The following is a 55,021-nucleotide window of genomic DNA, read 5'->3' on the forward strand; positions in this document are numbered from 1 at the left end:
GGACGCGTACAACCACTACTCCGTGGGGTGGGCATGGGCAATGTGCACGCCGTACCAGTGGACGAAACAGGTTGCCTCGCATTGGGGTGGCACTCGCAACGGAACGATCGTGCACTGGCCGGCGGGGATTCGGACCAAGGGTGAGACGCGGTCGCAATTCACCCACGTCATCGACGTCGCACCGACGATCCTCGAGGTCGCGAAACTGCCGGAACCGACCTTCGTCAACGGCGTCCAACAATCACCGATCGAGGGGACCAGCATGGTCTACACCTTCGACGACGCCGAAGCCGCCGAACGTCACGATCTGCAGTACTTCGAGATGGCCGGCAATCGCGGTATCTATTACAAGGGTTGGAGTGCGGTCACCAGACACAGCACTCCGTGGCTGTTCGCGGAGGCACTCCCCGCTCTCGACGACGACGTGTGGGAGCTCTACGACGGGTCGCAGGATTGGACGCAGTCCAAAGATTTGGCGGCCGAGTTGCCGGAGAAACTTGCTGCACTGCAACGCTTGTGGTTGATCGAAGCGGTCAAGTACAACGTGCTTCCGATCGACGACCGAAGATTCGAGCGGTTCAACCCTCACATCGCGGGGCGTCCGCAGTTGGTGTCCGGGAACCGACAGGTTCTGTTTCCCGGAATGAAACGGCTGAGCGAGCACAGCGTGCTGAGTATCAAGAACCGATCGTTCAGTGTCACAGCAGCAGTCGACATCGCGGATGGCATTACCGCCAACGGTGTGATGATCGCGCAGGGCGGCAGGTTCGGCGGTTGGGCACTTTACGCGCGGGAAGGTCGCGCCAAATTCGTCTACAACCTGCTCGGCATGACCGAGTTCGTCGTCGGGTCCGAGGTTGACATTCCGGCAGGATCACATCAGATCAGAGTTGAGTTCGCCTACGACGGCGGTGGTCTCGCGAGGGGCGGCGCTGTCACGATCTATCATGACGGTCACGAAGTGGGCTCGGGTCGCGTCGAGCAGACCCAACCGATGGTCTTCTCCGCGGACGAGACCACCGACATCGGTGACGATTACGGCATGCCTGTCAGTGTCGACTACAGTGGCGCAACCACATTCAACGGCCGTATCGAGGTAGTGCAAATCGACGTCGGCGACGATGACCATACCCACCTGATCGACCCGGAGGAGGTGGCGCGAGTGGCGTTGTCCAGACAGTGATTCCACCGACAAGAGCAGCAGTCACAATCTCCTGAGGGAGGGTCGCAATGCCGACCGTCATCCGTACTGTTCACGATCTGGTCCGCCACGCGCGCGGGCCGACGCACCATCACCACCATCAATCCGTGCATGAGGCACGGCGAATGCGCGCCCACCACATACTGGTCACGCATTCGCTCGCCTGATTTCGGGGCTACAGGTCGCGCGCCAGTGCTCGTCCGGCTGCGCGGCCCGAGAAGATGCAGCCACCGAGGAAGGTCCCTTCGAGCGCGCTGTAACCGTGGACTCCGCCGCCGCCGAAGCCGGCGACCTCACCGGCTGCGTACAGGCCGTCGAAGACACTGCCGTCGGCCTTGATGACCTGTGAATCCAGGTTGGTTTCCAAGCCGCCGAGGGTCTTGCGGGTGAGCAGGTGCAACCGGACCGCGATCAGTGGGCCGTTCTTGGGGTCCAGGATCTTGTGCGGTGCAACGACGCGCACGATCTTGTCTGCCAACAGATTACGAGCACCGTGGATGGCGGTGACCTGGAAGTCCTTGCTGTACTTGTTGTCGACTTCGCGGTCGCGGGCGATCATCTCGCGCTCGATGTCCTCGTAGTCGAGGAGCGGTTCGTCGGTGAGGGCGTTCATGCCGTCGACCAGATCACGAAGGTTGTTGCGCACCACGAAGTCTGCGCCCTTCTGCTTGAATGCCTCGACCGGTCCCGGCGCGCCCTTCTTGATTCGTTCGAGGAGGAGCTTGAAGTCGCGGTTGGTGAAGTCCGGGTTCTGTTCCGATCCCGAGAGTGCGAACTCCTTCTCGATGATCTTCTGATCGAGGATGAACCACGTGTACTCGTGGCCGCTGTCGAGGATGTACTTGAAAGTTCCCATCGTGTCGAAGCCGGGGAAGTTGGGGACCGGCAGACGCTTGCCGGTGGCGTCGAACCACATCGAGGAGGGTCCGGGGATGATTCGGATTCCGTGGTTGGGCCAGATGGGATTCCAGTTCTGGATGCCTTCGGTGTAGTGCCACATGCGGTCGCGGTTGACGATGTTTCCGCCTGCGGATTCGGTGATTTCGAGCATCCGTCCGTCGACGTGTGCAGGTACTCCCGTCAGCATGTGCTTCGGTGCCTTGCCGAGTCGCTCGGGCCAGTTCTTCTTCACCAGTTCGTAGTTGCCGCCGATTCCACCGGAGGTGACCACGACGGCCTGTGCAGCGAACTCGAATTCGCCGATGGGGGTGCGCGAGCTCTTCACGCCGCGTAGATCACTGGAAGGTTCGAGGACGGTTCCGCGTACACCAGTGACCGCACCATCGGTGACGACGAGTTGATCGACTTGGTGGCGGTGCTTGAACGTGACCAGTCCGCGCTTCTGGGCGGCGATCACCTTGGTCAGGAAGACATCGACCACGCCGGGGCCGGTTCCCCAGGTGAGGTGGAATCGCGGTACCGAATTGCCGTGTCCAAGAGCCATTCCGCGGCCGCGTTCGGCCCAACCGACATTCGGCATCAGGCGAAGCCCCAGGTCGTGCAGGTACTGACGCTTGTCGCCGGCCGCGAACTCGACGTACGCCTTGGCCCACTGGCGAGGCCAGTGATCTTCGCGCTCACGGTCGAATCCGGCAGTGCCCATCCAGTCCTGCATTGCCAACTCGAGAGAGTCCTTGATGCCGAGTCGGCGTTGCTCGGGGCTGTTCACGAGGAAGAGTCCGCCGAGCGACCAGAATGCCTGCGCGCCGAGGTTGGCTGCGTTCTCCTGTTCCACGACAAGGACTTTGCGGCCGGCGCGTGTCAGTTCGTAGGTGGCGACCAGTCCCGCCAGCCCTGCCCCGACAACGATGACGTCAGCTTGTTCGCTCACGACAGCTCCTCTTTCGATTGGTTGTTCTGGATTATTTCGCTGTAGGACAGCAGGATTCGAGTGAAGATATCGCGGCGCAGTGCGAAGGCGGCGTTGGTGTCGGTGTCGACGAGACACTGCACGCTGGTGCCGTCGTGCACTGCGACCAATGCCCGTCCCAACGCAGTCGGGTCGCCGACGATTGTTCGCCCGACGTCGCTGAGTGCGGACTCCACAATGGGCAACAGGGTGCGAAGGATCGCGTCTTCACGGTCGGCAAGGGCTTTGCGAAGTGCCGGGTTGCGGAGCGCGTGAGCGGTGAATTCCGCGTTGATCCGGTACCACTGCGGGTCGACCGGAACCACCGCCACGATCCGGGCGACAGCGGCATGGATGTCGACGGTGTTGCCGGCGGTGATCGACTCCGTCGCCAACCGCAGATCGGCGAGCATAGCTGCAGATCGTTGCTCCCACATCGCGAAGAACAGTTCGTCGAGTGAATCGAAGTTGGAGTAGAACGCGCCTCGGGAGTAACCGCCGCGTTCGCAGATCTGCTCGACCGTGGCGTGCCCGAACCCCGATTCAGAGAAGGCGTCCGCAGCCGCGTCGAGCAGGCGCTGCCTGGTTTGACCACGGCGTTTGGTGACACGCTTGGCCGGCGAGTTGTCCGTTCCAGTCGTCATCGGCGCCTCCGTCGGGGTGGAACCCAAACGATACACCGATGTATCCGATGCGAAGACGTATCTCGATTAGATCTTCTTGGCAGGTGTTTCTATCTATATCTAGCAAATATGCAAGATAGGAAGATATTTGTATGACGACAGCTACAAGTGCAGATCACGCTTCCTGATCGCCGCAGTGGCGACGACGCTGATCGCCGAGGTGGCCACGAGATATCCACATGCCAGCCACGGTGAACCGCCACTGGCGCCGATCAGTGCCGTCAGAATCAGAGGTGTGACGCCGGAGGCGTAGATACCAGAGAACTGGTAGACGACCGACAACCCGGTGTACCGGATTTCTGTGGGGTAGAGGCTCGCATACAGCGTTCCCTGGGCGCCGTAGAACAAGGCATGAATCACTCCGAAGACCACGACCATCGCGACTCCGAAGAGCAGGAGATTCTCGGTACCGAACAGTGCGAAGGCGGGGAAGATCGCGAGGCCGTACGCGGCGATGCCCACGATGTAGACCCGTTGCGGGCCGAACCGATCAGTGAGTAATCCGGAAAACGGCAGCAAGATCGCCATCACTAATGCGGCCACGGTGACCACAAGAAGTACGGGAACCTTTTCGAAATGCAGAGTCTTGGTTGCATACGTGATTGCGAAGACGCCCCAGGTGTTGAACGCGGCGCCCTCGCCCCAGCGAGACAACATGCCCAATACGGTGTTTCGCGCGGCTTTTCCTTGAAAGACTTCCCTGAGCGGGGCGGACGAGCGCTGTTCGAGGTCGCGAACGGCCTGAAAGGCGGGCGTCTCGTCCACCTTCAAGCGGACCACCAACCCCACGATCACGAGCACCAGGCTCAGGACGAAGGCGATGCGCCAGCCGAAACGGAGAAACTGGTCGTCGTCGAAGACTGTTTGAAGCAGCGCGAACATTCCTGTGCCCAATGCCAACCCGAGAGCCAATCCGATCTGCGGGATGCTGCCGAACAGTCCACGCTTCTTCTCCGGACTGTGTTCGACTGCCAAGAGAACAGCTCCGGCCCACTCGCCACCGAGAGCGAATCCCTGCAGGATACGAAGCAGCAGAAGCAGAATCGGTGCAACGACTCCGATCTGAGCGGCGGTCGGAAGAACGCCCATCAGCGCCGTCGCGATACCCATGATGAACATCGTGAGAGCAAGCGTCTTCTTGCGCCCGATGCGATCGCCGATGTGACCGAACACCACTCCACCGATGGGGCGAACGAGAAAGCCGACTGCGAAGGTCGCAAAAGAGAGCATGGTCCCGACGAACGAACTCTGGTTCGGGAAGAACAGTTGGTTGAAGACCAGACTCGCTGCCGTTGCGTAGAGGAAGAAGTCGTACCACTCGACCGTCGTGCCGAGCAGGCTCGCGGCGACGACGGTTCTCAATCTGGATCGCCGCTCGTCGTCGGTCTCGTTCGAGAACGGTGAATTGTGCTCGACTTCGGCAAACGTGGTCATCGGAGCCCCCGGGTCGCGGTGCAAATTCACGAAGGTATCGCCGGAGCCGAAAGTGGGCACCCCTAGCGATCAGGGTGATTTCAACCCTGTTCTTCGAGGTGGACTGTGGTTGTAATGACAGAAGAGTTCTGCCTGTACGTCGACGAAAGGAATCACCGTGTCACTGCGCTTCCACTGGTTCTTGCCTACTTACGGTGATTCCCGGAATCTGATGGCGGGTGGGCACGGCAGCTCGATGTCCGGTGATCGTCCGGCGACGCTGAAATACCTCAATCAGATCGGCGCGGCCGCCGAGACGAACGGCTTCGAAGCCGTCCTCACGCCCACCGGCGCGTGGTGCGAAGACGCATGGCTGACGACGGCGATGATGCTCGAGACCACCGAGACACTCAAGTTTCTGGTTGCTCTGCGCCCGGGATTGCTCAGCCCCACGCTTGCCGCTCAGATGGCCGCAACCTTCCAATGGCAGTCGGGCGGTCGTCTGCTGCTCAACGTCGTGACCGGCGGGGAGGACCACGAGCAGCGCACGTTCGGTGACTTCCTCGACAAGAACCAACGGTACGCACGATGCGGCGAGTTCCTCGACGTGATCCGCCAGTTGTGGTCCGGTAACGGTCCGGTTGATTTCTCCGGCGAGTACGTCAACGTGGAAAAAGCTACGCTGCAGCGTATTCCGGATCCGGTACCGCCCATCTTCTTCGGCGGATCCTCGCCGGCGGCCGGCACCGTCGCATCGCGCTACGCGGATACCTACCTCACCTGGGGTGAGACGCCGTCCGCTGTTGCCGCCAAGATCGCCTGGATCCGCGACCTCGCGGAAGTCCAAGGTCGTCACCTCGACTACGGAATCCGTTTGCACGTCATCAGCCGCGACACCTCGGAACAGGCATGGGCAGAAGCGGATCGGCTGCTCAGTGCGCTCGATCCGGCGACCGTCGAGCAGGCTCAGGCGAGTCTTGCGCGATCCGGCTCCGAAGGTCAGCGTCGGATGCTCGAATTGCACGGCGGCGGTTCGGCTTACAAGGAGGGCGTCGGAGCGAGGTCGCTGGAGATTGCGCCGAACCTGTGGACCGGCGTCGGATTGGTGCGAGGGGGAGCAGGTACCGCATTGGTCGGTTCGCACCAAGAAGTGGCTGATCGGATTGCCGAGTATGCGGCGATCGGACTGGATCACTTCGTATTGTCGGGCTATCCGCATCTCGAAGAGGCGTATCAGTTCGGTGAGGGTGTGCGTCCGATCCTCGAAAAGCGTGGATTGGTAGCACCGCACGGTTCGGTCGGCGGACCGGTGCGAACGCCCTTCGTCTCCAGTGGGAACTGAGTCGAAAAGTTAGCTCTTCGAGAAGGGGACGTTTGTCCCGATCTTTCGGGCATGCCCTCCCGGCGGGGCAATTGGGCCATTTCGGGCGCTAGATCCGATCTAGGCTGCGCACTGTTGCCGAACTCAAGGCGCAGTACGAAAGGATCCTCGATGAAGCTGGGCACGAGTGGAGTACGTCGCGTAGTGGGAACCGTGGCAGTCGCCGCTGCAACCGCGGCAGGCGTCGCGATGGTCAATCCTGCGACTGCGTCGGCCGAGGTGGTCCCCCCGGTCGTCTCGTACAAGGTGACCGGAAACGATCTGGCGCTGACGATCACGAACAACAACACGGGAATTGCCCCGTTGTGCCAGGCGTTCGTCGTCAATGCCGCGGATTCTGCTGCTGTGCTTGATGATCCGCTGAAACTGCTTGATCCGAACCTTGTGGTGTACCCCAAGATCACCGACCCGTCCTCATTGTTCGCCGTCGGTAAGGGGCAGACGGTCACCAACACCGTGACCGATGTTCCGGACGGAACCTACGCCGTGCTCGGTGCCTGCTCCGATCTTCTCGATCTGGAGACGTTGGGTAAGCCCGTTCCTGGCGTGCCGAGCCTCGTTGTCATCGGTGGACCGTTCAGCGGCATCAATACCGGGAGCCTGAGCGACCTGTTCGGTAGCGGCAGCCTCGAAGGACTTTTCGGGTAGCTCGCTGCTTGTCTCCCCAATTTTCCGACTGAGCGGTCTATTCTTCATGCATCTGGTGATCTGACCGACTTGCCTGGAGGTTCGGAAATGCGAAGTCGTGGATTCAAACGCGCTCTCGGAAGCATTGTCGCGGCGTCCGCCGCCGTCGTGGGACTGGTTGTCATGACTCCGGCGACGGCGTCGGCAGCACCGGCGATTCTTCCGCCTCCGGTATCGGTGAGCGCAGCGGACAATGCGATCACCTTCACCATCACTAACCCGAACCCGCGGTTCAGCTTCATCAACTGCACGGTGGCGATCCTCAATGCCAGGGATGTCCCCGACGTGATTCGTGATCCGGCAAAGCTGCTCCAGCCTGGCGTGTTGGTGTACCCGACCGTCAGTAACATCCTCGATCTGTTTGCCGTTTCGCCTGGGCAGACGATCACGCGGACCGTCGGTAATCTGCCGGCCGGGGTTTACGCCGTTGCGGGAGCATGCGTTCGACTGCTCGATCCGACCAACCCCACTATCGCGATTCCGCAGGCAGTTGTGGTCGGCGGCTGGTTCGAGGGCGCGGGAACCGGAAGTCTCTCAGGATCTTTGGAGGATCTGGGATACAACACGGTTCAGGACTTGATCGACGCGTGGAATCGGATCAGCTCGGGAAGCAGCGGCGGTAGCTTTCAGTTCGAGTACCAAGGTGGCTCGGATTTCGAGGTAGTGGGTCCCACGTCGTAGTAGGTGCAACTCACTTGCGTGCACGATGACGCCGCACCGCGTCGCGGTTCGCGCACGTGGGGGAGCAGTACCGCTGATTGCCGTTGCGGGAGGTGTCCGCGTAGATGTTGGTGCACTCGTCCAGGGTGCATCGACCTAATCGGTGCATGCCGCGGCCGACGAGGTGTAGCGCCGTGCCTACCGAGAAGAGTGCCTTGAGGACCTCGGCGAGCGACTGTTGGGGATCGCGGTAGTGCAGATGCCAGCCGTCGTTCGCGTGGTTGGTCATGCGCGGATACGCCGACGCTTGCTCGAGCATGACGTTCACCAGTTCGGCGCGGGCTGCCTCCTCCGTGACATCGACGATTTTCGACCACTCGATCAGAAGGTCGAGGGTCTCGTCGAGATCCTTCTCAGCGATGGGGAAATCGAGAATGATGCCTGCATCGACGCAGCGTTCGACGAGTTCGGCCAAGGTCTCGGGGTTTCGATTGGCCAGGTCGGCGGCCAGCGTCACCGCATATTCGCCGTAAGGGTTGAGATGCACAATGCCATTACATCATGCTCGTTGCATGAAGAAAACAGAGATCACGCCGATCGGTTGCATCCATCGCTGGGAGGTCGAATCCCGGCACCGAACCAGCGAGGGGACGGTCACCTACCTGCGCTGCCATTGCGGGTCGTGGCAAACCTTGCTCGCCGAGTGGATGTCGGGTGGGGCAGCCTCGGCCGTCGCCGCACCGATAAAGGTCAGGTCCAGGTAATGATCAGCTAATCGTTCCGTTTTACCTCCGGCGACATGGAACGTGTTCTAGATTCAGGGTTATCTGCCTCGATGTCGCGGCGCGGACTCTGAAAGGAAAGACAATGCAGTTCAATCTTGCTGACATATTCGAGACCGTTGCCGGCTCAGTCCCTGATCGCGTTGCATTGACTTACGAGGGAGAGAACTTCTCCTACTCTCAGTTGGATGCGGAGGCTAACCGAACGGCCAACCTGTTCGCGCAAGCCGGCATCTCGCGCGGCGATCATGTAGCCCTGTTCCTGAAGAACAGCGTCGAACATGTCACGTCGATCCTCGGGTTGATCAAGATCCGTGCGGTCCCGATCAACGTGAACTACCGGTACACACCCGCCGAGCTCGAGTACATCTTCACCAACTCCGACTCGGTCGCGGTGGTCGTGGAACTCCCCGAGCATCAGCGTGTCCTTGCTTCCCTCTTCGGTGCATGCCCGAAGGTGAAGACGGTGATCGTGATCGGCGAGATCGACGCCGAACTGGTCGCCGCAGCAAAAGCGCATGAAGTTTCTGTGGTTTCGTTCGACGACGCTCGTGAACAGTCTCCAGTGGGGGAGTTCGACGCTCGTTCTGGCGACGACGTGTACCTCCTCTACACCGGCGGGACCACCGGATACCCGAAGGGCGTCATGTGGCGTCATGACGACTTCTTCCGTAAGCCGCTCTCCGGCGGCAATCCGTACGGTGAGGGAGCGCGACAGGACCTCGCCGAGATTGCCAGTGCTGCAAAGGAATTTCCGGAACTCTCGTTCCTCATTGCTGCCCCGCTGATGCATGGCGCCGCGTTGTACTCGCTGTTCACCTTCCTCACCCTCGGTGCGCGAGTTGTTCTACGACGCGAGTTCGATGCGGAGAAGGTCGTCGAAGCGATCGAGAAGGATTCGGTACAGGTGATCTTGATCGTCGGCGACGGCATGGGACTGCCGTTGGTCGACGAGATGGAACGACGCAAAGACGAGGTCGATTTCAGCACCCTGTTCTCGATCACCTCGGGTGGCGCGATCTGGTCCACCAGCGTGCGGGATCGCATGCTGGCGGTGAAGCCGGACCTGCTGCTGCGGGATAACTTCGGAGCCTCCGAGTCCGGTAACGACGGCGCCTTCTCCATCGACGAGGCGGGCAATCTGCGAATGCCGCCCTCGCCGAACATGATTCTGGTCGACGAGCGCCTCGAAGAGATTCCAGCGGGCTCCGACGACGTGGGCTACATCGCTCGTATCGGAAACGTCCCGCTCGGGTACTACAAGGACGAAGAGAAGACCGCTCGCACGTTCCCGACCCGCGCCGACGGCACCCGCCTTTCGGTGCTCGGCGACATGGGCAAGGTGGAAGCAGACGGCACTATTGTCTTCCTCGGCCGTGGCTCGCAGTGCATCAACACCGGTGGCGAGAAGGTCTTCGCCGAAGAGGTCGAGGCTGCCCTTCACGCACATCCGGCGATCTCCGACGCGCTCGTTGTCCCAGCCCCCGATGCGCGCATGGGGCAGCAGGTCGCAGCGGTGATCGCGACCTACCCCGGATCCGACGAGCTGACTCTCGAAGCGGTACAGGAACATTGCCGCAAGACGTTGGCCGGATACAAGGTGCCGCGCACGATCGTGCTTGTCGATGAAGTCAAGCGAACCCCGGCCGGTAAGGCCGACTACCGCTGGGCGACGACACTGGCATCGACCTAGCAACGTGGAATGGGCGACGACGATCTTTCACACGGATTTCACCACGACATAAGAGACATACCGGAAAGATGGTGCAGAGTAAGTCGTTCGCGCCTTGCGTCGTCACTCCACGAAAGGGCCTTGTCTCATGCTCATCATCGGAATACTCCTGTTCGGGATCGTCATCGGAGCGGGAGCCCAGCTGATTCTGGGGAAAACGACCGCACGAGTGGACTGGACCTTCGCGTTCATCGCGGGAATCGGTGGTTCGCTGGTCGGCGGATTGCTCGTGAGTTTGATTGCAGGCGACGGATTATCATTGCGCCCGAGCGGCATCCTCGGGTCTCTTGCCGGCGCTGTCATCATCACCGCGGGGTGGCAGTGGTACCGCGGCAGGAACGCAACTACAACTACGCGTCCGTCTGATCGCTGATTTCCACAGTTCCGTCAGGGGAGGGAGAGCGTCGACATATGAACGAACTACTCGATGAAGTCCTCACCGCACATGGCGGAGTCGAACATTGGCAGTCCGTTTCAGCGATCACGGCACGGGGACGTTTGGGCGGTCTGCTGCCCCAGCGCTTCCCAGGCAACAAGCTGGCGAAGTTCACGGTCGAGGTTGAAGTCGCGGAGCAACGCACTGTCCTCCAAGACTTTCCGCGTGTCGGCGAGTGCGCTGTGTTCGACAAGGGCGTCGTGCGGATCGAAACTCGTGACGGCGAAGAACTCGGGAGTCGAACCGACCCACGTTCAGCGTTTTTCGGGTTGAGTGGAGTCCGGCGCAACCTCCACTGGGACGCACTCGACACCGCTTACTTCGCCGGCTACGCCTTTTGGAACTATCTGACGGCACCGCTGCTGCTCGCCCGCGACGACATCACTGTCACCGAAGCCGAACCTTGGCAGGAATCCGGGCAGCAATGGCGACGACTTCAGGCAACATTCGCGCCGGCGATCGAGACCCATTGCCGGCAGCAGACCTTCTATGTCGACAACGGTGGCCTCATCCGCCGTCACGACTTCGTCGCCGAACCGGTAGGCAGCTGGGCGAAAGCTGCTCTCTACTGCGACCAGCATCGCGAGTTCGACGGTCTCACCTTTCCCACTCGACGACGGGTGCTCCCGAGGGGCCCAGGCGGCCGCGTTCTCTCGCGGCCGACGCTCCTGGCGCTCGACTTCGACGACATCGAGATCAAGCGATGAAAATCGGTTCTCGGTTACCTGTTGTCGAGTGTGAACAAACGGAACACGGTCCGCATGCACAGAACGACGCCGACGAAGCCCAGTACCGCACTCACGAGTGCATAGCCCGACAGCTGAGGTGTGAGTTGTGGTCCGCCAGGTACGAACAGCAGGATCGCTGCGACAATCAGCGCGGTCACTCCCGCCGCCATACCCAGGGCGTTGTTCGCCGACCGTCGTAGCCATCGCCTGTCGTCGGGGTGTGCGACCGAGCGAGTGCGAAGTGTGAAGCTTCCCGATGCGATCGAGGTCGCGATCTGGTCGAGCTGACCAGGCAGGCGCCTGACCACCGCGGTTGTGACCGCCGTCGTCGACAGGATTGCCTGCGCGGCTGCAGTCGGGCTGGCGACCTGGGTCAACAGTCGGGGTACTTCGGCCCGAACAGCAGCGACGAGGTCGATCTGCGGATCCAGGAGCCGGAGGGCGCGCTCCAAAGACGCGAGCGAACGGAAAGCGGCGGCGACGTCTCCCGGCACTCCGATTCGGTGTTCTCGAAGCACGGTGAACATTCTCGCGAACGATGCCATGGAAACATTGGGTTGGACACTGAGTAGGGTGATCTCTCGGCCCACCTGGTGACGTAGTGCTCCGCGATCCACTTCGGGCGGTACGTCGAATGCCATCAGCATCGCGTCGACTGTCGCCACCGGATCACCTGCGAGGGCAGCGTTGAGGAGCACGGCGAACAAGATCCGTGTCTCGCCGTCCAGAACCCCTACTGCGCCGAAGTCGAGGAGCCCGACCCGGCCGTCATCGAGGATCATGATGTTGCCGGGGTGCAGGTCCGCGTGAAACACCCCGTGGACAAAGATCCCGTCGAGCAACGACGCAAGAAGTTCGTTGGCGACGCTGCTGCGGGTGTCGCGGTCGAGGCCGATGAGCGCGGCCTCACCGTCGGAGAGCGGTGTGCCGTGAAGACGTTCCATCACGAGCACCCGTCCGCTACTGAGGTTGGGGTAGATATGCGGAACGACGATATCCGGGCGGTTCGACATGGTGGAAGCAATCGCGCCGGTGTTCGCTGCTTCGGTGCGGTAGTCGAGTTCCTCGAGCAGTGACGTGACGAGGCCCCCGGCGAGTCGATGAACTCCGATATCGCGTGCCCAGGGAAAACGGGTCTCCGCGAGCGCCGAAACGCGAAGGAAGATATCGCAATCCACGCTCACTTGTGCGCTCGCCTCGGGGCGTTGAACCTTCACCACAACGTCGACGCCTTCAACGGTGCGCGCGGAATGTACCTGTGCGACAGAGGCGGCGGCGAACGGCTCCACATCGAACGACGCGAACACCGACTCTGGTGCGTCGCCGAGTTCCGATGCCAGTAGCTCCGCGATACGGTCGGGATCAGCCGGGCGTGCCGAACTTTGCAGAGAAGAGAGGGTGTGAGCCAACTCGGGTGGTATGAGGTCGTCTCGCGTGCCGAGGATCTGTCCCAACTTGACGAAAGTGACACCGCACCGGTTGATTACTTCCACCAGTGCGTCCCCGAACTGAGGCGCTGACGGCCCAGCACGGAGAGCGGGCCCGACTCCCGCTCGCACGACGATGCCCATGATCTGGACGTACCGCTTCGTTCGGCGCCACGATTTTCGGCTGCGCCGCAATGCTTCCGACGGACCTGGTAGGGATCCTGTAGGAACCACGACTTCGAGGAAAACCAATGCGGCCAGGCATGCTGCGAACACCCATAGCGCGACAACCCCGAAGAATATGAGTGCTGTTCCCACGCTCACCAGAAGTTGATCGTCCTGGCTGGCAATTCCTGCGAATGTCGCGGCGTAGCCAGACAGGGGGACACCCACCGAGAGCGCTATCACCGCGACCAGAAGTGTTCGTGGCCATCCGACTCTCGTCCCCAGCGTTCGTCGCATCACACCCGCCAGTGCTGCCGCAAGAAATGGCGTCGTGACGATCCAGACCATCAAGTCCATTGCGATAGCGTACGGGTTCGCAATCTGCGATACATCCAGGAAAACCCCGAGCCCACCCCGACTGACGGGTAACAAGCCCGACAGTGCCCAAGCGTCGAACATGCTTGGGCACTTCGGTGTTCATTCGCTCCGATGGCGACTCGTCCTGATCGACCGTCCAAAGCTGCGTTCACTGACCATCCGCGAGGCCGAACTACGCATCATGCTCGTCAGCGATGTCCCGGCCCCCTTCGCGCGGAGCTGTACAGCCGAAGAACAGGCTGCGATGGACGCCGAGCAGAAGTGGAACCGAGTGGGCTCCTTTAAAGAATGGGGCCGCCGGTGAACAGGTTGACGAGACTCACCGCGAAGAACTGGACGATCGCTATGGCGGTGGCAAACGGGTCGCCCGCATACGTAGCTTGGTTGACCCATTCGTTGAATGCGTTGATCGAACCCATTGTGATTCCTCCTGAGTAGTGATGGCGTGATTGATTGAAACTGGTGGTATGACACTCGACACGAGGGACGTCAGTACGGACCCGGCGCAGTTGGGCATATGAGGCCACGAAAGGTCAGTGACGAGCGCCGACGGTACGCTGCGGTTGGTTGCCCTCTGCGTTTCGAATGTAGTTCCTCGACTTAGGAATACCGTGAAGGACGGGCGGATTCGGTTACGAGTATCCCGCGACAGACGACATCGTCAATATTACGATGTCGGCAACAAACGCGACGACGGCACCAATCGGATTCTGGACAATCCACGAAATTACTTCAGTCATGTTCTCGGTCCTTCCTTAGCGTAAGACGCGTGATCGAATACTCGACCAGCTATTGCAGTACCCGGCCCCGTTCGGCGAATTAAACCGTTACCGAGGATGATTGGCGCAAATAGATAGATCGCACACCGGGGGCGTTGAATCAACTCGCCCAATCGTTGCACCTCTATGCTCGGGGTTCGATTCGTTACCAACATCTTTCAGAGAAGGGGTGATCAGTCCCATCAGCGATCGGTACCCCGCGTGCGAAATCCTTCTTCGTAAACACCTGCCCAGCAACGTCGTAACGTCAGCGGTGGCAGTTGGCAGAGCCGACCGTCTTCTCGAGATCGTGGCGAGTTTTGCTGGGCAGATGTGACACTACCTTGCGGTCTCGCCGGATCAGTCTTCCTTTCGGAGATCGATGGCTGTTCTTCGTGTGGTTGTTACACGATCGACGGAATCGCTGTTGGGGGTGGCGATGCGCAGCTAATTCCCCTACGAATCTTCAGGAATTGCCTGCGACACCCGTGGATACGGATCCTCGATCTCCACCGAGCGCAATTCCGTGTGCCGACAACATCGCAGTGCTTCCGACCGGATCGATGCACCCAGAACCAATCGCCGTCACGCACAAAGGGCCAGACGGTTCTGGGAAAGACCCAAGCGCTCCTTCAGTTCCCGGCGATCTGTTGCGCCAGTTCGAGTTCACACCTGATCTAACTGGTCGACGCATAGTGGTGTACCGGTAGCCAAAAGAGTCCCGTCGGTCGGTTAGTGTTGACGGTGAAATACGACGCGGAGGTGGCTGTGAGAATCTGGAACTGGTTGATGCTCAAAATTTCAGCAATCGGTGGGTCGCCGAAGTTTCGGAAGATAGTCGACAGTCCGATTTGGGCGGGCGCCAATGACCGCAAGCTCTGACTGAGCGGGCGGCAGATTCTCCAATTTGCAATTGCCGACCTGCGACTGCGAGCACGCTCACGGCCTGCTGCGACGGGAACGCGACTGTCGACCTGAATTTATCTGCAATCGATATGGGAGGGCTTGTGGGAGTCTGGGGTCCGGGGAACTTTGACAGTGACACCGTCGCGGATGGGTTGGGGGCCCTGACCGGTCGAATCGTGGACGACATCACTGCCGAGTTCGAAGACGATTCGAGTCTGGAGCCGGATGAATGGGGCGGGGAGATGGTGCCGGCGTGGCTCGAGATCCTCACCGATATTGCCCAGACGAAACGAGTCGGTGTGACGTTTCCATCGACGCAAGTGCTGATCGACTGGCGCGATCGATATCTGCGCGTGTGGGATGGCTACATTGACGAACTCGAACCGGACGAGGATCACAAGGTCGCTCGACGTGCAGTGCTCGTCCATACCTTTGAACAGGCGGTCGCCCTCGCCGCCGAGCGGGAACAGGCATAAACCTGGTGCAGCCGCGCTACTGACCATAGATCCGTCAGTTCCCGGGTGGAACGACGGTGAACGTGAACCCTCCGGAAGTCATTGCGTTGGCTTCTTCGAACATCGAACAGAGAGCTTCGGCGGCGTCGGTCGCCAATGCTCGGGCAGCGCTAGGGGTTCGACCTCGGGCCGTCACCGCGAGCCCAGGTACGTCCGCATCTGTGATCGTCAGATCGGACTCGTAGTCGGAAGCACTGCCGCCGAGTATCTGCGCGAGTTTTTCAGCAGGAACAGACATGCCGTTGGAGGCTTCCCGTTCGCCGATGTACGCATCGCGCGGGGACCCGTCGTAGAGTCCGGTTCGATTACTACTGAACTGAACTACTGCAGTTTCGGTGAAGGAGATGGTCTTCGTCCACCACAGACCTCCCACTACGACCAAAATGGCGGCGGCAACGGCCACCATTACCTGACCGCGGCGGTCGGAGAGGAATGTTCTCATCTGTCAGTTGTACCGCCTTGGCCAGCTGATTGACCGGCTTCATCACTACCTTGTCGGCGGCTGGTCCGCGAGATCACGTCCGCTTCGCGTCGTCATGATTGCGGACGAACTTCATGAGTCGGGGAATTACCCGATCAGGTATGTGTCCCAGGATTCCGTGGCCGGTTCCGGCATAAATCTCCACTTCGGCTTCAGGTACAAGATCAGCTAACCTCGCGGCCACCTGCTCGGGGCTGGAGACCACCGTCTCAGCGCCGGAGATTACGAGCATTGGAACCGAGATCGACTGCACTTCTGCATCTTTGAGCATTCGTGCCCACCCGACACCGGGCCGGTAGTTCAATGCCTCTGTAACCAAAGCGAACTCGCGATCGCCGATGACGTACCCGGGGGACAGCCAATCGTTGAGCTTGCGAATATTCTTGTCGGTGCGGCGCATACCGGCGCGGATCATCTTCAGCAGCACACGCCACGAGGGCTTGTCGAAGACTCCACCCGGTTCGATTAGGGTCACACTCGCCAGTCGTTCAGGGGCGTGAAGTGCTACTAGAACGGCGTGCCACGCACCATGCGAGTAGCCGACCAGGTGGACGCGATCGACCTTGAGTTCGTTCAATACCTCGCCCACCCAGGTGGCGAAGTCGGATTCCCCGGTCAATGGAGCGGTCTGCACACTGCGGCCTGCAGTACCGATCGTGTCCAGCGCATAAACGACTCGGTCCCGGCACAGGTCCTCGATGACGATGTGCCATTGCAGACAATTGGCGCCGACTGCGTGCAGCAGGACGATCGGCGTCTCCGTGCCGGTCCCCGACCTACGGACATGGGTGGTTCCGAACGATGTCGGCACGTCGAGTTGTGTCGACGGAACCGGCCAGGTGTCCTCTAGTTCTCGGTAGATGCTCTCGTACGCCTGCTTTGATGCCTCGTTCTTGAATCGTCCGATCTTCGGCATGAGCCTCCCTCTCGCTGCTTTCAATTTTGATGGTATGACCGTATCACTAATGCGGTACGTGCGTATCATTAACGAGTCAAAGTCATCCATTCGAAAGGGGAAGGACAGCCTCATGCCGCGACTCGTCGACCATGAAGTGAGGCAACGGGAGATCACCGATGCGGTGCGGCGAGTGATTGTCGACGGTGGGCTCGCGGCGGTGACATTTCAGTCCGTTGCTGCCGAGGCTGGGATTTCGGTGCGACTTGTGCAGTACTACTTCGGCACGAAGCGGGAGTTCCTTCTCGCGACGCATCAAGCTGTGCGTCAGGATGCGGGTGCTCGCTTGATGCAGGAGTTGTCTGTTCTTGGCGCGGAAGCGACACCCCGCGAGGTTATTTCAGCGTTCCTTGTCGGCATGCTCCCACTCGATCGACAACGTCGGGAGGAAGCGATTGTTCTCGGTGCCTTCCACGCTGCCGCACTGACCGGACAAGGAATCGCCGCCGAGGAAACCCTCACTGCCCCAAGAGAGTTGACAGCGCTCATTTCCGGCCAGCTTCAACGAGTGACCAATCGGGACGCGGTTGCGCCGTCAATGGATCCCGACCTCGACGCCGAGCTCATTCTGGCGGCTGTCGCCGGGCTCGCCCAGGGGATGCTTCCCGGCTACGCCACAGCAGAATTGGCGGTCCAGTTGGTTGAGCGTCTCCTCGATCGCATTCTCGGGCCGACGAGACCTCAGGCCACGAATCAACCCGAAGTCGGCCGCCGTTAGTATTCCGGGATGTCTCCTGTGAACCCAGCGCTCGCCGGCCGGGTGTTTCCCTCGTCTTCGTACCTTGTCGGGCGCGAGAAGATTCGCGAGTTCGCTCTGGCGGTGCGTTCGAGCAATCCCTTGCACCATGATGTCGGTGTCGCCAGAGAGGCCGGGTTCGTCGATGTCATCGCGCCGACAACATTCACAACCGTTGTCCAGCAACGAGCGATCATGGCACTGTTGCGCACGCCAGATACTGGGCTCGATCCGACTCGTGTGGTGCATACTTCCGAGAAGATCGAGCATCAGCGTCCGATAGTCGCCGGCGATGACCTGTCTACGACACTGACGATTACAGGGGTGACAGTGCGAGCAGGCAGTGCGATCCTGTCGACAGTTTCCGAGATTCACGACGTGACCGACGCTTTGGTTGCGACGGTCACCTCGACCCTGCTGGCGCGAGGAGAAGGCGCATGACCGTACCCGTCGTGCCGGTTTTCGAAAACCTCGTCCTTGGTGACATCGTCGTGAAGGTTGATCTGGTCCTCACTCGTGATGACCTAGTTCGCTACGCCGGTGCCTCCGGCGACATGAACCCGATCCATTTCAATGACGCAATCGCTGCTGCGGCTGGGCTACCGGGAGTTCTGGCGCACGGAATGCTCACTGCCGGAATTGCTTTGCAGGCCATCGTCGACTGGGTTGGTGACCCGAGCGGTGTGATCTCGTATGAAACTCGCTTTACTCGACCCGTCGTAGTCGATGCCGTCGATGGTGCTGATCTCTCCATCGCTGCGAAGATCGCGCGGATCGACTCCACAACGCGGACTGTGCGTATCGATGTCACCGTCATGCACAAGGGCCAGACGGTTCTGGGAAAGACCCAGGCGCACCTTCAGTTCCCGGGCGCCTGACAGGATTGCGGGCTGTCACTGGTCACATCGGGACCTACGCATCCGGGCGGGAGATCAACTGCATTGTGGCGCAGCACTACCGGAAAGACACCAACAGCTTGTCCGACGCTTGCATCGGTGCGTATCCGTCGGCGATGACGCGCCGACAGCCGTCGATCTCGACGGTGAGTAATCGTTCCTCGTTCGTAGGACGGTCCACGTAGATCGTCGACGCCACCTCGGTGGCCACCGCGTCACAGTCGGGAGCGGGTGAAAGTCCGTCGAAGGTTTCCGTCGTAGACGATGTGCCTACGAATTCGGTGGCGGAGAATCGGCAGAAAACGCTGCCCGCCGACAGCGACGTCAGCGCCGCGGTACCTGTTGTGGCTGGTCGGTAGGCCGGCCGACAATGCGACAGTTCGTAGATCTGGTCGTCGGACAACGCTATTCGGTGTTCGGTACTGCCGACCGGTGTCAGTTCCTTGATGGCGGCCAGGCCACCGGGTTTCGGCAGTCCACACGAATCGGAGGGATACCCCGGCCGAGTTGCTCGGCCTCGATCGTCGACCAACCAGAATTGGTCCAGGACAGCCAGGCTGTAGTTGTCACCGCAGCCTTCGGGGAACCAAGTCTTGTGCGCGGACGAGCGGTTCAGCATTTCCACCGCCCGACTGAAATCGCCCTCCCAACGATGAGCAGAGAAGCTGACGGTTCGGTCGGCTGCCACGTTGTCGCTGACAAACGGGTCGCACGTGACTGCGGCGACGGGTACGAAATCGTCTGGAACCGTCGCCGTTGATGTCGTCTGGAGCGGGCCGATCGGATACGGGGTCGCGCACCCCAGCGTCTCGGCGTCGACTATTACGGCAACTGGTCGATCGGGGATGGTCACGTGCCAAATGCCGGCAACAGCGAGGATGACGATCACGACTGCGAACCAACGCCAGAGCATGAGCCCACCGTATCGTTCCCGATGTACGCCGAGCGGGAACAGGCCTAGTCCTCCGTTAACCGCCGAAGTCCTCGCATCCAAATTGAGTGGATCCGGGTCGCGGCTCGCAGATATGGTCCACTGGTGACGCATCCGAATGGTCGAAACGACAGACCGATCCTGGTGATTGGTGCCGGTGTCGTCGGCGCGTCGATCGCGTATCACCTGGCGCGCGTTGGTCTCCGAGTCACCGTGCTGGAGCACGGCTCGGTGGCCGGAGGGGTGACCGGCAACTCCTTTGCCTGGGTCGGCCTCTCGAAGAGTGCCGCAGAAACTTACTCAGATCCGTTCCGGCAAGGCGCTGCAGTCGAATTCGACCGCATGGAGCGCGAACTCGTCGAGCCAATCGGTTTGCGCCGCAGAGGCGCGATCACCTGGGAAGAGACGGAAGCGGAGACTCGAGCGTTCGTAGATGCTCATCGAGCACTCGGCCATCCCGTCGACCTCATCGGTAAAGAGGAAATCCTTGCTCGTGAGCCGGGATTGCGGACGGCCCCCTCGGTCGCAGCGTACGCGCCTGATGACGGTGGCGTTGACCCGGTTGCGTTCGCTCGATCGCTCCTGCGAGGTGCCGAAGAGTGCGGTGCCACAGTGTATTCCGATGTCAGTGCGCGCGGGGTGCTCACGGAGGGCATGAGAGTGTACGGAGTAATGACTGCCGACGGTCCCGTCTACGGATCGGCCACCGTGCTCGCTGCGGGTACCGCGATCCCTGGACTCGCGGCGTCGGCGGGAGTCGACGTCGAGGTCGACGCCTCCCCGTGTTGCCTCATCAGATTCTCGACGCCCCACCCATTGGTGAACGGAATACTGTCCTCTCCGGATTTCGAGATCCGGCAATTGGACGACACGACACTGATTGCGGCTGAAGATGTTCCGGCCGGGTTCTCCGGAGATGCTCGTGAGCTTGCGGGGCCGACGCTGCACGCGATCCGCAGTCAACTCGAGGACGGTGACCAAGTGGAACTGATCGAGGCGGTAGTCGCTGACCGTCCCATCCCGCGTGGTGGCCGCCCGCTGCTGGGCTTCGCCGAAGGCGTGTCGGGGCTCTATCTGGCCGCGACGCATCCGGCGATCATTCTGGCCGGAGCAATTGGAGCCCACGTGGCCGGGGACTTCGCCCGAGCGTCGAGCCTGGACGGTTAGACGACGATGCCGGAGCCCGGTTCGACAAGGTCGAGCCGATATTGCGGTTCCTAGTTCTCTCTAGGACACGCGCTAGAGAGCGGGATATTCGTCTACTCGGCTTGTACCGTCGATGGGCATGGACCCCGTGCGCAATCCGTATGCCCCCGGTGCCGGTCAACGCCCGCCGGAACTCGCCGGGCGCGACAAGCAGATCGACGCCTTCGACGTCGTTCTCGAGCGAATTGCGCGTGGCCGCCCGGAACGAAGTGTTGTCCTCACCGGCTTGCGTGGCGTCGGCAAGACCGTCCTGCTCAATCAGTTGCGCTCGGCCGCGATCTCCCGAAGTTGGGGGACCGGCAAGATCGAGGCGCGCCCCGATCAGGATTTACGACGCCCACTCTCGTCAGCGCTCCACATGGCAGTCCGAGAGATCGCGGTCTCCCATCGCGATCCGGAGCGGGTCGAGCAGTTCCTCGGAGTCCTCAAATCGTTTGCCCTACGCGCCACTGCGGACAAGGGAATGCGCGAGCGCTGGCAACCAGGCATCGACGCACCCGCGATCAAAGGCCGGGCAGACAGCGGCGACATCGAGATCGACCTGGTCGAGTTGCTGCTCGACGCGTCGTCGCTGGCCAGGGATGTCGGCGTCGGGATCGCAATCTTCATCGACGAGATGCAGGACCTCGCTGCCGCGGATGTCTCGGCGATCTGCGGGGCCTGCCACGAGTTGAGTCAGGACGCGGCACCGTTGATCGTCGTCGGGGCGGGGCTTCCGCATCTGCCTGCTGTGCTGTCGGCGTCGAAAAGCTACTCGGAGCGCCTGTTCAGCTACCACCGGATCGACCGCCTCGAGCGTGAAGCTGCAGATCAGGCACTGATTGCGCCTGCTGAGCGTGAGGACGTCGAGTTCACCGAATCCGCGCTCGATGCCCTCTACGAAGCGGCTGACGGGTACCCGTACTTCGTTCAGGCCTACGGAAAGGCCACGTGGGATGTGGCGGCGTCGAGTCCGATCACGGCAGAAGACGTGCGCGTCGGCGCGCCGACGGCTGAGGAAGAACTCGCTGTCGGCTTCTTCGGATCACGGTACGAGCGAGCAACGCCCGCGGAGCGTGAGTACATGCGCGCCATGGCCGATCTCGCCGGTGACGACGGACCCGTCGCAACCGCGAAGATCGCCGTCGAGTTGGGGCGCAAGCCGGCTTCCCTGTCGCCGGCACGCGATGGACTGATCAAGAAGGGACTGATTTATTCGGCAGAACGTGGGTCCATCGGATTCACGGTCCCGCACTTCGGCCGATACCTGCGCGGACAAGCGGAGTGAACGCGCTCGAAACCGCGTGGGATCGGGTGGCGGCGCTCAGTCCCAATCCGCCGGCGTGGGTGGTTCAACTGGCCGCGTTGATCGCCGTGATCATCGTTCTCGAACCACACCTGTGGCGGATCGCCCGCAACGTCGTCACCATCGCACACGAGGGCGCTCATCTGATCGTCGCCGTCCTGGTCGGTCGACGGCTGAAAGGTCTTCGCCTGCATTCGGATACGTCGGGTGTCGCGATTTCGTCGGGCAAACCGACCGGCTTCGGCGTCATTCTGATGACGTTCGCGGGGTACGTCGGACCGTCGATTCTCGGACTCGGCGCGGCCGGGTTGTTGGGCGCGCAGCGTGCGGTCTCGGTGTTGTGGATCGGCGTATTCGTGATCGCGGTGATGATGGTTCTGATCCGAAACCTCTACGGAGTCTTCTCACTTGCCGTGGTGGGAGCCGTGTTGTTCGGACTCGTCTGGTGGGGGACCCAGGAGCAGCAGGTGGCTGCTGCCTACTTCTTGACGCTCTTCCTGCTCTTTGCCGGACCGCGCCCGGTCGTGGAACTTCAACGGCAGCGAATGCGGCGAGGCGGGGCACCGGACTCGGACGCCGACCAATTGGCCAGGCTCTCACCGATACCCGCGATCGTCTGGGTCGGTTTGTTTCTGCTCGTGAACGTCGCGGTGCTCGTGCTCGGCGGATGGTGGATCCTGCGCCCGGTGGGTGGCTGACCGCATTGATCAGTTGTCCTGACGGGACAATGGATCAACGATTATTGATGCTCCGCGGACGTAGTCATCGCGTGAAGGCGCTCATATCGTGGAAGTCGACGAGTGGTCGCGCCGGGACTTCCCGCGGCCACACCCGCAGCGACGAAGACCGTCGACGATGACAAGGATTCGTTTTGGACGACAAGAACTTCCGCGGACGAACCGCGATCATGTCCGGGGGAAGCCGTGGCATCGGACTTGCCATCGCCCGTGCGATAGCGCGCCGCGGCGGAAATATCGTGTTGCTCGCCAAGACCGATACGCCTGACCCCCGGTTGCCCGGAACAATCCACACGGCTGTGGACGAGTTGAACGAGCTTGGGGGTCATGCCGTTCCCGTCGTCGGTGACGTGAGGAACGACGACGACATCACGCACGCCGTCGATGCAGCGGTAGGGCACTTCGGCGGTATCGACATCGTGGTCAACAACGCGAGCGTCCTCGACATTTCGAAAACCGAAGACCTCGCGATGAAGCGATTCGATCTGATGCAGCAGGTCAACGTCCGTGGCACCTTCGCGCTCACCCGAGCGTGCCTTCCGCACCTTCGGGTTTCGGCCAACGCGCACGTATTGACGCTGTCGCCACCGCTCAACTTTTCGCCGCACTGGTTGGGTGCTCATCCGGGCTACATGCTGGCCAAATACGGAATGACATTGGCGGCCTTGGGTATCGCCGCGGAGTATTCAGGTGCACCGATTTCGAGTAATTGTCTGTGGCCGGAGACCATGATCGCCACGGCGGCCGTCGGAAACCTGCTCGGGGGAGACGAAAGTATCGATCACTCGCGTTCACCCGAGATCATGGCTGATGCGGCTATCGAGATTCTCGGACGTCCCGCCGGCACGGATACCGGTCGCACGGTGCTCGACGTCGATGTCCTGCGCGAGGCGGGGATTTCGGACTTCTCGCAGTACGGCGGTCAGTCACCGTTGGCGATCGACATCTTCGTCGACGCTCCAATTTCGTGATCTCGGGCGATCTACAGGTATCTAGCCAAATCGCTAGATACCTGTAGATCTTCCTCACGCCACCTCGTGCTCGCCGCCCGGGGCAACCTTCTGAAGTCCGCGATATGCGTCGCTGGCACTTTGGCGACCGCCGATGACGGCCTCGACCTCCGCGGCAATCGGCATGTCGACGCCGTATTCGCGAGCCAGATCCATGACGGTAGGGGCAGTTTTTACTCCCTCGGCGACCTGACCGAGCTTGGCGACAGCCTCCTCGACGGTCAATCCCTGCGCCAGAGCTTCGCCGACGCGACGATTGCGAGAAGTCGGAGCCATGCAGGTGGCGATCAAATCGCCGACGCCCGTCAAGCCGGCAAAGGTGCGTGGGTTGGCGCCCATCGCTTCACCGAGTCGGGTCATTTCGGCGAGACCGCGTGCGAGCACCATCGCGCGAGTGTTGTCACCGACTCCCAGACCGTCGGCCATGCCCGAGGCGATGGCAACGATGTTCTTGAGGATGCCGCCGAGTTCACAACCGAGCACGTCGGTGTTGCGGTAGACGCGGAAGACCGACGACGCGAACAGGGGTTGCAGCGCGGCGGCGACGCGATCGTCCTGGGTGGCCACGACCGATGCCGCGGCCATGCCGTCGACGATTTCTTTGGCGATGTTGGGGCCCGCGAGCAGTCCGACGGGATGGCCGGGCAGGCACTCGGCGATCACTTCGGTGGGGCGCTGCCGGGTGCCGGGCTCGAGGCCCTTGGACAGTGACAACACCGGGACCCACGCCCGAACCTCGTTGGCGATCTCGGCGAGGGTGGCGCGAACGGCGTGCGAAGGCACCCCACATACGAGTACGTCCGCTTCACGAGCGGCTTCGACCAGATCCGAGGTTGCCTTGAGTCCCTTGGGAAGTTTGCGCTCACCAAGGTATTTGGAGTTGGTCCGTTGCGAATTGATCTCGTCGGCCGCTTCGGAATTTCGTGCCCACAGCAGGGTGGGAGTGTTGCGGGCAGCGAGGCCGGCCACCGTGGTTCCCCACGATCCGGCACCGAGGACGACGACGCGTACCGGGCGGGCCATCAGAGTGCGCTGTTCTGGGTAGCGAGTGCTGTCATGGCGCCAAGCGTTCCACTTGCGGAGCAGTTGCGGGCCAATTCCGGCGAGTCTGTGGCTCGACTTACAGATGAGGCGGCGGTTCGGGGCTTTCGCGCATTGTTTCGACCGCTTCTGCGGATTCCGCGACGATCGAGCGCATCGCGGTTTCTGCAGCGTCGGCGTCGCCGGACTGAATGGCTGATGCGACCACTCCGTGCAGGTGAATCGCTTCGGGGTCGGCTTCGTGGGGCATCAAGGAGTGGCGTGTGCGGCCTTCGAGTATCTCGACGACGATCTGCGACATCGCCCGCAGCATCGGGTTACCGGAGGCGGCGAGCAGGGTGCGGTGGAAGTCGGAGTCATGGCCGAGATAGGCACCGGTATCGGCAGCGCGAGAGGTAGCTGACATGCCGATGACGGCTGCGGTCAGAGCGCCGCACTGGTCGGGTGTTGCGCGAGTTGCGGCCAGTCGCGCCGCCAGGGGCTCGATACCGGAACGGAGTTCACTCAGGATCGAAAGCTGCTCGAACCGATCAGGACCGGCCAGTTGCCAGCGGATGACATTGGGGTCGAGCGAGTTCCAGTGTTCGGAGCCCAGGATGGTGATTCCGACGCGTCGACGAACCGAAGCCAATCCGAGAGATTCGAGAACGCGGACAACTTCGCGGATGACGGTTCGCGACACGTCGTAGCGCGTTGCCACCTCGTCGGCGGAGATCGTGGTTCCCGGGGGGAGCACACCACCGACTATGTCTTGGCCGAGCTGTTCCAGCATCGAGTCGTGTAACTGCTGAAACGGGACAGAAGGCATACGTAGATCGTCCCATGCGTATGGAGTAAGCCCGGTGCAAGGCGAATAAATACTACAAATTAGTGTCTGCTCTTGAAATTGTAGGTTAATTAAGGAACAGTGACCTCAATCACTCATCGGACTGGGAGTCCCTATGAACACCACAGCATTGCTGGCGGCCGAGGTCGTCCCCGCTGGTAGCGACGCACGATTGATCATCGCTGCAGTCGCCGGCGTCGCGGTCATCATCGCGCTGATCACCTGGCTCGACCTGCATCCCTTCCTCGCGCTGTCCATCGGCGCGGTAGGTGTCGGTCTGGCGGCCGGCCTCGGTTCGGCAGAGTCGGTTGCAGCATTCGCCACCGGTTTCGGATCGACCATGGGAAGCGTCGGAATCCTGATCGGTTTCGGCGCGATGTTCGGCAAACTCCTCGCCGATTCCGGTGGTGCCGACCGAATCGTCGACACACTGGTCGGCCGCTCCAGCACCAAGGCACTCCCGTGGACCATGGCTCTGGTCGGCGCTGTCATCGGTCTGCCGATGTTCTTCGAGATCGGTCTCGTTCTGTTGATGCCGGTCATCATCCTCGTCGCGCGGCGATCCGGATTGTCCCTGATGCGCATCGCGATCCCCACCCTCGCCGGCCTCTCGGCCATGCACGGGTTGGTTCCCCCGCACCCAGGGCCGCTGGTTGCAGTCTCGGCATTGAACGCAAACCTCGGCCTCACGCTCGCGCTCGGTGTCCTCGTCGCGATCCCCACTGTTGTTCTCGCCGGTCCGGTCTTCAGCAAGTACGCAGCGCGGTGGGTCGACGTGAAGGTTCCGGATCTCTTTGTCACAGGCGAAGATCGAGGTGAAGAAGAGAAGCAGCAGCGCCCTTCGTTTGCGGCGACTCTCGCAGCGATCCTCCTCCCGGTTGTTCTCATGCTGGGCAAGGCATTCGCCGACGTGATCGCACCCGATTCCGAGGCACTCCCCAAATCCGTCCTCGACTTCCTCGGAACACCCGTTGTGGCTTTGGGTCTCGCGGTTCTGGTCGGAATGGTGCTGCTGGGTCGCGGCGGCGGAATGGACCGCAAGGCCATCTCGAAGTCACTCGAGAGTTCCCTACCTCCCATCGCAGGCATCTTGTTGATCGTCGGCGCCGGTGGCGGTTTCAAGCAGGTCCTGATCGACACCGGTATCGCCGGAGTGATCGCCGACGCGATCAAGGGCAGCAGCCTTCCCGTGCTGTTCCTGGCCTGGCTGGTAGCGGTATTGATCCGCGTCGCAACGGGTTCGGCAACGGTGGCAACGGTGACGGCGTCGGGCATCCTCGCTCCGGTTGCGGCCGACCTCTCGTCCGCACATGTCTCGCTGATGGTCTTGGCGATCGGTGCGGGCTCGCTCTTCCTCTCGCACGTCAACGACGCCGGATTCTGGTTGGTGAAGGAGTATCTGGGCGTCAGCGTGGTACAGAACCTCAAGACCTGGACCGTGATGGAATGCATCATCTCGGTATCGGGTCTGGCCGGAGTGCTCGTGTTGAGCGCATTCATCTAGGTAGGCGAGCACATGAACAGCGAAGCGGCACAGCAGAAGCAGTATCCCGTGCTCGTCCTGATGGGTGTCTCGGGTTCGGGAAAGTCGACGGTCGGCGGCATGCTCGCCGGAGCGATGGGCTGGGACCTTCAAGAAGGCGACGATCTGCACCCGCAGGCGAACATCGACAAGATGGCGACCGGGCATCCGCTGAACGACGACGATCGCTGGCCCTGGCTCGACAAGATCGCCGTCTGGATCAAGAGCCATACCGACGCCGGTCAGCCGGGCATCGTCACGTGTTCGGCACTCAAGCGCAGCTACCGCGACGTCCTTCGCGGTGAGCACGTCGTATTCGTGCACCTCGCCGGTTCGCGGGATCAGATCGGCCAGCGATTGACCGCCCGCCTCGATCACTACATGCCCGCCTCGCTCCTCGACTCCCAGATCTCGACACTCGAGGCAGTCGACCCGGACGAGCAAGCCATTGTCGTCGACGTGGGCGGGAGTCCCGCCAAGATCGCGGAGGAGATCCTGCGACGGGTGGAGACGTTCGAGTACTGAGCATGCCAGGCGTGTAAGCACCCGCGGTTCGGGTTACGGTGCATGGGTGACTGCTGCTGCTCAGACGGCCTGATCGTGACCGACTTCGACTTCCACAGCGTCTGGACGCTCCAGGCCTCTGCCGACCGCGTCTACGCCGTTCTCGCGGACGCCGAGCGGTATTCGCAGTGGTGGCCTCAGATACGCCGAGTCCGGGCGACCGACGAGCACTCGGGCTCCATGGCCATCCGCAGCGCTGTCCCTCTGACGCTGCTGGTCTTCGGGCGACGCGAGGTCGAAGACCCCGTTGCCCGACGTCTGCAAGTGCGTCTCTCCGGGGCAATGACCGGGTGGAGTAGCTGGGTGGTACGCCCCGCTGAATCTGGCTGCGTCGCCGACTTTCGGCAACAAGTAGCGGTGTTCGGAGCGCTCGGTCTGGCCTCGAAGATCGCGAAGCCGGTATTCGAGTGGAATCATGAAGCGATGATGCGTGGCGGGCACCGCGGACTCTCCGCGTATCTCTCCCGGCCGTGATTGCGAGCCGAACTTGCACATACTCGAGTAATTCATGCCTACCCGTCGTGTCGTGTTGACGCAGCGTCAGTTATCGTTCACAACAGCAGTCGACAAGTATGTGTAACTCACATGCACAAAACGTCTTGACCTGGGAGGACGCTATGCGGACGCGAGATTCGACGGTATGGCATTGGAACGTGAGTCCCCGAGCGCGGGTTATCTTCTGTCTGACCAGGACGTTCGTGAAGCCGATGTTCACCCTCTGGCCGACCACCGAACGCGGCATCCGCCAACTCGAGCGACTCGACGCGATGGCGGACAAACTGCCGAAGCCGAAGAACCTCGACATCGAGCCTTTCACGCTTGGTGGTGTGCCAAGCGAGAAGGTGCAGCATCCACGCAAAGCGCAGGGCGAGTTGGCCGGAGCCACGATCCTCTACTTCCACGGTGGTGGGTTCGTCTTCTGCGGTCTGGCAACGCACCGCGCGCTGTGCGGTTTGCTCTCGGCGAAGGCCGGAGTGCCGGTGATCTCCGTGCGCTACCGTCAGCTGCCGGAAGGTTCCATCGGCACCTCCGTCAAGGATGCGATGGCCGCGTACACCGCGTTGCTCGAGACAGCGGAAGACCCGAACAAGATTGTGCTTGCCGGTGATTCGGCGGGCGGTTACCTGGCCATGAAGGTCGCCGAAATTGCCGCACTGCGCGGAATCACGCGGCCCGCTGCCGTGGTGGGATATTCCCCTCTTCTCAACGTGAACCTCGAGGACCACGATCCCGATTTCATGAAACGCGATGCCTACCTACCGATGTCACAGGTCGAAAAGCTCAAGGACCGGTGGCTGGAGGGTCCGGACGAGATTCCTGGTGCGCAGTCTCCGATCAACGCCGACGCCAGTCTGATTCCGCCGTCGTTCCTGGTGTCCGCCGAATACGAACTGATGCGTCCGGACGTCGAGATCATGACCGAAAACCTGATCAAGGCAGGACAAGCCGTCGAAACGCACATCTGGAGTGGGCAGATCCATGCTTTCCCGGTGATCGGCAAAGCTCTTCGGGAGGGTAAGGCGATCGTTGATCTCACGGTCAAGTTCCTCGAGCGAACGATGGCCTCGCAGAACCAGATCAGCGCCTGAGGTGTTTGTCAGCCGATCGACGTGAGTGTTGCGTAGTCGTCGTTGTCGAGAACGCCCTCGACGACTGCGCGAACTTCCGAGGCATGCAACGTGATCGAACCGCCGTGGTTGTCGAGGAAGGCGGTATCCGCGGCGTCTCGCCCGGTCGAGATCCGCACAAGATTGCTGCGCGGCGCCAATTGCGTTGCATCGACCACGCGCCACACGTTGTCGATACTGGCTTCGACGACGGCGTGAAAATCCATCGGATCGCAGCCCGGCGCGTAGACGGCCACCAAGCGCGCGGGAATCCCCACGGCGCGTAATAGTGAGATGGTCAGGTGCGAGTAGTCGCGGCACACTCCGGCGCCTGCCAGTAAGGTGTCCACCGCACTGTCGGTGCCGCGGCTGGTGCCGGGAACATAACTCAAATGTGTACTCACCCAGCGCGTGACTTCGAGGAGGAGTTCGGCCGGGGGAGTGGCGAGATCGAATTGCCCGGCGACAAAACCGAAGAACTTGTCGGCCTCGGCATATCGACTGGGGCGCAGATATTTCGACACGTCGTAGTCGCTGACCGACGCCGGTTCTGCGCGGCCGATGACGGTTGCATCGTAGCTGACGATCAGTTTGCCTGGGGCACAGTCGAGTAGGTGAATCCGGGTGCCGTGTTCGGCGATGACCTCACGGGGTTCGATCGGATTGCCGTCATGGACGAACGACATCGTTTCCAGCAGTTCGACACCCGGCGCGCGCGTCACCGCGATCTTGAACTCCAGATTGGTCGCCTCGTCGATCTCGATGTCGAGCAGGGCGGCGACGGTACGTTTCATCGGATCATCTTTACACCGAATTCGGACACCCACCACCTGGGAGGATTGTGACAGTGCGATCAGGCTTCGGGATAGTCGACGTCGACGCCGCTGCTGAGGTCGCTGCACTCCACCAACTCCACGCCGTGTTCGCGTAGATAGGTGTTGGCGCCGCCGTCCCCGGTGAGTGACTCTGCAAGCGTCGGCCAATGGTCGCGTCCGATCAGGACAGGATGGCCGGGCCTTCCGTGAAAGACAGCTCTTCGCAGTATGTTTCGTGATGGGATGCCCTGACCCGCGATTCGCGTCACGGTGTCGGTGTTCAGGTCCGGGACGTCGACCAGGGAGATCGCTGCCGCCTCGGCACCCTCGATCTGCATGGCTGCCTCGAGTCCGCAGCGTAGTGATGCGCTCATTCCCCGTTTCCAATCCGATTTCACCACAATGACATCGGTGGTGGGCAGCAGTTCGACGGCGTCCTCGGCCTGTGCGCCGAGAACCACGATGACCGGTGAGAGTCCGGCGGACTGCAGCGTCGCCACCCCGTGGCGAAGCCAAGGCTGGCCGTCCGTGCCCGTAACGAGAGCTTTCGGTTTGCCCATGCGGGATCCGGCCCCGGCAGCCAGCAGGATCCCGCACGTCGACATGATTATGCTCCGGTGACCCGCGGGCGCAGCCACTCGATCAGATCGTTCAGAACCTCTTCCTGCTCAGGCTCATTGAAGATCTCGTGATACAAGCCCTCGTACACCTTCAAGGTGACGTCCGAAGAACCGGCCAACTCTGCTACGAGCTTGCTGCCGGCGGGGTCCGTCAATCGGTCGTCCGAGCCGTGTTGAAGCAGTACTGGAATGGTGAGCGATGGCAGGCGCGCCGGGAAGCCTTCCGCGGCGGTGATCATGCCGCGCGCAATTCCAGCAGGAACCTTGCCGTGGTGAACCAGCGGGTCGGCGTTGTACTTGTCGACGACCTTCTGATCACGAGATACGGCAGCCGCTTCCAGGTTTTCGACAGGCACGTCGGGGAGGTACTTGCCGACGATCTTGCCCAACTGCATCACGATCTTCGGAGTGCCGGTTGCGATGATCACAGCAGGTCCGGACAGGGCGAGTGCTTTGAGATCGGCCTGATGGTCGAGGGCATAAGAAAGTGCGATTGCGCCTCCCATACTGTGGCCGAGCAGGAACTTGTCCTTGCCGGGATGTGCCGCCGCCACGATCGAGAACAACGTGTGGACGTCGTCGGTGAAGTCGGAGAATTCCTTCAGGTGAACGCGCTTGCCGCCAGAGCGTCCGTGTCCGCGATGGTCGGGTGCGTACACGATGAGCCCGAGTTCCCCGAGCCGCGCAGCAACATGGTCGTAGCGCCTCGCGTGTTCGCCGAGTCCGTGGCACAGGACAAGAACCCCGGTGGGTTCGCGGTCCGGTGTCCACACGTCGTAGACGATCTTGGTGCCGGCTACTCCGGTGAACGACGACTCTTCGTGCTGCATTGTTGCGCCCTCTCTGCGACCGGTTCCGGTACGCGGATTCTCACATGCTATTCGCCCCGTGGGCAGGGCGCGGGTGTTCAGGGTGTGAGGTCGTCGAGGAAACTTCGACACTTGTTTGTTACGGCTGGTTACATTAACTTAGGGGCGTGACCGGACAAACCGTTGATCGTTCCGACCCTGTTCCAGCCACCCGCTCGCGCCGATTGTGGCGACCCGCGGTTCGGGCCTTGCTGGACGGCGCGCTACCGCTGATCGACAAGCGAATGGCGGAATCGGTACGCCCGTTCGATCGGCCCGAGATGATGCGTCCGCACCTGGCTTCGCGGAAGTTCGCGTGGACGCACTACGGGATCTTCGTTCCCCGGCTGCCAGGGCCTTTCCGTTACCTCAACATCATGACGTTGATCGGTGCAACCGGGACGGTGGTGTTCGACAACGACTATCTCGCTGCACCCGACGCGCGAAACACCGCAACCGTGCTGAGTTCTACCGCAGCGCCGGGGCATCACTTCTATCGGGCGTACGACGCTGCCGATGAGTGTGCGTTCGAAGAAGATGGTTCGCGAATCGCCTTCGGTGACAACCTGATCATCGAGAACAGCTATCCGAAGTTCCGTGTCACCGGACGATACGACTCTTTCGACGTCGATCTCGAGATCGTGGCATCAGATCAAGCGTCGTGGTTCGTGCGCAATCCCGTCTACGACCACGTCAGTCTGCTGGCGCAGTGTTCCGGAACGATTTCGAGTCCGGATGGACCGGTGAGTATTTCGGCTCCGTGCACCGTCGAATACGCGCGGTGCATGACACCGCAATCGTTGACCCGCCGCGCCCTTCCCGAGTCCTGGAAACTCCCGGCCGACTTCTTCACCTACCAGATCGTTCAGCTCGACGACCGGCATCAGTTGTTGCTCAACGATGTTCGAGCGTCAGGGGTTACGGCTTGCAAGCTCGCCTACATTCGGACTGTTGACGGCAGTGCGAAGGTCTTCGACGACGTGGTGTTCGACGTACTCGAGTACGCCGACACATTGCATGTCGACCCGGAGGGACGTGAGATGCGTGTGCCGCGCGTACTACGTTGGCAGGTACGCGATTACGGCAGGACGATCGTGGAGTTCGAGGCCGAGATCGACTCGGAGTGGCGCTACGGCCACGGTAAGGGGTACGTCGGCGCGTACACCTACCGGGGAAGTTTCGACGGTGCGTCGATCAACGGCACCGGTTACATCGAATGGGTGGACTGCGAAGCCTAAGGCCCCTAGTGTGTATCGGTGCCTTTCGTCGACCCTGCCGAGCTGACGGTTCGTCCGCAGAAGATCCTTGTCGCGGGGACCTCGGGCGCCGGAAAGACGACTCTCGCCGGTCGAATCGGTCGGCTTCTCGAGATCGAACACACCGAGTTGGACTCTCTCTTCCACGGGCCCGACTGGATTCCGCTCGAGAGTTTCGAACCCGAAGTACGACGCTTTTCCAGCGAGCCGGCCTGGGTGACCGAGTGGCAGTACGGTGCGGTGCGTCGGCTACTGGCCGAGCGTGCGGACCTGATGCTGTGGTTGGATCTGCCTCGGCGGACGGTGATGCGCCAGGTGATCACACGAACCGTGCGTCGGCGATTGCAGCGAGAGGTGTTGTGGAACCGCAATATGGAGCCGCCACTGCACACCATTCTGTTCGATCCGGATCATGTGGTTCGGTGGGCCTGGCGAAGCGACGGACGCAACGCGGAGCGAATGGCCACGGTCTTGGTCGATGTGCCGTCGTTGCCGATAGTTCGGCTGCGCAGTCGAGAAGGGATCGAGGCTGTGCTCGAAGTTCTCGGTCGTCTGCCCTCAGATCGTCTGAGCTAGGCGAAATCCCAGGTCGTCGATAGCAAACGTCGGGTGGCTTCGTCTCCGTACGGTAGCGCCGCAACCGCGTTCACTTTCGGCCCAACTGCCGCCGCGGAAGATCCGGTACGTGCCGTACACCTCGGGGTCGTAGAGATCCCAGCACCATTCCCAGACATTGCCGATCATGTCGAACAAGCCCCAATTGTTGGGCGCCTTCATCCCGACGTCATGTGCCCGTCCCCCTGAATTGTCGCTGTACCAGGCAATCTCGTCGATTTCGCCGTAGCGGTAGCCGGAGGTGCCGGCTTTGCACGCGTACTGCCACTCGGCCTCGGTGGCGAGCCGGTAGCCAGTTGCCGCCCGGTCCCACCGCGGAGAATCGGTGTCGACGTCTTGATATGCGGGTGTCAGACCGTCCGCGACTGACAGCGAGTTGCAGGTTGCGATGACGTCTTTCCACGAAAGGTCGACCGCGGGTTTGCTCGAATCGCCCGACGAATTTCCGTGAAGCAGTGCCCTGGTGGTGAGATGGCGTGCGAGGCGGAAGGATTCGACTTTCGAGGTCCATGCAGTGCCTTTGCGGTCGTCCCGAAGGTGCACCTCGCCGGCAGGGATCTCGATCATCAACTCCGCTGCTCCGGTCATACGTCCATCATCGCAGAAGCTCGGTTGCTCACCCGGGGAGACGCTCGAACGCTGCTTGTGGATCAAGGCCGGTGCGCATGCGCCATGCGGTCAGCGCAAGCCCGAGACACACCACCTGTGCCGGATCGTCGAGGGAAACACCCATCAGCTTCTCGATGCGCGTGAGCCGTGCATAAAGCGACTGACGCCGGATGCCGAGGAAATCCGCGGTTCTCGCCTTGCCGCCCCGATGTGCGAGGTACGCGTCGAGTGTTCGGACGAGGTCGGCGGAATGTGCTGTGTCGTAGGCGATCAGCGAACCGAGTTGCTCCGTGACGAACGAGGACAGGGAAGCGGGCGTCGTGCCGGCGGCGAGGAGTCGTTGGACGCCGACGTCCCTCGCGAGGATCACGCCGGTCCGGGTGCCGAAGCGTCGCGCGATCTGGACGACCTCGCGAGCTTGCGCGACCGCCGCCCCGACGCCGGACAGATCCTCGGCCGGCGTCGCAACTCCGAGCGTGCGTACTGCGGAACCGCCCGGCCCGCGGCGTAGCAGCTCGTCGGCTTCGGTGAAGGTGGCCCGAACTCGTGCCGGGGATGCGGACGCCCACCCGTGCGCGAGCACGATGACGTGATTGGCCGCAGTCCCGACGACGCAGGAACCGAGCACGGCCCGCACGGCGTCGCGTACTTGGTCAGCGAGCTCTCGAACCGGCGTTTGCCGATCGACGTCGACAGCGGCGACGAGGACATGGTGCCCCTCCGACAACGGCGTCCACCCGGCCGCTGTCAGTCGCTCGGACAAGTCGCCGTGTGATGTGAGCACACCGCCCACCACGTCGGTGATCACCGATTGCGCGAGTGACTGTCGTGGGCCGACATCGCCGTGACGTCCGAGTTCCAGCGCCACGGCGACGGCGGCGCAGTTTGCGACGGCGGTTCGACGTGTGGTTGCGCGCCCGCACAAGACAAGTCGACCGAGCGAGTTCGTCGGGCCGCGTACGTCGTGGATCGTGCGCTCGGTCTCGGATCGCTCTGCGCCGGTTGTGCTGCGCTCGACGGTTCTGCCATCCGCGTCGAGCAGATCGACGGCGCACCCCGCGAGTCGTGACACCTTGTCGAGCAGCGCGGTCATGCCCTGGCCTGCGACCACGAGACTCAGAAGTTCTTGCCAGACAGGCTCGCCCGCTTGCGCCGAACCGAGAGTGCGGCGGAGCATCAGGTCGTGAAAGTCTTCGACCATCCGCTCGAAGGGCACTACCGCGTGCAGGGCCAAGAACGCGAGCCCGCGTCGGCGCGATGCTTCGACGAGTTCGGGAGGGGCCGTGAGGAACGAGCGACCGACTTCCATCGCGAGCGCGACGCATCCTGCGTCCGCCAACTGGTCGATGTAGGCGGTGAGCTGCTCGGGAGACCGCCCGTGCAGACCGAGGCCCGTGGTCAGAAGGACCTCACCTCCGGACAGCAGCCCACCCATCTCGTACACCTCGGAAGAATGGACCCAGCGAACCACCGCGGTATCGACGTCGCCCGCGAGCACCTCGATTGCGGCGGCCTTGAACGAGGGCATCGCAAGAACTTGTCGCAGAGTCGGAAGCATTTCTATATCGTCCGCCGAGGGGGCACTTCGTCATAGAGCTAGTTCTGCCGAACTGACAGGTTGTCCCTTGTCGGGCTGTTACCACCGTGGTCGGATTGTGACACGAGCCACAATCGACGATTTTGGTCAGACTCCAGGAGCGCACATGAATCACCCGGCACACACCGATGAGTATTTTCTCGGACTTGCGATCGAACAGGCGAAGATCGGTTGGGAGGAGGGCGGCGTGCCGATCGGCGCGGCGCTGATTCACCGCGGCGAGGTTCTCGCAGTCGGACGTAACCGTCGGGTCCAGATGAACAGCCCCATCCGTCACGGAGAGACCGACTGCATCGAGCGTGCCGGACGACTGCCGGCCTCGGTGTATCGCGAGTGTGTCCTCTACACGACTTTGTCGCCGTGCTTCATGTGCGCCGGAACGGCGCGCCTGTACGAGATCCCTCGAATCGTGGTCGGCGAAAATCGTTCCTTCGAAGCGTCGGAAGAATGGTTGCGCAGCAGCGGAATTCAGGTCGACGTCGTCGACGACGCGGAGTGTGTGGCACTGATGGACCGCATGCTGACCGAGCGCCCGAGCCTGTGGCTCGAAGACATCGGCGAAGTTGTATGAGCAGCGCCGTCGAACCTGCCACGGTCGCAGGCGATTCGGAGAGCGCAGGCCCTCCGGTCGACCCGGACTATCCCGTTAGTCCGGTTCCGCTTCATGCACGAAAGCCGTTCTTCTCACTCGCGGTGGTGTTGTTGGGGTTCACCATCTTCACACCGACGATGTTGGCCGGAGCAGCGCTCGGTACCGCGTTCTCGTTCTGGAAACTGATGGTGGTGATCGCCGCCGGATCCGCCATCTTGGGGGTGTACGTCGCCATGATGGGGTTCGTCGGCGCCCGAACCGGACTCACAACAGTTGTGATGGCGCGCTACAGTTTCGGCACTCGCGGGTCCAAGCTCGCTTCGATCCTGCTGGGCGGTACCCAGATCGGCTGGTACGGAGTGATCATCGGCACGATCGGCGATCTCACCGCGCAGGCATTGGGCTGGGATTCCTATCTCGCGCGAGCGTCGGTGATGATCGCGGCGAGCATCTTGATGTGCATCACTGCCTGCTACGGCTACCGCGGAATGTATTGGGTCTCGCTCGTCTCGACGCCCTTGATTCTGGCGTTGGCCTGCTGGGTCGTGTTCCGGTCCCTCGAGGAAGTCGGTGGATTCTCCGGCCTGGTCTCGGTTCAACCACAGACGACCATGACGATCGCGCTCGCAATCACCACTGTGGTCGGCACATTTGTATCGGCGGGAACGCAAGCGCCCAACTGGACCAGGTTTGCCCGTTCCGGATCACAAGCGGTGTGGGCCTGCGTTATCGGGTTCCTGCTCGGAAACGGATTGATGATCCTGTTCGGTGCCATCGGAGCCATCACGTTCCACGAGGGTGACTTCGTGCTGATTCTCTACAACCTCGGGCTTGTCGGCTGGGGTCTGGTCTTGCTGTTCGGAAACCTCTGGAAGAGCAACGCAGACACCGCATACGCCTTCGGGGTGGCCGGCGCCGAATTGTTCAGAAAGCCCCGCAAGACCCCGTTCGTCATCGGTGGGTGTGTGATCGGCACGGCGCTCGCCCTGACCGGTGTGCACAACCATCTTGTCGACTATCTGAGCCTGCTCGGAACGTTCATCCCGCCATTGGGCGGCGTGATCATCGCGGACTTCCTGTGCCGGTGGCGGCGCGGCATTCCCGAGGGATACACCCCGCAGCCGGTCCACTGGCGAAACCTCGCCGTCTATGCCGTCGCAGCGTTCCTCGCTTGGCTTTCCGGTGAGTTCGAGGTGGGAATCCCGCCGCTGATCGGAATCGTGGCAGCAATTGCTCTGACGATGTTCCTGCACAGGGTGTTTGGCAACAGCTCGGCAGATCGGGAGGTCTCGACCTCCACCGTCTGAATCGTGCTTCAGGCACCAGCGAGCCCCCGGTGGTTTCGACCCCGCCGGGGGCTCGCGTAATTGATGGAAAGGGCAGACGATTCCGTCTCAACCGTCAGCGTAGAACAGGCAGGTAAGGTGCCTCGATTCCCTGCTCTTCGAACGCAGTCAGCGCCGAGCGTGCAAATGCGCGCTGGACTGCCCACTGGCGCCCAGGCTTGACCTGCGCCGTCACTCGAATGGTAATTGCCTCGGCAGTAACCGAATTGACTCCCAGCATCTCCGGTTTGTCGATCATGTCCGCCCTGATCGGTTCGGACTCCGCCGCCTCGAGGACAGCTCGCGTCGCCACCTCGCACGCTTTGTGCACGTTCGCGTTGTGGGCGATCGGGAGATCGAGAACTGCAGTGGCGTAACCCTGACTCATGTTGCCCACTCGCAGGATTTCGCCATTGCGGCAGTACCACAAGGTGCCGTTGGCATCTCGAATCGTGGTGACACGCAGGCCCACTGTTTCGACGGTGCCGACCGCGTCACCGAGATCGACGACGTCGCCGACACCGTACTGATCCTCGAGCAACATGAAGATGCCGGAGAGGAAGTCACGCACCAGGTTTTGTGCACCGAAACCGATGGCAAGACCGATGACTCCGGCGGATGCGATGAACGGCGCGACGTTGATCCCGAGAATGCCGAGGATCTGCAGCACACACCAGACGAGGATGACGATGGACACCGTCGATTTGAGTACCGAACCGATGGTCCGGGCTCGCTGCGATCGGCGCTCGTTCACCTTGGCGTTCGGAGACTTGCGAGGCTTCGACATTCGATCGATCCCGCGGTGCAGTGCGAAGCGCAGAACGACTGCGAGCGCCACGTAGATCGCGATCTCGACGGGTCGGTGTATCAGCCAGTCTCGGTTGGTGTCGGTCAGTTCCCATGCTTGTATTTCGGAAATCATCCCCATGCATTCTACGGATTCCGGCCGATCCGGGCATCGTCGCAGGGCAGGCGGTCCAAAGCCGTACAGGCAGCTAGGCTTACGCCATGGCTGCGTTCACTGGCATACCCGTTGCTGCACTCGACTTCTACGAAGACCTGGAGGCTGACAACAGCAAGACCTGGTGGGCAGCGCACAAGGAGACGTACGACGAAGTGGTTCGTCGTCCGATGGCGTCGTTGACCGCGGCGTTGGAGGACGAATTCGGCACGGCAAAGCTCTTTCGGCCATATCGTGACGTTCGATTCTCGAAGGACAAGATCCCGTACAAGACGCACCAGGGAGCGTTCGTCGGTCTCGCCGAGAGCTGTGGCTACTACGTGCAGATCGACGCGGCAGGGTTGATGGTGGCCGGTGGTTTCTACGCCAGCAGTTCGGAGACCATCGCGCGTTATCGTGCGGCTGTCGACGACGACGTTCGAGGGCCGGAGCTCGAGAAGATCCTGGCCTCCGTCGAGAAGGCCGGATTCACGATCGGCGGCGACGAGCTCAAGACGGCGCCTCGCGGATACACGGTCGACCACCCGCGGATCGAATTGCTGCGTCACAAGTCGCTGACTGCTGGTCGTAGTTACCCAAGCCCGTCGTGGCTGGACAGCGCCAGGACATTGAAGGAAGTTCGCACAGCGTGGCGCGCACTGACGCCCTTGGTCGAATGGTCCGGACAGGTGCTCGGACCGAACTGACCGTCCGACAGAAAAGTGTGACGTAGCCGTAGGAGAGTTCACCTCGAGTTCATCGAAACTCGAGACGCCTGGGGCTAGCGTGGTGTGTGTAACCGAAAGTTTCGGCCCCGCTTCGAGTCGCAGCGCCGCAGTTCGAAGCCATTTTCTCTCGATCGACATCGTGAACAACCCGTGTCAGTGGAGACCATCATGGCTATGTTTCTCGCTCTCGTCCTGATCATCTCGGTCCTCGGAATCGTCGGCACCTACCTCGCGTTCAGTGCGGTCTACTTCGTCGAGATGCGCAAACTCGACAAGTAAGGGGTGCGAATTGGCCTGATTCGACTATTTCTGGGCCGATCGCGACGACCCTCCCTGAGTACGCTGTTAGGGCATCCTTATCCGCTCGCAACAGTGGATGATTCATTTCTTCTGGAGGTTCGACGCGCATGCCCGCTCAATCCACGCTCTTGCTTCCCGGGGGCTACTCCGACAACCGCCTCGTTTCGGACCTCACACGTCGGCAGTTCGGCTTCGGTGCCGGAATCGTCGGACTGGGCGCGTTCCTGGCAGCCTGCGGTGACAGCGGGAGCAGTTCGGGTGAAACCGAAATGCGTTCTGTGACGACACCTCTCGGTACCTACGACATTCCCGTCAATCCGAAGAGGGTTGTCGCGATCGACTCACGGCTCGACCTGGAACCTGCTGTAGCGCTGGAACTTCCGCTCGTCGGTTACACGTACGCCCAGGCGACACCGTGGGTGCCTATCGATTCGTCGGTGCCGTTCCTGTCGGAGATCCCCAACCGCGAACAGATCTTGGCACTCGAGCCCGACCTGATCGTGTGCCTCAACTACGAGAGCGAGTGGTGGCCGGTCGCCGAGATGTCCACCATCGCACCGGTTCTGACGACCGAGTTCACCGACGACTGGCGTACAAACCTCTCGCGGCTGTCGGGCTGGCTCGGTCGAACGGCCACACTCGATCGATTGACGCTCGACTACGACAATCTGATTTCCGACATCCGCAGTCGTCATGCCGAGAAGATTGCGTCCAAAACCGTTGCCAGTGTCTCGTTCATGCCAGACACGAACACGCTGTACGTCACGAGCATCCGTACGTCCGAGAAGGGCGACAAGCCCAGCGACATGACGCTCGGCGACATCGGTGGCAAAACTGCCACGTCGGAGGGCCTCGATCCCGAGGGCGGCGTCAGCCTCGAAGGCCTCGATGTGCTGGCCGGCGTCGACGGCTTCATGATCACCGAAAACGAGGACAGTGCCGCGTTCCAGGCATTGGTGGCGAGCAAGCTGTGGCAGCGACTCCCGGCAGTGCAGGCTGGCAACGTCACCAGTCTGGGTGGCTCCACGTTCTACGGTTCGATCTACACGATTTCGTACGTGGCACAGGGTTGGGATGCCCTGTACAACAAGATCAGCTGAAGCCTCTGCCGATCGGACCGATGAGTTTCGGTAACGCGGGCGGTCTAATCAGGTAGGCATTGACCAAACCTGAGGAGATCGACGTGCAAACAGAGCAATCCCCAGCGGTAGTGCAATCCCGCGACGGCACGACCATCGCATACGAACGCTCCGGTGCCGGACCAGCAGTGGTTCTGGTTGCCGGAGCGTTCTGCGATCGAGGATGGTTCGATTCTCTCGCTGCTGCGTTGGCGGCGGACTTCACGGTGTACTCGTACGACAGGCGCGGACGCGGGGACAGCGGTGACAGTCGTGCGTTCTCGATCGACGCCGAGGTGGAGGACTTGCGGGCGGTCGTCGCTGCCACCGGTGAAACGCCGCTGGTCTACGGATTGTCGTCGGGTGCTGCGCTGGCTTTGGAAGCCGCAGCGCAGGCCGTGCCGATGCGTAAGCTCGCCGTCTACGAGGCGCCGTACATGGATGACGACCAGCGTGACGAGACTGCCCAAAGTGACCTGGAGCGGTTGATCGCGGCCGGCGACAGGGAAGGTGCTGTGACGCGTTTTCTGGATCTGACCGGTGCATCCCCGGAGATGGTCGACGAGATCAAGCGGAGTGCCGATTGGCCCGACATGTGCGCCATCGCGCACACCTTGCCTTACGACGTCGCCATGTGTGATCACGGCTGTCAGTCGCTCGACTGGCTTGCCTCCATTACCGTCCCCACCTTGGTCATGTACGGCGGTGACAGTGGTCAGTGGGCGCCTTCTTCGGCGACGCGAATCGCTGCAAAAGTCTCGGGGACAAAGACTTTGGAGATCCCCGGTCAGGGTCACGGCGTTGCCGACGACGCTATCGTCCCGGCTCTACGCGAGTTCTTTTCCGGCTAATCGCTGGGCGGCGAAAACGATCGTCAACCTAGGGTTGACGTTTTCGATTGCGTCAACCTATGGTTGACGCATGAGTAAGCCAGTGGAAATGACCAACAAGGTTCGACTCGACGACCTCATCGACGCGATCAAGAAGGTGCACACCGACGCGCTCGACCAACTGTCCGACGCCGTGATCGCCGCTGATCATCTCGGTGAAGTTGCAGATCACCTGATCGGCCACTTCGTCGACCAGGCGCGCAGGTCGGGAGCGTCGTGGACGGAGATCGGTGCGAGCATGGGTGTGTCGAAGCAGGCTGCGCAGAAGCGTTTTGTTCCCAAGGTGCCGAGTGATCAGAAGCCGATGGATCCGAACGAAGGGTTCAACCGGTTCACTCCCCGGGCGAAGAACGTCGTCACGGTCTCGCAGAACGAAGCCCGCGCCGCCGGTAACGCAGAGATCCAGCCGGAGCACCTGCTCCTGGGGCTTGTCGAGGAGCCTGCCGGGTTGGCTGCGAAGGCGATAGTGGCGCAGGGGGTGGAGCTCAGGTCCGTCCGAGCTGCAGTGGCCGGTGTACTCCCGGCTCCGACTTCCGAACTGCCAGAACTTATTCCGTACGACGCTCGCGCGCGCAAGGTGCTGGAACTGACGTTTCGTGAGGCTCTTCGCCTGGGCCACAACTACATCGGAACCGAGCACATCCTGCTCGCGCTGCTCGAACTCGAAGACGGATCAGGTGTTCTGGCTGATCTCGGATTCTCGAAGTCGGTTGCGGAGTCGAATATCGTGGGAGCGTTGGCCGTCATTCAGGATCAGTGATTCAGGGGTGAATCTGATGCAGAAGAAGGGCCGCACCCTTGCGGGTGCGGCCCTCTTCTTGTGTCACTGATTAGACAGCGCGCACATTGGTGGCCTGAGGACCCTTCTGGCCCTGGCCAACCTCGAACTCCACACGCTGGTTCTCGTCGAGCGACTTGTAGCCGTTGCCCGAGATTTCAGAGTAATGAACGAACACGTCCGGTGTTCCGTCGTCGGGAGCGATGAAACCAAAGCCCTTTTCGCCGTTGAACCACTTCACGATGCCCTGTGCCATACCGATACTCCCTACAAACTCGATCCGGGCCCTCACATCGAAGTCCCGATCTCGATGTGTCTATCCTCCCACGCCGCGCAAGTCGAACGGTGGGCGACGTGCAAAAGACGGTAATTCGGACGCTTTCGAGGAGGGAATGGCAACTGATCTTCGACTGATTTTCGACGCTGGAGCGACCCGATCGCCGAAGGCAGGGACTGGTGGCTCGCCCAACTGCCTGCGGTGATAGATCAGCGGGAATGTACTTGTCCGCTCGAGAACGGTCCATATTTATCGCTCCGATCTCTCGGAATCGCAAACGTAGGAACCCTATGGAAGATGAGGGTGGGCTAACCTCTCATTCGCTGTGCCCTCGGCGCGCGCAGCAGTCGCCGAGAAGGAGAGTGCATACATGTACGGAACGATTTGTGAATCCACGACGTCTGAACTGGTGGACCAGCTCAGTCGCCGTGGGTTCTTCGGCGTCGGCGCAGTGGCAGCGGCCGCCATCCTTGCGGGTTGTTCGACTACGTCAGATGCTTCTGATGCCGGCGAACAACGCGAGGTGATCAATGCGCTCGGCACCACCACGATCTCGGGGAAGCCGGAAAGGATCGTTGTTGCCAGCGACTTCACGGATCTCGAATTCCTGCTCTCTCTCGGCGTTCACCCAGTCGCCTACGGCAATACGGGTGCGTGGGACCGCGGTGCACTGCCTTGGCAGAGCACCGCTGGAATAGCCGATCTCGAAAGCTTCGACACCACAGGCGAAATCAACCCGGAAATCATCGCGCGCTACTCACCGGATCTCATCATCGGAATGAAGACCTATCTCGAACCGGCAGCCGAGAGGCTCAGCCAGATCGCGCCTGTCATCGCGCTGGACTGGACCACCTCGTGGCGTGACGGCGTCGCCACGGTCGGGCAGGCCGCTTTTGTCGACGAGGCCGCTGCTGCAGCGATCGCCCGGACCGACGCCCTGATCTCCGACACTGCCGCTTCGCTGAATGGCTTGGGTGGCAAGACGATCATGATCGGCTCGATGTACGGCGATCAGTTGTATGTGCAGGGGGATGCCAGTGCGCCCGGGGTTCTGCTGCGCGAACTCGGACTCAACTATCGCGGATACAACGCCGAGCAGATGACTGCGCTGTCGATGGAGCAGGCGGAGGTACTAGCACCCGCAGACATTTTGCTCAGCCTCGCTTCTGATCAGGAAGCGACGACGAGGTTGGAGAACTTCGCAGTTTTCCAGAACCTCCCCGCGGTGAAGGCGCGAGCCTATGCGCCGGTCGAACTTCTGCTCTCGAATGCCTTTGTCGACAATTTCGGTCCACTGAGCGCGCCGTACGCCTTGCCGCAGCTCGCCGAGGTCTTGACCGGGCTTGCGGCGGGCCAGGGAAAACAACTCCCCTGACCTCGCTTCCGAGCGTACGGACCCTGCGTCGGCCTAGCATCGAAACATGGTGGACATAGATCTGACTGGCCGCGCCGCAGTTGTCGGCGGATCACAACCGCTGCGAGCGATACTCGAAACCCCCACTACCCCCGGCCCGTGGCCGGGGGTAGTGATGATTCACGAGGCCTTCGGGCTCGAGGAGGTGATGCAGCGGCAAGCCAAGCGGCTGGCCTCTGCGGGATTCCTGACGCTCGCTGTCGACCTCTACAGCGCGGGCGGGGCGAAGCGGTGCCTCGTGCCCACCATGACGTCGATGCTTCGAGGACACGGCAAGGCGTTCACCGACATCGAAGTCGCTCGCAGTTGGCTGTTGGAATCCCCGGACTGCACCGGAAAGATCGGTGTCATCGGATTCTGCATGGGCGGCGGCTTCGCGATGGTCAGCGCCGGAGATTTCGACGCTGCCTCGGTCAACTACGGTCAGCTTCCACGCAAACTCGATGAGGCCGTGGTGGATGCGTGCCCGATCGTCGGGAGTTTCGGAGGCAAGGACTTCTCGCTCCGCGGTGCGGCAGCGAAGCTGGAGACGGCGCTCAGCAATGCCGGTATCGAGAACGACGTCAAGGAGTACCCCACCGCCGGCCACGCGTTCCTCAACGACGCGGAGGCCGGACCCAAGGTGCTTCGTCCGTTGGAGCGCATCCTCGGAATCGGTCCCGATCCTGTTGCAGCGCAGGATGCCTGGAAGCGAATCGACTCGTTCTTCGGGCGCCACCTGGCATGATCAGCGACTGGTTCTCTCACCGCCGTTGACTGCCAATACCTGACCGGTGATCTGCCGGGCGCCCGGTGAGGCCAAGAAGTGGACGGCTGATGCGATGTCGTCCGGTGTTCCGGCGCGCTTGGTGCTGGTGGACTCGATCAGCATCGCGCGACGCTCGTCCGTCAGAAAGTCTCGGAAGAACTCGGTGTCAGCGATGTAGCCGGGGGAGACGATGTTCGCGGTGATGCCTTCGGGCCCCAGCTCGGCGGCCAGATCGATATTCCACGTCGCAACTGCGGCTTTGGCAGCGCCGTACGCGCCCGCGCCCTTGTCGGCGGCAATCGATCCGATGGTGATGACGGCACCGCCGCTGGGGATTCGATCGCGAACTGCGGCTGTGGTCAGCACTGCCGAGATGAGATTGGAGTCCAGATTCGCACGCCACCCGGCGGCCAGGGATTCCAGATCTGACGGTGCTTCGCGATCGAAGTCCGTGTTGCCACCGGCGCAGTGCACCACGACGTCGATGGTTCCCGGAAGCGAATCCTGCAGCCGCTTCAGGTCTTTCGGGTCGGAGTTATCACACGTCAAGGCGTGAACATCGGAACCCAACTCCTCCGCGGTCTTTTCGAGTGGTTCCGTGCGTCGGCCGGTGACAAAAACTGTGTCTCCGTCTCGGGCGAACGCCGCTGCAACTGCGCGCCCGATCCCTGTTCCGCCGCCGGTTACCAGAACTGTGCGTGTCATGCCTACCTCCGTGAGCTACGTTTAGACCTATACGAAGAACGTATCATTTAGAGCTAAATGAGGTGTGCAGTGGTGGGCGATTACAACCCGGACGACGCGGTGGACGCGGTTGCGTTGGCCTGGCTTCGCGAAAGGCCGGGCACGCCCGTAGAGGGTATCGGCATTGTGACCAGGCTGTGGATGTGCGCCAAGCTGCTCGGTGAGGATCGCCGACGGGTACTCGCCTCGGCCGGTGCGGACACAGCCACGCTGGACCTACTCAGTGTCCTGCGGCGATCCGGCGAGCCGTATCAGTTGACGACTCGCCAGATCACCGAGCAGACCGGAGTCACGGCCGGTGCGATCTCGCAGCGACTCGCGCGCGCGGAGAACGCGGGTCTGGTGGAGAGGTCCTCCGCCGCGCAAGGGTCACGACTAGTGCTCGTGACCCTCACTGCCGCCGGTCACGAACTGGTGGAGCAATTGGTGGACCGAGTCCTCGGCCGTGAAGCCGAACTGACGTCGATTCTCACCGAGCAGCAGCAGGCCGAACTCACCGAACTGCTGCGTGTCTTTCTCGACGGTCTACGCGGCGAACTCGGTGACCCTGGCGTCGCGCACGTCGGGGCTTGATCAGGACAGACGCTCGAACACTGCAGCCAGGCCCTGCCCGCCGCCGATGCACATCGTCTCGAGGCCGTAACGCGCTTCGCGACGGTCCATCTCGCGCAACAGGGTGGCCAGGATTCGTCCACCCGTGGCACCGACCGGATGGCCGAGGGAGATGCCGGAGCCGTTGGGGTTGACGCGTGGGTCGTCGGCTTCGAGCTTCCAACTCTGCAGGACTGCAAGTGCTTGTGCCGCAAAGGCTTCGTTGAGTTCGATGACATCCATGTCCGCCAGGGTCAATCCGAGGCGGCCGAGTGCCTTCTCCGACGCCGGGACGGGACCGATGCCCATGGTGCGCGGGGGAACTCCGGCAACGCTCCAACTTGCCAGGCGTACGAGGGGTCGCAGTCCGAGTGCGCGGGCTTTGTCTGCGGTGGTGACGATCGCCAGCGCTGCGCCGTCGTTCTGGCCGCTGGCATTACCTGCCGTCACGGTGGAGTCCGGGTCGATCTTTGCGCGCATGGGACGAAGGCGTGCAAGCGATTCCATCGAAGTGTCGGCCCGCGGATGCTCGTCGGTGTCGACGAGCAGGGCCTCACCCTTGCGCTGCGGAACGGATACCGGAACGATTTCCTCGGCGAAGACGCCGTTCTTCTGTGCGGCAACGGCACGCTGATGCGACTGCACAGCGAGTGCGTCCTGATCTTCGCGACTGATGGAGAACTCGGCGCGCAGGTTCTCTGCCGTTTCGATCATTCCGCCGGGAACCGGGAAGTCGCGTCCGCCGGCTGTCACGCGGGCGCGCGCGAGACGATCGCTGAGCGCAACACCTTCACCCTTGACACCCCAACGCATTCCGGTTGCGTAGAACTCTGCCTGGCTCATCGACTCGGCACCACCCGCGAGGACCAGATCACTGCCACCGGACTGAACCTGCATGACGGCCTGGATGATTGCCTGCAATCCCGACCCGCACCGGCGATCCACCTGCATGCCGGGAACATCGACGCCCAGACCGGCGTTGAGCGCCGCGATGCGTCCGATCGCCGGAGCTTCACCGTTCGGCGAAGCCTGGCCGAGAATGACGTCGTCGATCTCCGCGCCGGAAATGCCGGTACGCGTGACGAGTTCGGCGATCAACGTCGAGGCGAGATCTTCCGGGGCTACGTCACGGAAGACACCGCCGAAGCGGCCGACAGGGGTGCGGAGCGGTTCACAGATGACAACGTCAGGCATTGGTTCTTCCTTGGGTATGCCCGGTCAGCGAGTGGCTGCCGAGTGATTGTTGGACGACTGAGTACGTCCGAGATCGACGGAGATGGCGTCCGCGGTGGCGACTGCGGCCGGAACCAGTTCACCGCGAACAGCTTCGGCGCTGTAGCGGGCGGCTTGGGTGGAGATGTTGACAGCCGCGACCACATCACCGGTTGCGTCCCGGATGGGTGCGGCGAGCGAGCGCAGACCCTCTTCGAGTTCCTGATCGACAATCGCGAATCCGTCGGCGCGAATCTTCTCGAGTTCGGCACGCAGACCGTCGGCGGTGGAGATGGTCTTGCCGGTCAGGCGGGCGAAGGACACTCGGGCGAGGTAGGCGTCCAGGGCGTCGTCCGGCAAGCCGGCGAGCAGAACCCTACCCATGGATGTGGCGTACGCGGGAAAGCGCGTGCCGATGGTGATGGAAACCGTCATGATGCGGCTGACCGGAACACGGGCCACGTACACGACGTCGTCGCCGTCGAGGATCGACACGGACGTGGATTCACGGACCTTGGCGGACAAGGCTTCCAGATGCGGCCCGGCGATCTCGGGAAGGGACAGACTGGAGAGGTAGCTGTAGCCGAGTTCGAGGACTCGCGGCGTCAACCAGAACACCGAACCGTCAGTACGTACGTATTCGAGTTCGACGAGTGTGAGCAGGAAGCGGCGAGCAGTCGCACGCGTGAGATCGGTGTGCCTGGCAACCTCGCTGAGGGTGCGACGCGGGTGCTCACCGTCGAAAGCCTTGATGACGGACAGTCCACGTGCCAGCGACTGCACGTAGTCCGGGGACGGTCCCGGCGCTTGCTCGCTGCTGTTCTCACTCATGTTGTCTCGTTCTCCTCAGGTTCGGCCGAGAGGTCTGCGAGTGCTTGCTTTCCCAGCGCAAAAGCCAAGTTGCTGTTCGGCACACCCGCATAAACCGCGGTATGGAGAAATACTTCCACGAGTTCGTCGGGATCGATCCCGGCACGCAGCGCAGCGCGAATGTGCATGTCGAGTTCGTGTTCGTTGCCGACGGCAGTGAGGATCGCGAGAGTGAGGAGCCTGCGGGTGTGGTGATCGAGGCCGGGGCGTGACCAGATGTCGCCCCACGCCGTGCGAGTGATGAAGTCCTGGAACGGGGCCGTGAAGTCGGTGGCACCGGCGATGGAACGATCGACGTGGGCGTCGCCGAGCACCTGACGTCGTACGGTCATACCTGCCGATACCGCGGCGCTACGTTGGGCGAGCGCAGATGTGTGCGAGGCAATATGCGTTGCAAGCAGTTTGGTGACGCGCCCGGCCTGTTCGACGTTGGCGAGGTGTGCGCCGGGATCAACCACGTGCAGTACCGCATCGGCGATACCGTCGGCGATCGCGCTCAACGTCGCCGGAGGTGTCGACGGATCCTGCTCGCCCGCGACGAGGAGCGTCGGAGCGACGATGCGGGCCAGGTCGGCACGGCCGTCCCACACCGAAAGCGCCTCGCAGCAGGCGGCATAACCCTCGTCGGGTGTGGCTTCGACCATCGCGACGTGGCGGGCGACAAGCTCCGGATCGTTTTCGGCCAGTCCCGGCGTGAACCAGCGTCCGACGACGGCGGCCGCGATGGACGCGATGCCGTCCGCACGGACAGCCTGCGCACGATCGATCCACGGCTGAGCCGGGGCGAACTGCGAGGACGTGCACATCAACGTCAACGTCTCGACGCGAGTGGGGTGGTGCGCGGCGATCCATTGGCTGACAGCGCCGCCGAGGGAGAGCCCAACGAGATGTACGGACTCGAGTTCGAGCGAATCGAGGAGAGCGATGACATCGCCGGCGAGACCGGCAATGGAGTAGGGGCCCGCAGGCACCGGTGACTTGCCGTGGCCGCGATGGTCGACGGCGATGACGCGGTAGCGATTCGACAGCGCGTGAATCTGCGGCTGCCACATGGACAGATCGGATCCGAGTGAACCCAGGAGAACCACTGCCGGGGCATCGGGATTGCCTGTCTGTTGAAAGTTGAGCGCGACGCTCATCGAGATCCTCCTGTGGGGCGTTCGGCGAGGGCGCGGTCGACCAGATCGGTGGCGTGGCCCAGATAGTGTGCGGGGTCGAGTAGTTCGGCGATCTCGGTTTCGCTCAGGTGCTCTGCGATGGCGGGATCACGATCCAACCTGGTTCCGGAAGTGGCTGCCGCGGTGACGATGTCGCGTGCTCGATCAGTGTGTGCGGACAGGGCCTTGGTGACACGCTCGGCGAGAATCAGGCCACCGGTGATGTCGAGATTACGAGCCATCGACTCGGTGTGTACTTGCAGGCCGGTGAGGCTCACGGAAAGCTGGTGCGCTGCTCCGCCTGCCAGACGCAGGAGATCGGTGACGGTTTCCCACTCGGCGTGCCAGGGGCCTGCGGCGCGAGCGAATTCGTGATCCATGTTCGACAGGGCTGTGGCCACCAGTGCGGGAGCACGTCGCGCTGCTGCGCGGGCGGTGATCGCGGCAACCGGATTCTGCTTGTGCGGCATGGCCGATGAGCCGCCCGGAGCGCTCTCGGCGACCTCGGACAGCTCGGTGGACGCCATGACGGTGATGTCGGTGGCGGGCTTGGAAACGGCGCCGGCGACGATACCGAGTGTGGTCGCGAGTTCTGCGATGGTCACGCGGTCGGTGTGCCAGGGAGTGACCTGCCTGGCCAGACCGAGTTCGTCGGCCAGCGCGTCCGCGATCCTGAGCCCGTCGGGATACAACGCAGCGAGTGTTCCTGCGGCTCCGCCGAATTGAACCGGCAACGTGGACAGCACGATTTCGAGACGAATCGCTGCGGCGTCGAGTGCGGTGAACCAACTCGATGCCAGTAGCCCGAAGGTGGTCGGAAGTGCTTGTTGTCCCAGGGTTCTCGCGACCATCGGAGTAGAGCGATGGATGCGGGCGAGGTGGGCGGCGGAATCGGCGGCGCGGGTCAGGTCGGCGAGAACCACTGTGCCCGCGCGTCGCGTCAACAGCATCAGCGCACAGTCCATGATGTCCTGACTGGTGGCGCCCGGGTGCACCACGGAGGCAGGCACACCTTCCTGTCCCACCCTTTCGCGCAGCATCTTCACCAGCGGAATGACGGGATTTCCGCCGGCAGCCGACGCGCGGCCGAGCGCCACGATGTCCAGGCCGCCCGGTTGTGAGAGTTCAGCTGCGGCGGTCGCCACCGCGGTGCAATGTTCCCCGTCGGCCAACCCGACAGTGGCCATCGCACAACTCAGTGCGGCTTCCACTTCGAGCAGCGCGGTGACCCACGCCTGGTCGGACAGGTGCTCCGATACTCGGGTGGCCCCGAACACCGGGTCGAACAGTGCGCCGCGAGTGGGCATGTGTACTCCTCTTACAGCTCGAAGAAGGGCGTCTCGACGCCGTTCGCGTCCTCGTCCTGAACATAGACCGTCCAGGAGTACCCACCGTCGACCTTGGTTGCAACCAACTTCGCGCGTTCGGTTTCGCTCAGTGAGGACAGCACCGGATCTGTTACGTGTGCGTCGGTGTCCTCGGGGAAGTACAAGCGGGTGACCAGGCGGTCGAGCATGCCGCGAGCGAAGACCGACACGTTGACGTGCGGCGCTTCGTCCGCATCCGTTTCAGTGGGCTGCGCTCCGGGCTTGACGGTGTAGACCAGTGCGGTGCCGGTGGAATCTGCTGCGCTGCGGGCGAATCCGCGAAAACCCGCCGGAGTGAGGTCCACTGCACCGCGGGGATCGTCCGGATGGTTGAAGCGCCCGAGCGTATCGGCCTGCCATGTTTCGATCATCGCGTCGGCGACGGGTGTACGGGCGCCGTCGATCACCGTGATGGCCAGCGTGATTCGTCCGGGGGTATCGCTCGGGGCAGCGTCGGGGCCGTCCGTCCAGGGGAGGCCGATGTGCCAGTACGGTCCGACGGTCTGAGAGGGCGTGACCCCGAAGGGGGCGGTGGTGAAGTCGCCGGGGACGACCGGATAAGTGGGTGCGGGCTTCGCGGTGCGATCAGTCATCGTGGTCTTCCTCGTTCTCGAATACGGAGGCATTACGGCCGCGCAGGACGATGTCGAAGCGGAACCCGAGAGCCCAGTTGGGGACTGTGGCGTCGTAGTCGAAGACGCTGACCATGCGGTGACGGGCTTCTTCGGGCACTGAGTTGTAGATCGGGTCCTGGAAGAACATCGGATCTTCGGGGAAGTACATCTGCGTCACGAGGCGCTGCGTGAATGCCGTGCCGAACAGCGAGAAATGGATGTGGGCCGGTCGCCAGGCGTTGTCGTGGTTCATCCACGGGTAGGCGCCCGGCTTGATCGTGGTGAAGCTGTAGTGGCCGTTCGCGTCGGTCACGCAGCGACCGAGCCCGTTGAAGAACGGGTCCAGCGGCGCGGGCCAGTTGTCGCCGGTGTGGCGGTAGCGTCCACCGGCGTTGGCCTGCCACACCTCGAGCAGTGTGTGGGGGACCGGCTTTCCGTCGCCGTCGAGTACACGGCCGTGAACGACGATGCGCTGTCCCTGTGCTTCGCCGCCGTTGGCAATGGTCAGGTCGTTTTCGCCGGCGCCGACGCGATCTTCGCCGAATACCGGCCCGGTGAGCTCCGTGAGGCGCTGGGGGAGCAGCTTGAGCGGTTGCTTCGGGTGGCGAAGGGAAGTGGTCTTGTAGTCCGCGAAATCGGCCGGGGCGTTGACGCCAGTCGGCCGCTGGTACCTCGGCGGTAGATGCAGCATAGGGAACCTCGTCGTTCGGTTACGTGAAGTTGTTCGCAATGTGTACATGTGTTGCGCTCTGCGAACAGAATAGTTCGTAGATGTGACCCAGGCAATGCCGGGGGCGAAAAATGTTCGTGATGCGCACGGGGGTTCACAATACGTACGCACCGCGCTACTGTGATCGACATGATGGACAAAGTCATTCCCACTGCTGCCGAGGCCGTCGCCGACGTGCCGGACGGCGTCACGATCGCTGTCGGAGGTTTCGGGCTCGTCGGAGTGCCGGAAATCCTCATCGATGCGCTCCTAGAGCAGGGCGCGACATCACTCGAAACGGTGAGTAACAACTGCGGCACCGACGGGTTCGGGCTCGGAGTGCTTCTGGAGAAGGGGCGTATCCGTCGTACTGTCAGCTCGTACGTCGGCTCCAACAAGGAGTTCGCGCGTCAGTACCTTTCCGGTGAGCTGGAAGTCGAACTCACGCCGCAGGGCACGCTCGCCGAGCGCATGCGCGCCGGGGGCGCGGGCATCCCCGCGTTCTTCACCCCGGCCGGCGTCGGCACCCAGGTCGCCGACGGCGGCCTGCCACTGCGCTACGACGGCAACGGCGGCATCGCAGTTGCCAGTCCGCCCAAGGAAACTCGTGACTTCGACGGCGTCACCTATGTGATGGAGCGCGGCATCGTCGCCGACTATGCACTGGTCCATGCCTGGAAAGGTGACCGGCACGGCAACCTCGTCTACCGCGCGAGTACCCAGAACTTCAATCCGGCTGCAGCAACGTCGGGGCGCATCACCATTGCGCAGGTCGAGCACCTCGTCGAGCCGGGTGAGCTCGACCCTGCCGAGATCCACACGCCGGGCATTCACGTTCAGCGTGTTGTCCACGTCGGCCCCGTGACGGTCGGCATCGAGAATCGGACGGTACGAGCATGACTTCTGTACTACCCACCAAACTCACCCGCGAAGAGATGGCGGCCCGCGTCGCGCGCGAACTCGAGGACGGGCAGTACGTGAACCTCGGCATCGGTATGCCGACGCTGGTTCCGAACTACCTCCCGACCGACATCACCGTTGTATTGCATTCGGAGAACGGCGTTCTGGGCGTGGGGCCGTACCCGACCGAGGACGAACTCGATCCCGAGCTGATCAATGCGGGCAAGGAGACCATCACCGTTCTCCCCGGTGCGTCGTTCTTCGACTCCTCAGCGTCGTTCGGCATGATCCGCGGCGGCCAGGTCGACGTTGCCGTGCTCGGTGCCATGCAGGTCAGTGCCACCGGAGACCTCGCGAACTGGATGATCCCCGGCCACATGGTCAAAGGCATGGGCGGCGCGATGGATCTGGTCCACGGCGCAAAGCGCGTCATCGTGATGATGGAGCACGTCTCGAAGAAGGGTGAGCACAAGATCGTCGAGGAGTGCTCGCTTCCACTGACCGGTAAGGGCTGCGTCCAGCGAATCATCACCGATATGGCCGTGATCGACGTGACTGACGACGGTCTCCGCCTGGTGGAGACGGCGCCGGGCATCAGCGTCGACGACGTGGTTGCCGCTACCGGATCGAAACTGATTCTTTGACAGTCTGTTTCATCTGATGGCTCAGCCGCCGGGTCGTGACTTCCATCCGACCCGGCGGCTGTTTTACGCCCCGACGTCGTTCAGCTCGCTCTCGACCGGAATCCAGAGCTCGAACCGCGCGACGGTGAAATCGTCGTTGTATTCGGTACGCATGATCTCGGGACCAGGTACGGAGCGAAAAGGGTTGGCCGGGAACCATTCCGTGTAGATATCTCGCCACAAGTACTGCACAGATTCGATTGCCGACCCGTCGGCGGTGAACACGGCCCACGTGTGTGCGTCGACCGTCAGCACATCGAAACCCGTGGGTGAAGGTTTGCCGGTGACCACTCCCAGGTAGTAATCCAGTTCTGTACCTTCGGTTCTGGGATGCGCCAAATTGTCGACGACACTGACGATTCCCGCCGGTTCCTGATCGGACAGCTCGCGCAACCCGCGCAACGCAACCTTGTCGACGGAGCGGGTGAAATCTTCGATCGAAGAATTGGGACCTTCGTGTACCAGTGGAACCCGGGTCTTGAACCCGACTACCGTCAGGGCAGCTTTGTCCACAAGCATGTAGTCCATCGGTGTGGCTCCTTCCAACGTCACGTGAATGACAAGTTTCGGTTGTGATTTGAGAACGGCGGGAGCGCGTTTGACCGTGCCGAGGCTCACGCCGTGAAATGCGGTGAACGCTCGTGTGAAGGCTTCCGCGGACGAGTAGCCGTACTTCACGGCGGTCTCCAACACGCCTGATCTGCTGACGGACAACTCGGCACCGGCCAGGGTGAGTCGACGTCGACGGATGTATTCGGATACGGGAATGCCGGCCAGGGCCGAGAACATCCTCCGAAAGTGATACTCCGAGGTGGTTGCCAGCCTTGCCATCTCGGCTGTGTCGATCTCGCCGCTCAGATTGCTTTCGATGTAGTCGAGCGCGCGGTTCAGTCCGTCGATCATCGTGTCTTCCTGTTCACGGGTTTCACGCTACGCAGATCACTTGGGTCGTACCCGACTATCCGTGCCCGAAAAAGTAGGGCAGGAAATGCATCTGGACAACTCAGTTAATCATCATTATCTTGAATCGAACATCGATGGTTGACCAGGAGGCACAGTGAGCACCCGTTTTCCGCAGGCTGAATTGACCGAGGTGCCCGAGGACATCGCCGCCAGGATTCTCGAGATCCAGGAGAAGTCAGGGTTCGTGCCCAACGTCTTCCTGATGTTCGCTCGGCGGCCAGCCGAGTTCCGGGCATTCTTCGC

General features: G+C 62.0%; 60 protein-coding genes (2 of these 60 cut by a window edge). 34 read left to right on the forward strand and 26 right to left on the reverse strand.

Translation table 11 applies throughout. The features are described from left to right. A protein-coding gene (locus tag AC1DVN_RS13915; protein ID WP_477993929.1) for an arylsulfatase crosses the window boundary here: on the forward strand, window positions 1-1,183 show its 3' portion. The gene continues 1,184 nt to the left of window position 1, outside the view; only the last 1,183 of its 2,367 coding nucleotides appear in the window; the start codon falls outside the window, past its left edge; its stop codon occupies window positions 1,181-1,183. A 193-nt stretch (window positions 1,184-1,376) separates the two neighbouring features. Here the strand turns inward: AC1DVN_RS13915 and AC1DVN_RS13920 are convergent, their stop codons facing one another. The 3 genes from AC1DVN_RS13920 to AC1DVN_RS13930 form a co-directional block, all read right to left on the reverse strand. Then, window positions 1,377-3,032 (reverse strand): FAD-binding dehydrogenase, encoded by a 1,656-nt coding sequence (locus tag AC1DVN_RS13920; protein ID WP_019745556.1) that lies wholly within the window; start codon window positions 3,030-3,032, stop codon window positions 1,377-1,379. Further along, complete coding sequence (locus tag AC1DVN_RS13925) at window positions 3,029-3,694, reverse strand: TetR/AcrR family transcriptional regulator (protein WP_020909325.1); 666 nt, start codon at window positions 3,692-3,694, stop codon at window positions 3,029-3,031. The genes AC1DVN_RS13920 and AC1DVN_RS13925 overlap by 4 nt, the downstream gene beginning before the upstream one ends. 141 nt (window positions 3,695-3,835) lie before the next feature. Next, a complete protein-coding gene (locus tag AC1DVN_RS13930; RefSeq protein WP_020970976.1) occupies window positions 3,836-5,167 on the reverse strand; it encodes an MFS transporter in 1,332 nt (443 codons plus the stop codon). 157 nt (window positions 5,168-5,324) lie between these two features. Here AC1DVN_RS13930 and AC1DVN_RS13935 point away from each other — a divergent pair, with 157 nt between their 5' ends. From AC1DVN_RS13935 to AC1DVN_RS13945, 3 genes are all read left to right on the forward strand, one after another. Further along, a complete protein-coding gene (locus AC1DVN_RS13935; protein ID WP_003940457.1) occupies window positions 5,325-6,488 on the forward strand; it encodes an LLM class flavin-dependent oxidoreductase in 1,164 nt (387 codons plus the stop codon). A 150-nt stretch (window positions 6,489-6,638) separates the two neighbouring features. Further along, complete coding sequence (locus AC1DVN_RS13940) at window positions 6,639-7,175, forward strand: hypothetical protein (RefSeq protein ID WP_007729952.1); 537 nt, start codon at window positions 6,639-6,641, stop codon at window positions 7,173-7,175. Between the two features lie 87 nt (window positions 7,176-7,262). Beyond that, complete coding sequence (locus AC1DVN_RS13945; RefSeq protein WP_003940176.1) at window positions 7,263-7,895, forward strand: hypothetical protein; 633 nt, start codon at window positions 7,263-7,265, stop codon at window positions 7,893-7,895. Between the two features lie 10 nt (window positions 7,896-7,905). Here the strand turns inward: AC1DVN_RS13945 and AC1DVN_RS13950 are convergent, their stop codons facing one another. Beyond that, window positions 7,906-8,421, reverse strand: coding sequence for a CGNR zinc finger domain-containing protein (locus tag AC1DVN_RS13950; RefSeq protein WP_003940315.1), 516 nt, complete (start codon window positions 8,419-8,421; stop codon window positions 7,906-7,908). A 25-nt stretch (window positions 8,422-8,446) separates the two neighbouring features. Here AC1DVN_RS13950 and AC1DVN_RS13955 point away from each other — a divergent pair, with 25 nt between their 5' ends. From AC1DVN_RS13955 to AC1DVN_RS13970, 4 genes are all read left to right on the forward strand, one after another. Continuing rightward, window positions 8,447-8,638: a hypothetical protein gene (locus AC1DVN_RS13955; protein ID WP_021331840.1), complete on the forward strand. Its 192-nt coding sequence runs from the start codon at window positions 8,447-8,449 to the stop codon at window positions 8,636-8,638. Between the two features lie 103 nt (window positions 8,639-8,741). After that, entirely contained in the window at window positions 8,742-10,349 is a 1,608-nt protein-coding gene (locus AC1DVN_RS13960) for an AMP-binding protein (protein ID WP_153211512.1), read from the forward strand. 127 nt (window positions 10,350-10,476) lie between these two features. Continuing rightward, the gene (locus AC1DVN_RS13965) at window positions 10,477-10,761 is read left to right on the forward strand and encodes a hypothetical protein (RefSeq protein WP_003939785.1); all 285 of its coding nucleotides are present in this window, start codon (window positions 10,477-10,479) and stop codon (window positions 10,759-10,761) included. Between the two features lie 38 nt (window positions 10,762-10,799). Continuing rightward, the gene (locus AC1DVN_RS13970; protein ID WP_477993930.1) at window positions 10,800-11,531 is read left to right on the forward strand and encodes a hypothetical protein; all 732 of its coding nucleotides are present in this window, start codon (window positions 10,800-10,802) and stop codon (window positions 11,529-11,531) included. A gap of 14 nt (window positions 11,532-11,545) precedes the next feature. Here AC1DVN_RS13970 and AC1DVN_RS13975 read toward each other — a convergent pair whose 3' ends face one another. Together AC1DVN_RS13975 and AC1DVN_RS13980 are read right to left on the reverse strand one after the other, a co-directional pair. Then, window positions 11,546-13,501, reverse strand: a complete 1,956-nt coding sequence (locus tag AC1DVN_RS13975) for an ABC1 kinase family protein (protein ID WP_477993931.1) — start codon at window positions 13,499-13,501, stop codon at window positions 11,546-11,548. A gap of 302 nt (window positions 13,502-13,803) precedes the next feature. Beyond that, window positions 13,804-13,941, reverse strand: a complete 138-nt coding sequence (locus AC1DVN_RS13980; RefSeq protein WP_021345701.1) for a hypothetical protein — start codon at window positions 13,939-13,941, stop codon at window positions 13,804-13,806. Between the two features lie 1,421 nt (window positions 13,942-15,362). Between AC1DVN_RS13980 and AC1DVN_RS13985 the strand changes: the two genes are divergently transcribed. After that, window positions 15,363-15,662 carry a DUF4259 domain-containing protein gene (locus tag AC1DVN_RS13985; RefSeq protein ID WP_223304584.1) on the forward strand — a complete coding sequence of 100 codons (300 nt, stop codon included), beginning with the start codon at window positions 15,363-15,365 and terminating at the stop codon, window positions 15,660-15,662. A 34-nt stretch (window positions 15,663-15,696) separates the two neighbouring features. Here the strand turns inward: AC1DVN_RS13985 and AC1DVN_RS13990 are convergent, their stop codons facing one another. After that, window positions 15,697-16,143, reverse strand: coding sequence for a hypothetical protein (locus AC1DVN_RS13990; RefSeq protein ID WP_317559427.1), 447 nt, complete (start codon window positions 16,141-16,143; stop codon window positions 15,697-15,699). Between the two features lie 73 nt (window positions 16,144-16,216). Next, the gene (locus AC1DVN_RS13995) at window positions 16,217-17,098 is read right to left on the reverse strand and encodes an alpha/beta fold hydrolase (protein ID WP_195790828.1); all 882 of its coding nucleotides are present in this window, start codon (window positions 17,096-17,098) and stop codon (window positions 16,217-16,219) included. Between the two features lie 112 nt (window positions 17,099-17,210). On the opposite strand from AC1DVN_RS13995, the gene AC1DVN_RS14000 reads away from it, so the two are divergent. From AC1DVN_RS14000 to AC1DVN_RS14010, 3 genes are read left to right on the forward strand one after another with little or no spacing between them, the layout of a single operon-like run. After that, window positions 17,211-17,855, forward strand: coding sequence for a TetR/AcrR family transcriptional regulator (locus tag AC1DVN_RS14000; protein WP_003939902.1), 645 nt, complete (start codon window positions 17,211-17,213; stop codon window positions 17,853-17,855). Between the two features lie 9 nt (window positions 17,856-17,864). Then, window positions 17,865-18,314, forward strand: a complete 450-nt coding sequence (locus AC1DVN_RS14005; RefSeq protein WP_019745537.1) for an FAS1-like dehydratase domain-containing protein — start codon at window positions 17,865-17,867, stop codon at window positions 18,312-18,314. Continuing rightward, window positions 18,311-18,751 (forward strand): MaoC/PaaZ C-terminal domain-containing protein, encoded by a 441-nt coding sequence (locus tag AC1DVN_RS14010; RefSeq protein ID WP_336503731.1) that lies wholly within the window; start codon window positions 18,311-18,313, stop codon window positions 18,749-18,751. Before AC1DVN_RS14005 ends, AC1DVN_RS14010 begins: the two co-directional genes overlap by 4 nt. A gap of 76 nt (window positions 18,752-18,827) precedes the next feature. Here the strand turns inward: AC1DVN_RS14010 and AC1DVN_RS14015 are convergent, their stop codons facing one another. Then, window positions 18,828-19,682, reverse strand: a complete 855-nt coding sequence (locus tag AC1DVN_RS14015) for a hypothetical protein (RefSeq protein WP_387403277.1) — start codon at window positions 19,680-19,682, stop codon at window positions 18,828-18,830. Window positions 19,683-19,805: 123 nt separating this feature from the next. On the opposite strand from AC1DVN_RS14015, the gene AC1DVN_RS14020 reads away from it, so the two are divergent. From AC1DVN_RS14020 to AC1DVN_RS14035, 4 genes are all read left to right on the forward strand, one after another. Next, on the forward strand, window positions 19,806-20,867 hold the full coding sequence (locus tag AC1DVN_RS14020) for an NAD(P)/FAD-dependent oxidoreductase (protein ID WP_477993932.1): 1,062 nt from the start codon (window positions 19,806-19,808) through the stop codon (window positions 20,865-20,867). A gap of 118 nt (window positions 20,868-20,985) precedes the next feature. Continuing rightward, window positions 20,986-22,173 (forward strand): ATP-binding protein, encoded by a 1,188-nt coding sequence (locus AC1DVN_RS14025; RefSeq protein WP_256062791.1) that lies wholly within the window; start codon window positions 20,986-20,988, stop codon window positions 22,171-22,173. Further along, on the forward strand, window positions 22,170-22,889 hold the full coding sequence (locus tag AC1DVN_RS14030; RefSeq protein WP_003940327.1) for a M50 family metallopeptidase: 720 nt from the start codon (window positions 22,170-22,172) through the stop codon (window positions 22,887-22,889). The genes AC1DVN_RS14025 and AC1DVN_RS14030 overlap by 4 nt, the downstream gene beginning before the upstream one ends. A 173-nt stretch (window positions 22,890-23,062) precedes the next feature. Then, window positions 23,063-23,899, forward strand: a complete 837-nt coding sequence (locus AC1DVN_RS14035) for an SDR family oxidoreductase (RefSeq protein ID WP_477993933.1) — start codon at window positions 23,063-23,065, stop codon at window positions 23,897-23,899. A gap of 54 nt (window positions 23,900-23,953) precedes the next feature. Here the strand turns inward: AC1DVN_RS14035 and AC1DVN_RS14040 are convergent, their stop codons facing one another. Beyond that, entirely contained in the window at window positions 23,954-24,961 is a 1,008-nt protein-coding gene (locus AC1DVN_RS14040; RefSeq protein ID WP_019745531.1) for an NAD(P)H-dependent glycerol-3-phosphate dehydrogenase, read from the reverse strand. A gap of 97 nt (window positions 24,962-25,058) precedes the next feature. Beyond that, entirely contained in the window at window positions 25,059-25,787 is a 729-nt protein-coding gene (locus AC1DVN_RS14045) for a FadR/GntR family transcriptional regulator (RefSeq protein WP_042953057.1), read from the reverse strand. Between the two features lie 133 nt (window positions 25,788-25,920). Between AC1DVN_RS14045 and AC1DVN_RS14050 the strand changes: the two genes are divergently transcribed. From AC1DVN_RS14050 to AC1DVN_RS14065, 4 genes are all read left to right on the forward strand, one after another. Then, a complete protein-coding gene (locus AC1DVN_RS14050) occupies window positions 25,921-27,309 on the forward strand; it encodes a GntP family permease (RefSeq protein WP_019745529.1) in 1,389 nt (462 codons plus the stop codon). 12 nt (window positions 27,310-27,321) lie between these two features. Next, window positions 27,322-27,852, forward strand: a complete 531-nt coding sequence (locus tag AC1DVN_RS14055; RefSeq protein ID WP_020909302.1) for a gluconokinase — start codon at window positions 27,322-27,324, stop codon at window positions 27,850-27,852. 75 nt (window positions 27,853-27,927) lie between these two features. Then, window positions 27,928-28,365, forward strand: a complete 438-nt coding sequence (locus tag AC1DVN_RS14060; RefSeq protein ID WP_031333817.1) for an SRPBCC family protein — start codon at window positions 27,928-27,930, stop codon at window positions 28,363-28,365. Between the two features lie 143 nt (window positions 28,366-28,508). Continuing rightward, complete coding sequence (locus tag AC1DVN_RS14065; protein WP_041815310.1) at window positions 28,509-29,480, forward strand: alpha/beta hydrolase; 972 nt, start codon at window positions 28,509-28,511, stop codon at window positions 29,478-29,480. Between the two features lie 8 nt (window positions 29,481-29,488). Here AC1DVN_RS14065 and AC1DVN_RS14070 read toward each other — a convergent pair whose 3' ends face one another. From AC1DVN_RS14070 to AC1DVN_RS14080, 3 genes are read right to left on the reverse strand one after another with little or no spacing between them, the layout of a single operon-like run. Beyond that, window positions 29,489-30,292, reverse strand: coding sequence for a transglutaminase-like domain-containing protein (locus AC1DVN_RS14070; RefSeq protein WP_070795608.1), 804 nt, complete (start codon window positions 30,290-30,292; stop codon window positions 29,489-29,491). Between the two features lie 59 nt (window positions 30,293-30,351). Then, window positions 30,352-30,918 (reverse strand): nucleotidyltransferase family protein, encoded by a 567-nt coding sequence (locus tag AC1DVN_RS14075; RefSeq protein ID WP_141488314.1) that lies wholly within the window; start codon window positions 30,916-30,918, stop codon window positions 30,352-30,354. Window positions 30,919-30,920: 2 nt separating this feature from the next. After that, entirely contained in the window at window positions 30,921-31,763 is an 843-nt protein-coding gene (locus AC1DVN_RS14080; RefSeq protein ID WP_477993934.1) for a lysophospholipase, read from the reverse strand. 146 nt (window positions 31,764-31,909) lie between these two features. Between AC1DVN_RS14080 and AC1DVN_RS14085 the strand changes: the two genes are divergently transcribed. Both AC1DVN_RS14085 and AC1DVN_RS14090 read left to right on the forward strand, forming a co-directional pair. Next, entirely contained in the window at window positions 31,910-33,019 is a 1,110-nt protein-coding gene (locus AC1DVN_RS14085; RefSeq protein ID WP_477993935.1) for a DUF6670 family protein, read from the forward strand. An 18-nt stretch (window positions 33,020-33,037) separates the two neighbouring features. Then, complete coding sequence (locus AC1DVN_RS14090) at window positions 33,038-33,613, forward strand: P-loop NTPase family protein (RefSeq protein WP_477993936.1); 576 nt, start codon at window positions 33,038-33,040, stop codon at window positions 33,611-33,613. Here AC1DVN_RS14090 and AC1DVN_RS14095 read toward each other — a convergent pair. Both AC1DVN_RS14095 and AC1DVN_RS14100 read right to left on the reverse strand, forming a co-directional pair. Beyond that, window positions 33,596-34,240, reverse strand: a complete 645-nt coding sequence (locus AC1DVN_RS14095) for a formylglycine-generating enzyme family protein (protein ID WP_251011342.1) — start codon at window positions 34,238-34,240, stop codon at window positions 33,596-33,598. The genes AC1DVN_RS14090 and AC1DVN_RS14095 overlap by 18 nt on opposite strands. Window positions 34,241-34,268: 28 nt before the next feature. Next, window positions 34,269-35,789 (reverse strand): PucR family transcriptional regulator, encoded by a 1,521-nt coding sequence (locus tag AC1DVN_RS14100; RefSeq protein WP_235170408.1) that lies wholly within the window; start codon window positions 35,787-35,789, stop codon window positions 34,269-34,271. Window positions 35,790-35,964: 175 nt separating this feature from the next. Between AC1DVN_RS14100 and AC1DVN_RS14105 the strand changes: the two genes are divergently transcribed. Next, window positions 35,965-36,429: a nucleoside deaminase gene (locus AC1DVN_RS14105; protein ID WP_069145528.1), complete on the forward strand. Its 465-nt coding sequence runs from the start codon at window positions 35,965-35,967 to the stop codon at window positions 36,427-36,429. Then, the gene (gene codB / locus AC1DVN_RS14110) at window positions 36,426-37,757 is read left to right on the forward strand and encodes a cytosine permease (protein WP_069145529.1); all 1,332 of its coding nucleotides are present in this window, start codon (window positions 36,426-36,428) and stop codon (window positions 37,755-37,757) included. The genes AC1DVN_RS14105 and codB overlap by 4 nt, the downstream gene beginning before the upstream one ends. A 94-nt stretch (window positions 37,758-37,851) precedes the next feature. Here codB and AC1DVN_RS14115 read toward each other — a convergent pair whose 3' ends face one another. After that, a complete protein-coding gene (locus AC1DVN_RS14115) occupies window positions 37,852-38,703 on the reverse strand; it encodes a mechanosensitive ion channel family protein (protein ID WP_020970954.1) in 852 nt (283 codons plus the stop codon). A gap of 80 nt (window positions 38,704-38,783) precedes the next feature. On the opposite strand from AC1DVN_RS14115, the gene AC1DVN_RS14120 reads away from it, so the two are divergent. The 4 genes from AC1DVN_RS14120 to AC1DVN_RS14135 all read left to right on the forward strand — a co-directional run bounded on the left by AC1DVN_RS14120 (window position 38,784) and on the right by AC1DVN_RS14135 (window position 42,511). Continuing rightward, window positions 38,784-39,422, forward strand: a complete 639-nt coding sequence (locus AC1DVN_RS14120; protein WP_069145530.1) for a DUF2461 domain-containing protein — start codon at window positions 38,784-38,786, stop codon at window positions 39,420-39,422. A gap of 428 nt (window positions 39,423-39,850) precedes the next feature. Further along, window positions 39,851-40,843 carry an ABC transporter substrate-binding protein gene (locus AC1DVN_RS14125; protein ID WP_477993937.1) on the forward strand — a complete coding sequence of 331 codons (993 nt, stop codon included), beginning with the start codon at window positions 39,851-39,853 and terminating at the stop codon, window positions 40,841-40,843. Window positions 40,844-40,926: 83 nt separating this feature from the next. Then, on the forward strand, window positions 40,927-41,712 hold the full coding sequence (locus AC1DVN_RS14130) for an alpha/beta fold hydrolase (RefSeq protein WP_477993938.1): 786 nt from the start codon (window positions 40,927-40,929) through the stop codon (window positions 41,710-41,712). 70 nt (window positions 41,713-41,782) lie between these two features. Next, the gene (locus AC1DVN_RS14135) at window positions 41,783-42,511 is read left to right on the forward strand and encodes a Clp protease N-terminal domain-containing protein (protein WP_477993939.1); all 729 of its coding nucleotides are present in this window, start codon (window positions 41,783-41,785) and stop codon (window positions 42,509-42,511) included. Between the two features lie 70 nt (window positions 42,512-42,581). On the opposite strand, the gene AC1DVN_RS14140 is transcribed toward AC1DVN_RS14135, so the two are convergent. Further along, window positions 42,582-42,785 carry a cold-shock protein gene (locus tag AC1DVN_RS14140; RefSeq protein WP_003939930.1) on the reverse strand — a complete coding sequence of 68 codons (204 nt, stop codon included), beginning with the start codon at window positions 42,783-42,785 and terminating at the stop codon, window positions 42,582-42,584. A gap of 346 nt (window positions 42,786-43,131) precedes the next feature. Between AC1DVN_RS14140 and AC1DVN_RS14145 the strand changes: the two genes are divergently transcribed. After that, complete coding sequence (locus AC1DVN_RS14145) at window positions 43,132-44,181, forward strand: ABC transporter substrate-binding protein (RefSeq protein ID WP_021331867.1); 1,050 nt, start codon at window positions 43,132-43,134, stop codon at window positions 44,179-44,181. 46 nt (window positions 44,182-44,227) lie between these two features. Beyond that, window positions 44,228-44,947 (forward strand): dienelactone hydrolase family protein, encoded by a 720-nt coding sequence (locus AC1DVN_RS14150; protein WP_047888312.1) that lies wholly within the window; start codon window positions 44,228-44,230, stop codon window positions 44,945-44,947. Here the strand turns inward: AC1DVN_RS14150 and AC1DVN_RS14155 are convergent, their stop codons facing one another. Continuing rightward, a complete protein-coding gene (locus AC1DVN_RS14155; protein ID WP_020909286.1) occupies window positions 44,948-45,673 on the reverse strand; it encodes an SDR family NAD(P)-dependent oxidoreductase in 726 nt (241 codons plus the stop codon). A 72-nt stretch (window positions 45,674-45,745) separates the two neighbouring features. Between AC1DVN_RS14155 and AC1DVN_RS14160 the strand changes: the two genes are divergently transcribed. Continuing rightward, window positions 45,746-46,285, forward strand: a complete 540-nt coding sequence (locus AC1DVN_RS14160) for a MarR family winged helix-turn-helix transcriptional regulator (protein WP_020970947.1) — start codon at window positions 45,746-45,748, stop codon at window positions 46,283-46,285. On the opposite strand, the gene AC1DVN_RS14165 is transcribed toward AC1DVN_RS14160, so the two are convergent. From AC1DVN_RS14165 to pcaH, 6 genes are read right to left on the reverse strand one after another with little or no spacing between them, the layout of a single operon-like run. After that, complete coding sequence (locus AC1DVN_RS14165) at window positions 46,286-47,497, reverse strand: acetyl-CoA C-acetyltransferase (RefSeq protein ID WP_047888311.1); 1,212 nt, start codon at window positions 47,495-47,497, stop codon at window positions 46,286-46,288. Between the two features lie 24 nt (window positions 47,498-47,521). Next, a complete protein-coding gene (locus AC1DVN_RS14170) occupies window positions 47,522-48,346 on the reverse strand; it encodes an IclR family transcriptional regulator domain-containing protein (protein ID WP_007730008.1) in 825 nt (274 codons plus the stop codon). Then, entirely contained in the window at window positions 48,343-49,524 is a 1,182-nt protein-coding gene (gene pcaDC, locus AC1DVN_RS14175) for a bifunctional 3-oxoadipate enol-lactonase/4-carboxymuconolactone decarboxylase PcaDC (RefSeq protein ID WP_092764217.1), read from the reverse strand. The genes AC1DVN_RS14170 and pcaDC overlap by 4 nt, the downstream gene beginning before the upstream one ends. Continuing rightward, window positions 49,521-50,849: a 3-carboxy-cis,cis-muconate cycloisomerase gene (pcaB, locus tag AC1DVN_RS14180; RefSeq protein WP_092764215.1), complete on the reverse strand. Its 1,329-nt coding sequence runs from the start codon at window positions 50,847-50,849 to the stop codon at window positions 49,521-49,523. The genes pcaDC and pcaB overlap by 4 nt, the downstream gene beginning before the upstream one ends. Before the next feature lie 11 nt (window positions 50,850-50,860). Continuing rightward, entirely contained in the window at window positions 50,861-51,502 is a 642-nt protein-coding gene (pcaG, locus tag AC1DVN_RS14185; RefSeq protein WP_092764213.1) for a protocatechuate 3,4-dioxygenase subunit alpha, read from the reverse strand. After that, window positions 51,495-52,214: a protocatechuate 3,4-dioxygenase subunit beta gene (gene pcaH, locus AC1DVN_RS14190; RefSeq protein ID WP_046379373.1), complete on the reverse strand. Its 720-nt coding sequence runs from the start codon at window positions 52,212-52,214 to the stop codon at window positions 51,495-51,497. Before pcaH ends, pcaG begins: the two co-directional genes overlap by 8 nt. 171 nt (window positions 52,215-52,385) lie before the next feature. Here pcaH and AC1DVN_RS14195 point away from each other — a divergent pair, with 171 nt between their 5' ends. Together AC1DVN_RS14195 and AC1DVN_RS14200 are read left to right on the forward strand one after the other, a co-directional pair. Next, entirely contained in the window at window positions 52,386-53,132 is a 747-nt protein-coding gene (locus AC1DVN_RS14195; RefSeq protein WP_007730016.1) for a CoA transferase subunit A, read from the forward strand. Then, a complete protein-coding gene (locus AC1DVN_RS14200) occupies window positions 53,129-53,776 on the forward strand; it encodes a CoA transferase subunit B (RefSeq protein ID WP_477993940.1) in 648 nt (215 codons plus the stop codon). The genes AC1DVN_RS14195 and AC1DVN_RS14200 overlap by 4 nt, the downstream gene beginning before the upstream one ends. Before the next feature lie 63 nt (window positions 53,777-53,839). Here the strand turns inward: AC1DVN_RS14200 and AC1DVN_RS14205 are convergent, their stop codons facing one another. Further along, a complete protein-coding gene (locus tag AC1DVN_RS14205) occupies window positions 53,840-54,718 on the reverse strand; it encodes an AraC family transcriptional regulator (RefSeq protein ID WP_477993941.1) in 879 nt (292 codons plus the stop codon). 154 nt (window positions 54,719-54,872) lie between these two features. Here AC1DVN_RS14205 and AC1DVN_RS14210 point away from each other — a divergent pair, with 154 nt between their 5' ends. Next, window positions 54,873-55,021: the beginning of a peroxidase-related enzyme gene (locus AC1DVN_RS14210; protein ID WP_477993942.1), read on the forward strand. Its footprint extends 424 nt past the window's final position; only the first 149 of its 573 coding nucleotides appear in the window; its start codon is at window positions 54,873-54,875; its stop codon lies off the right edge, out of view.

Source organism: Rhodococcus sp. P4_E4 (assembly GCF_056401575.1).

Bases quoted from the DNA above. Each gene is read 5' to 3' on its own strand.
- AC1DVN_RS14115 (WP_020970954.1), bottom strand. From the start codon at position 38,703: ATGGGGATGATTTCCGAAATACAAGCATGGGAACTGACCGACACCAAC.
- AC1DVN_RS13955 (WP_021331840.1), top strand. From the start codon at position 8,447: ATGAAGAAAACAGAGATCACGCCGATCGGTTGCATCCATCGCTGGGAG.
- AC1DVN_RS14125 (WP_477993937.1), top strand. From the start codon at position 39,851: ATGCCCGCTCAATCCACGCTCTTGCTTCCCGGGGGCTACTCCGACAAC.
- AC1DVN_RS14010 (WP_336503731.1), top strand. From the start codon at position 18,311: ATGACCGTACCCGTCGTGCCGGTTTTCGAAAACCTCGTCCTTGGTGAC.
- AC1DVN_RS14170 (WP_007730008.1), bottom strand. From the start codon at position 48,346: ATGAGTGAGAACAGCAGCGAGCAAGCGCCGGGACCGTCCCCGGACTAC.
- AC1DVN_RS13945 (WP_003940176.1), top strand. From the start codon at position 7,263: ATGCGAAGTCGTGGATTCAAACGCGCTCTCGGAAGCATTGTCGCGGCG.
- AC1DVN_RS13940 (WP_007729952.1), top strand. From the start codon at position 6,639: ATGAAGCTGGGCACGAGTGGAGTACGTCGCGTAGTGGGAACCGTGGCA.
- AC1DVN_RS13980 (WP_021345701.1), bottom strand. From the start codon at position 13,941: ATGGGTTCGATCAACGCATTCAACGAATGGGTCAACCAAGCTACGTAT.
- AC1DVN_RS14095 (WP_251011342.1), bottom strand. From the start codon at position 34,240: ATGACCGGAGCAGCGGAGTTGATGATCGAGATCCCTGCCGGCGAGGTG.
- AC1DVN_RS13965 (WP_003939785.1), top strand. From the start codon at position 10,477: ATGCTCATCATCGGAATACTCCTGTTCGGGATCGTCATCGGAGCGGGA.
- AC1DVN_RS14005 (WP_019745537.1), top strand. From the start codon at position 17,865: ATGTCTCCTGTGAACCCAGCGCTCGCCGGCCGGGTGTTTCCCTCGTCT.
- AC1DVN_RS13975 (WP_477993931.1), bottom strand. From the start codon at position 13,501: ATGGACTTGATGGTCTGGATCGTCACGACGCCATTTCTTGCGGCAGCA.
- AC1DVN_RS14135 (WP_477993939.1), top strand. From the start codon at position 41,783: ATGAGTAAGCCAGTGGAAATGACCAACAAGGTTCGACTCGACGACCTC.
- AC1DVN_RS14200 (WP_477993940.1), top strand. From the start codon at position 53,129: ATGACTTCTGTACTACCCACCAAACTCACCCGCGAAGAGATGGCGGCC.
- AC1DVN_RS13930 (WP_020970976.1), bottom strand. From the start codon at position 5,167: ATGACCACGTTTGCCGAAGTCGAGCACAATTCACCGTTCTCGAACGAG.
- AC1DVN_RS14000 (WP_003939902.1), top strand. From the start codon at position 17,211: ATGCCGCGACTCGTCGACCATGAAGTGAGGCAACGGGAGATCACCGAT.
- AC1DVN_RS14055 (WP_020909302.1), top strand. From the start codon at position 27,322: ATGAACAGCGAAGCGGCACAGCAGAAGCAGTATCCCGTGCTCGTCCTG.
- AC1DVN_RS14150 (WP_047888312.1), top strand. From the start codon at position 44,228: ATGGTGGACATAGATCTGACTGGCCGCGCCGCAGTTGTCGGCGGATCA.
- AC1DVN_RS14165 (WP_047888311.1), bottom strand. From the start codon at position 47,497: ATGCCTGACGTTGTCATCTGTGAACCGCTCCGCACCCCTGTCGGCCGC.
- AC1DVN_RS14100 (WP_235170408.1), bottom strand. From the start codon at position 35,789: ATGCCCTCGTTCAAGGCCGCCGCAATCGAGGTGCTCGCGGGCGACGTC.
- AC1DVN_RS14065 (WP_041815310.1), top strand. From the start codon at position 28,509: ATGCGGACGCGAGATTCGACGGTATGGCATTGGAACGTGAGTCCCCGA.
- AC1DVN_RS14140 (WP_003939930.1), bottom strand. From the start codon at position 42,785: ATGGCACAGGGCATCGTGAAGTGGTTCAACGGCGAAAAGGGCTTTGGT.
- AC1DVN_RS13970 (WP_477993930.1), top strand. From the start codon at position 10,800: ATGAACGAACTACTCGATGAAGTCCTCACCGCACATGGCGGAGTCGAA.
- AC1DVN_RS14195 (WP_007730016.1), top strand. From the start codon at position 52,386: ATGGACAAAGTCATTCCCACTGCTGCCGAGGCCGTCGCCGACGTGCCG.
- AC1DVN_RS13990 (WP_317559427.1), bottom strand. From the start codon at position 16,143: ATGAGAACATTCCTCTCCGACCGCCGCGGTCAGGTAATGGTGGCCGTT.
- AC1DVN_RS14120 (WP_069145530.1), top strand. From the start codon at position 38,784: ATGGCTGCGTTCACTGGCATACCCGTTGCTGCACTCGACTTCTACGAA.
- AC1DVN_RS14045 (WP_042953057.1), bottom strand. From the start codon at position 25,787: ATGCCTTCTGTCCCGTTTCAGCAGTTACACGACTCGATGCTGGAACAG.
- AC1DVN_RS14075 (WP_141488314.1), bottom strand. From the start codon at position 30,918: ATGTCGACGTGCGGGATCCTGCTGGCTGCCGGGGCCGGATCCCGCATG.
- AC1DVN_RS14050 (WP_019745529.1), top strand. From the start codon at position 25,921: ATGAACACCACAGCATTGCTGGCGGCCGAGGTCGTCCCCGCTGGTAGC.
- AC1DVN_RS14155 (WP_020909286.1), bottom strand. From the start codon at position 45,673: ATGACACGCACAGTTCTGGTAACCGGCGGCGGAACAGGGATCGGGCGC.
- AC1DVN_RS14040 (WP_019745531.1), bottom strand. From the start codon at position 24,961: ATGGCCCGCCCGGTACGCGTCGTCGTCCTCGGTGCCGGATCGTGGGGA.
- AC1DVN_RS14070 (WP_070795608.1), bottom strand. From the start codon at position 30,292: ATGAAACGTACCGTCGCCGCCCTGCTCGACATCGAGATCGACGAGGCG.
- pcaDC (WP_092764217.1), bottom strand. From the start codon at position 49,524: ATGAGCGTCGCGCTCAACTTTCAACAGACAGGCAATCCCGATGCCCCG.
- AC1DVN_RS13925 (WP_020909325.1), bottom strand. From the start codon at position 3,694: ATGACGACTGGAACGGACAACTCGCCGGCCAAGCGTGTCACCAAACGC.
- AC1DVN_RS14080 (WP_477993934.1), bottom strand. From the start codon at position 31,763: ATGCAGCACGAAGAGTCGTCGTTCACCGGAGTAGCCGGCACCAAGATC.
- AC1DVN_RS14105 (WP_069145528.1), top strand. From the start codon at position 35,965: ATGAATCACCCGGCACACACCGATGAGTATTTTCTCGGACTTGCGATC.
- pcaH (WP_046379373.1), bottom strand. From the start codon at position 52,214: ATGCTGCATCTACCGCCGAGGTACCAGCGGCCGACTGGCGTCAACGCC.
- pcaB (WP_092764215.1), bottom strand. From the start codon at position 50,849: ATGCCCACTCGCGGCGCACTGTTCGACCCGGTGTTCGGGGCCACCCGA.
- pcaG (WP_092764213.1), bottom strand. From the start codon at position 51,502: ATGACTGATCGCACCGCGAAGCCCGCACCCACTTATCCGGTCGTCCCC.
- AC1DVN_RS14205 (WP_477993941.1), bottom strand. From the start codon at position 54,718: ATGATCGACGGACTGAACCGCGCGCTCGACTACATCGAAAGCAATCTG.
- codB (WP_069145529.1), top strand. From the start codon at position 36,426: ATGAGCAGCGCCGTCGAACCTGCCACGGTCGCAGGCGATTCGGAGAGC.
- AC1DVN_RS14025 (WP_256062791.1), top strand. From the start codon at position 20,986: ATGGACCCCGTGCGCAATCCGTATGCCCCCGGTGCCGGTCAACGCCCG.
- AC1DVN_RS14015 (WP_387403277.1), bottom strand. From the start codon at position 19,682: ATGCTCTGGCGTTGGTTCGCAGTCGTGATCGTCATCCTCGCTGTTGCC.
- AC1DVN_RS13995 (WP_195790828.1), bottom strand. From the start codon at position 17,098: ATGCCGAAGATCGGACGATTCAAGAACGAGGCATCAAAGCAGGCGTAC.
- AC1DVN_RS13960 (WP_153211512.1), top strand. From the start codon at position 8,742: ATGCAGTTCAATCTTGCTGACATATTCGAGACCGTTGCCGGCTCAGTC.